Origin of the sequence: Streptomyces natalensis ATCC 27448, assembly GCF_000935125.1 — a bacterium.
GTDB lineage: Bacteria > Actinomycetota > Actinomycetes > Streptomycetales > Streptomycetaceae > Streptomyces > Streptomyces natalensis.
Genome location: NZ_JRKI01000018.1, coordinates 110,971 through 167,108, shown reverse-complemented (window position 1 = coordinate 167,108; position 56,138 = coordinate 110,971). Strand labels below are relative to the sequence as shown.

Below are 56,138 nucleotides of genomic sequence, written 5' to 3'. Positions count from 1 at the left end.
CAGGAGGGTGATCACCGGGCGGAAGAAGCGGGAGAAGGTGTGCTGCGGGCCGGCGACGAAGCGGGCGACGTGCAGCGGTTTGGAGACCGCCCAGTTCTTGGGGACCAGCTCGCCGATGACCATCTGGAGGGCGGAGGCCAGCAGCATGCCCAGGACGACGGCGACGCCGGGTGCCGCGGCCTGCGGCAGTCCGGCCAGGTGCAGCGGGCCGGTCAGCAGCTCGGCGAGCGCGGGCTCGGCGAGCATGCCGACCACCAGGGAGGTGATGGTGATGCCCAGTTGGGTGCCGGACAGCTGGAAGGAGAGTTCGCGCAGCGCGCTGACGACGGTGGCGGCCCGCCGGTCGCCGTCGGCGGCCGCGCGCTCCGCGTCCGCCTTCTCCACGGTGATCAGGCCGAATTCGGCGGCCACGAAGAAGCCGTTGGCCAGGATCAGGACGAGGGCCGCCGCAAGCAGGAGCAGGGGGCCGGTCATGCCGCCGCCTCCCCGGTATGCGGTGGCTCCAGGGGGGCGGCGCAGGTACTACAGGGCGATCCGTCCATTGCCGGAGGGATTCACTCCTCGGTTCGCAGGGTGGGCCGCGCAAGGGCACGGCCGGGACGCATGATGCGTCCCGGAGAACAGAGTAACGACCTGGGGAGCAATAGGGACCGGAAGAAGGAGCGGCGTCCGGTGCGGTCGATCGCAAGGCGCCGGAAGGTCCTCGTAGCGGAGCTACTAGGACATTTCGGCAACGCCGCGAGCGGCCGTGCCGGACGCCGCGACGCCGGTCCCTATTGCTCCCCAGGTCGTAAACAGCCGGGCCCGCATTAGGGCAGGCTCACCCGGCCGTGGGGTCGCCGGTGCCGTGGGTATCGGCGAGCTGCCGCAGGGCGCGGGCGTCGCGCAGGGCCGCCTCCCGGGCGATACCGGGCTGAATGCCCATGACGGGCAGGCTGGTGCCGTCGGCGAGGTCGAGGGTGACCCATGGGTCACCCGCCCTGAGGTTGACCCGCAGCACCTGGGGCCAGGCCAGCTCGCGCCGGGTGGTGAGGTTGACGACGGTCAGGCCCTCCTGCCGGGCGTCCACCCTGGGGCGGGCGAGCAGCAGGAGGACGGCCAGCACCAGCAGGCCCGTGACGACGAAGCTGATCCGCTCGCCGCCGGTCAGCCTCGGCAGCGCCAGCGCGATGGCCGTCAGGGCGGCGAGCTGGGCGAGGCCGACGGTGTACAGGACGGCCCGGGTGCGGGTGGGCCGGAAGGTCACCGGGAGGCTGGGCAGAGACGGGGATACGGGTTCGGCGGACACGTCGTCGGTCTTCCGTGGGTGGGGATGGGGGTCCCCCCTGCTCATGGGGTCCCCCCCCGCTCGAGCGAAGTCGGGAGTGGGGGGAGGAGTCGAGAGCTCGGGGGAGGGCGGTCAGAGCCGGCAGGCGTGGATGCCGGTGGTCAGGATCGCGCGGGCACCGAGGTCGTAGAGCTCGTCCATGATCCGCTGGGCGTCCTTGGAGGGGACCATCGAGCGGACCGCGACCCAGCCCTCGTGGTGCAGCGGGGAGACGGTGGGCGACTCCAGGCCGGGGGTGAGGGCGACGGCCTTCTCGACGTGCTCGACGCGGATGTCGTAGTCCATCATCACGTAGCGGCGGGCCACCAGGACGCCCTGCATACGGCGGAGGAACTGGCGGACCTTCGGGTCGTCCTCGGGGGCGCCGGTGCCGCGGATGACCACGGCCTCGGACTTGAGGATCGGCTCGCCGATGATCTCCAGACCGGCGTTGCGCAGCGTGGTGCCGGTCTCGACGACATCCGCGATGATCTCGGCGACACCGAGCTGGATGGCGGTCTCCACGGCCCCGTCGAGGTGGACGACGGAGGCATCCACCCCGTTGTCGGCGAGGTGCTGGGTGACCAGGCCGGAGAAGGAGGTGGCGATCGTCATCCCGCCGAACTCGGTGACGTCCTTGGCCGTGCCCGGACGGGTGGCGTAGCGGAAGGTCGAGCCGGCGAAGCCCAGCTGGAGGATCTCCTCGGCGTCGGCGCCGGAGTCCAGCAGCAGATCGCGGCCGGTGATGCCGATGTCGAGCTTGCCGGAGCCGACGTAGACGGCGATGTCCCGCGGGCGCAGGAAGAAGAACTCGACCTCGTTCTCGGCGTCGACCAGGACCAGTTCCCGGCGGTCCTTGCGCTGGCGGTAGCCGGCCTCATGCAGCATCGCCGACGCAGGCTCGGACAGTGAACCCTTGTTGGGGACAGCGATGCGCAGCATGAGAGTGAATTCCTTTACCGGTAAAGGGAGTTGGGCTGGTGCAGGGGGTGGTGGCCTACAGGTGGGCGTAGACGTCGTCCAGGGAGATTCCCTTGGCGAGCATCATCACCTGAAGGTGGTAGAGGAGCTGGGAGATCTCCTCGGCGGCGGCCTCGTCGGATTCGTACTCCGCGGCCATCCAGACCTCGGCGGCCTCTTCGACGACCTTCTTGCCGATGGTATGGACACCGGCCTGCACCAGCTCGGCGGTGCGGGAGGTCGCGGGGTCGCCGGTGGCGGCCTTCTGCTGGAGCTCGGCGAAGAGCTCCTCGAACGTCTTCTTGGACATGGTGACGCCTACCCTACGCGGTCGCCCGGCCCCGGTCAGCGCCAGGGCTCGGAGACCGAGCGCAGGGTGGCGGCGGTGGCGACCGCGGCGGTGACCGCTTCGTGCCCCTTGTCCTCGGTCGATCCCTCGATGCCCGCGCGGTCCAGGGCCTGCTCGTCGGTGTCGCAGGTCAGCACGCCGAAGCCGACGGGGACGCCGGTGTCCACCGCGACCTGCGTCAGGCCCTGGGTGACGCCCTGGCAGACGTAGTCGAAGTGCGGGGTGCCGCCGCGGATGACCACGCCGAGCGCGACGATCGCGTCATAGCCGCGGCCGGCCAGGACCTTGGCGACGACCGGGAGCTCGAAGGTGCCGGGCACCCGCAGCAGCGTCGGCTCGTCGATGCCCAGCTCGGTCAGGGCGCGCAGCGCGCCGTCGACCAGGCCGTCCATCACCTTCTCGTGCCACTGGGCGGCGATCACGGCGACCCGCAGATCGCCACAGTTCTTCACGGTCAGTTCGGGTGCGCCCTTGCCGCTCACGGTTCTCCTCGTACGGGTGATGGTGGGGTGGTGTGCTGACGAGTGGGGGGTCCGGCCGGGTTACCGGCCCGGTCATTGGCCCAGTTACTGGTCCGGTTACTGGTCCGGTTACTGGTCGCCGCAAGTGGTGGCGCTACCAGGGGGCGCGGCGTCAGCCGCTCCAGTGGAGCCGGTGCTTGCACCGGGAAGCCAGGGCAGGTCGTGGCCCATGCGGTCCCGCTTGGTGCGCAGATACCGCAGATTGTGCTCGCCGGCCTGGACGGGCATCGGCTCGCGGCCGGTGACCTTCAGGCCGTGCCGCACCAGGGCGGTGGTCTTCTCCGGGTTGTTGGTCATCAGGCGCAGCGAGCGCACGCCCAGGTCCTGGAGCATCTGCGCACCCGCGGCGTAGTCGCGGGAGTCGGCGGGCAGCCCCAGTTCGAGGTTGGCGTCGAGGGTGTCGCGGCCGCGCTCCTGGAGTTCGTAGGCGCGCAGCTTGGAGAGCAGGCCGATGCCGCGGCCCTCGTGACCGCGCAGGTAGATGACCACGCCGCGGCCGGCCTCGGTGATCCGCTCCAGTGACGCCTCCAGCTGCGGGCCGCAGTCGCAGCGCAGCGAGTGGAAGATGTCGCCGGTCAGGCATTCGGAGTGGACCCGGACCAGGACGTCCTGGCCGTCGCCGATCTCGCCGGCGACCAGCGCGATGTGCTCGACACCGTCGACGGTGGAACGGTAGCCGTACGCGGTGAACTCGCCGTGCGCGGTCGGCAGCCGGGTGGTGGCCTCGCGGCGGACGGTGGGCTCCGACGCCCGGCGGTAGGCGATCAGGTCCTCGATGGAGATGATCGCCAGGCCGTGCTTACGGGCGAAGGGGACCAGCTCGGGCAGGCGCAGCATGGCGCCGTCCTCGCCGGCGATCTCCACGATGGCGGCCGCCGGGCGCAGGCCCGCCAGCCGGGCGAGGTCCACGCCGGCCTCGGTGTGGCCGTTGCGCACCAGGACGCCACCGGGCTTGGCTCGCAGCGGGAAGATGTGGCCCGGCCGGACGAAGTCGGTGGGGGCCGCGTCACCGGAGGCCAGCATCCGCAGGGTGGTGGCGCGGTCGGCGGCGGAGATGCCGGTGGTCACGCCGTGGGCGGCGGTGGCGTCGACGGAGACGGTGAACGCGGTCTGCATCGACTCGGTGTTGTGCACGACCATCTGCGGGAGTTCCAGCCGGTCCAGTTCGTCGCCCTCCAGGGGGGCGCAGATCAGTCCGCGGCATTCGCTCATCATGAACGCGACGATCTCGGGGGTGGCCTTCTCGGCGGCGACGACGAGGTCGCCCTCGTTCTCGCGGTTCTCGTCGTCCACGACGACGACGGGGCGGCCGGCGGCGATATCGGCGATGGCCCGTTCGACGGGGTCCAGCACCAGGTTCTCGGCGGCCTCCGCCTCGTACCAGTTCTGCAGTGCGGTCATGCCGCTGCTCCTTCCAGGACGGGGCGCGTGGCGGCGCGCGAGCGCAGCCACCAGTCGCGCAGTCCCCACACGACGAGGGCGAGATAGACGACGTAGACGAGACCGGAGAAGGCGAGTCCGCTGCTGAAGGCGAGGGGGACGCCGACGACGTCGACCAGCAGCCAGGCGAACCAGAACTCGACCAGACCGCGGGCCTGGGCGACCATCGCGGCGACGGTGCCGACGAAGATGTACGCGTCCGGCCAGGGGTTCCAGGACAGTTGCGGGAGCAGGGTGAACAGGGTGCCGACGGCCGCGGTGCCCAGGGCCGTACCGCCGATCAGCAGCCCGCGCTCGCGCCGGCTCGCGAACCGTACGGCGATCGAGCCGTCCTGCGCCTGCTGCCGGCCGCGCTGCCACTGCCGCCAGCCCCACAGCGCCACGCCGATGACGAGCAGCTGCTTGCCGATGCCGCCGCTGAGGTGGGCGGAGGCGTAGGCGGCGACGAGGACGAGGCCGGAGAGGAACTGGGCGGGCCAGGTCCACAGGGAGCGCCGCCAGCCGAGGGCGAGGGCGGCCAGGCCGATGGTGTTGCCGGCCATGTCCGACCAGATGACGTGCTGTCCGAAGGCCGTGAACGCCACGCCGTTCAGCCAGCCGAATGCGCTCAACGGTCCATCTCCAAAACCTCTTCGAGGTCCTTGAGGTCCTCGGCGCCCCGGCCGAGCAGCCGCTCGACGTACTTGGCGAGGATGTCGACCTCAAGGTTGACGGGATCGCCGACCTGCTTGATGCCCAGGGTGGTCAGGTCGAGCGTGGTGGGGATGAGGCTGATGGTGAAGTAGTCGTCGCCGGCCTCGACGACGGTCAGGCTGACGCCGTCGACGGTGATGGAGCCCTTCTCGACGACGTACCGGGCCAGCGCGGCCGGGAGCGCGATCTTGACGAGCTCCCAGTGTTCGGCCGGGGTGCGTGCGGCGATGGTGCCGGTGCCGTCGACATGCCCCTGGACGAGGTGCCCGCCGAGCCGTCCGCCGAGCGCCATCGGGCGCTCCAGGTTGACCCGCGAGCCGGCGCTCAGCGCGCCGAGGCTGGAGCGGTCCAGCGTCTCGGCCATCACATCGGCGGTGAATTCCCCGTCGGCGGTGTCCACGACGGTCAGACAGACACCGTTGACCGCGATCGAGTCGCCGTGCTTCGCGTCCGCGGTGACGACGGGGCCGCGCAGGGTGAATCGAGCAGCGCGCGTGGGGGCACCCCCAGCGTTAGCTGGGGGACTGTCGCCGAGGTCCTCCACGGCGACGACCTCGCCCAGTTCTTCGACGATTCCGGTGAACATGTCAGTTCTCCTCGGGAAGGGCGGGACGGATGGGGGTGGCGGTGATGCGCAGATCGGGGCCGAGCCGTTCGGTGTCGGTCACGTCGAGCCGCAACGCCTGGCTGATGGTGGTGATTCCGGCGTCGGCGAGGACGGCCGGTCCGGCGCCCAGCAGGGCGGGCGCCAGATAGCCGACGACCTTGTCGACGGCGTGGGCGGCGAGAAAGGCCCCGGCGAGCGTGGGCCCGCCTTCGAGGAGTACGGAGCGCACCTCGCGCGCGTACAGGGCCTTGAGCAGTGCGGGGATGTCCAGGCCGCGGCCGCCGGCGGCGCGCGGCAGCCGCAGCAGCGGGGCGAGGCCGTCGAGGTGGGCGGCGTCCGCGTCCTCGGCGACGGCGATGAGGGTGGGCGCGGTGCCGTCCAGGACGCGGGCGCCGGCCTTGACGACGGTGGCGCCGGAGTCGACGACGACCCGCAGCGGCTGGCTGATCTCGTCGTCGGACAGTCCGGCGATCCGGGCGCCGAGCTGCGGGTCGTCGGCGCGGGCGGTGCCGGAGCCGACGATCACCGCATCGGCCGCGGCGCGCAGCCGGTGGACGTCGGCGCGCGACTGCGGCGAGGAGATCCAGCGGCTGGTGCCGTCGGCGGCAGCGATCCGGCCGTCAAGGGTGGCGGCGTACTTCCACAGCACGAACGGGCGGTGGCGCAGCACGGCGGTCAGCCATGCCTCGTTGCCCGCGGCGGCCTCGTCGGCGAGCAGACCGCCCTCGACGTCCACCCCGGCCTCGGCCAGGGTGACGGCGCCGCCGGTGGCGGTCGGGTCGGGATCGGCGACGGCGTAGACCACCCGGGCGATTCCGGCGTCGATGAGCGCCTGGGCGCAGGGGCCGGTGCGGCCGGTGTGGTTGCAGGGTTCGAGGGTGACGACGGCGGTGCCGCCGCGGGCCCGCTCGCCGGCCGCGCGCAGGGCATGGACCTCGGCATGCGGGCCGCCGGCGCGCTGGTGCCAGCCCTCGCCGGCCGTACGGCCCGCGGAGTCCAGGACGACGCAGCCGACGACCGGATTCGGGCTGGTGTGCCCCAGGCCGCGCGCCGCGAGCTCAAGGGCTCGGCGCATCGCCGCGGTCTCATCGGGGGCTGCGGTGGCCACCGGGTCCTCCTGCCTCATCGGGCACGGACTCCGGGGCTGTCTGGACGACAGAAAACGGGAACGGAGCAACGGGGACACCGAACCGGAAGGCGTCGAACCCGTCCGGATACGACCGGACGCGCCGCCGACGGCGGTGTACCGAGCTCGCCCGCCGCGCACTGCCTCCCATCCGGACTTTCACCGTCGGTGCAGGAATTTCACCTGCTCAACCGGCCGCTGGCTGCGGACGGGTCGCGGACTGTAACCGCCGGTTCGGAATTACACCGACCCCGGAGTGCGCTGCTGCTCTTATGTCAGTACAGCTTCAGTCTGCCACGACTGATCGTCGGCCATGCGGGCGAGGGCCTGTGGGGTGGCTCACAGGGGGCGCGGGCGCGTCGGTCGTCACGGACGGGGCGCCTGCGTCGTCACAGTGGGAAACCCCACCTCACATCCACTTCTGCCCCTGCTGGCATCCCCTTCCGAGGACTGATCTGCACATGGCGACAATTCTGGTGACCGGCGGCACGGGCACGCTCGGACGGCCCCTGATCGACCGGCTGCTCGGCGACGGCCATGATGTGCGCTCGCTGAGCCGGCGGCCGCACACCGGCCGGGAGCGACCGCGGCTGCGCTCGTACGCGGTCGATCTGCGCGACGGCACCGGGCTGGACGAGGCGCTGGCCGGGGTGGACGCCGTCGTGCACTGCGCCACGGCCCCGGCGGGCGGCGACACCGAGGCGGCGGGCCGGCTGATCGACGCCGCGAAGGCGGCCGCCGTGCCGCACCTCGTCTACATCTCCATCGTCGGCATCGACCGGGTCCCGCTGCGCTACTACCGCGCCAAGCTCGCGGTGGAGCGGCTGATCGAGGACTCCGGGCTCGGCTGGAGCGTGCTGCGCACCACGCAGTTCCACGATCTGGTGCTGATGCTGGTGAAGGCGGGGGCGCGCTCGCCGGTACTGCCGGTGCCGGCGGGTGTGCGGGTGCAGCCGGTCGACGTCCGGGAGGTCGCCGTCCGGCTGGCCGGGCTGGCGGCCGGCGCACCGGCCGGACGGGTCGCCGATTTCGGCGGACCCGAGGTGCTCGACGCCCGGGACCTGGTCCGGGCCACCCTGGAGGCGGGCGGACGGCGCCGGCTGCTGATGCCCCTGTGGCTGCCGGGCGGGACGTTCGCCGCACTGCGGCGGGGCGGGATCCTCACCCCGGAGCATGCGGACGGGACGCGCACCTATGCGGAGTTCCTGGCGGAGCGGGGAGGGACACCCAACTGACGCCCGGTGCCGGGCAGTTGGTCCTCGTGACGGCGGTCTGGTTGCTGCCCGCGGCGGAGAAACACCTGGCGGCGCCGGCCGGTGACCTGGGACGCTTCCGGGCGGCGCCGTCACCCACCCGCCGTTGCCCAGGAGCAGCCATGACCACCGCAGCCGAGCCCTTCCGCTTCCCGCCGGAACCGGTGCGCAACGTCCGCATCAGGCACGTCTGCCAGACCTCGTGCGGCGGCCCGTTCGCCATCGTCACCCTGGACTTCGAACCGCTGCCGGACGAGGAGTTCGCCCCCGTCGCCTTCGACTGGCCGGTACGCGACCGGCAGCACAACCGGGATCTGAGCGGCCGCTCCCGCTACCCGCGGGAGTGGCTGCCGGACGACCTGGCACAGGCGCTGGAAGAGGGCGTCACCCAGGCCCTGCGCGCGCTGCCGCCGGACATCCGGCCGGCGGCCTGGTGCACCGTCACCGAGGCCGTCTGGCACGAAGTCGACTCCCACGAGCGGGGATTCCGGCAGGCCGGCGTGATGGCCGTACGGGAGGCCCTCCGCCGCTGCGGACGGTGACGCGGGCGGATGGTGGGCTCGGGGGGCCGAGGCTCAGGCGGCCTCCGCCGCCGCCTCCGGGCGTCGTAGGGCGTCGGCTGTTGCGCGGGCGCGGTCCGACCACGGGGTGGGGCGCATCGTGGCGAAGTCCACGCGGACCAGGACCCGGTGGCCCTGGGCATAGGTCTCGGTGCCGTCGGCCGAGCAGACCCGGAAGCCGTAGGTCAGCCCGGTGCGGCCGAGGCGTTCGATCCAGAGGTGGGCGGCGTAGCGGCCGGCGCGGGTGATCGGGCGTTCGTAGGCCAGGCGCATCTCCTTGATGACGTTGCACATGTCCCCCGCGGCGGCCCAGTCGCCGTCGAAGGAGAAACCCTGGGCGTGCCAGTACTCGCCCCAGGCGCGCTCGACCAGCAGCGGATAGCGGGAGTTGTGCAGCATGCCGAGCGCGTCGAGGTCGTCGAAGTGGACGGTGACGGGGACCAGCCGGCCGTAGGGGACGGCGTCCGGGGCGGGGTCGGCGGCCTGGAGGGATTCGACGCTCACGGGTGGTGCTCCTGGGGTACGTGCGGTGGTGTGCGGGACGGGACACCACCCATCGTAAGCGGCCGCTTAGTACAGGTTCTCCGCCGGGTTGCGGCCAGGTACGTCCGGAACCAAGCGACGTCAGCCTGCGAGCCCTGGGGTGATCGAGCGAGGGGCGAAGGCCGGCCGTGGCCGCGAAAGGCCGTGGCACGCCTCAGTCGTTCCGGTCGGTGGACCCGTCGAAATCGCCGGTCCCACCGTCGAGGAGCGGCGTGCGGCTCTGGCCCGCCACGCGCGAGAGCCAGCGCAGGGAGTGGTAGCCGGTGAGCACGATGAGCGTCCCCAGGGCGATGCCGCTGAGTTCGAAGGTCGCTGTGAACTTCAGCGAGACGCCGCCGATGGCGATGATGATGCCGGCCGCGGCGGGGATGAGGTTCAGCGGCACGGTGAAGTCCACCTTGTTCCGCACCCAGATCTGGGCGCCCAGCAGACCGATCATGCCGTACAGGATGACGGTGATACCGCCCAGCACCCCGCCCGGAATCGCCGCCACCACGGCGCCGAACTTCGGGCAGATACCGAACAGCACGGCGAAGGCCGCCGCGGCGGAGTAGGCCGCGGTCGAGTAGACCCGGGTCGCGGCCATCACGCCGATGTTCTCCGCGTATGTCGTGGTGGCCGGGCCTCCGACCGCGGTCGACAGAACCGTCGCCGTGCCGTCGGCGACGATGGCCATGCCCATCTTGTCTTCCAGCGGGTCACCGGTCATCGCGCCGACCGCCTTGATGTGCCCGGCGTTCTCGGCGATCAGCGCTACCAGGACGGGCAGTGCGACGAGGATCGCGGAGGCCGAGAAGTTCGGTGCGTGAAACGTGGGAAGGCCGATCCAGTCGGCCTTCTCCACACCGGAGAAGTCGATGCGCCAGTGGTCCGTGAGCTTGCCCGCACCGTTGACCGAATGGATCCTTCCCGCGGTCCGATCGAGAATCCAGGACAGCGCATAGCCGAAGACCAGGCCCAGGAAGATCGCGATACGTGACCAGAAGCCGCGGAGCACGACGAGGGCCAGGCCCGTGAAGAGCATCGTCGCCAGGGCCGTCCACTGGTCCTGGGGCCAGTAGGTGGAGGCGGTGACGGGGGCGAGGTTGAAGCCGATCAGCATGACGACCGCACCGGTCACCGTGGGCGGGAGTACTGCGTGGACCACGCGAGGCCCGAGGACATGGATGGCGAAGCCACAGGCGGCCAGGCAGACGCCCACCACGAGCATCGCGCCCGTCAGGGTGCCGACGTCACCGCCCTGGCCCGCGATCACAGCGGATACGCCCACGAAGGAGAGGGACGAACCCAGGTAACTGGGGATGCGTCCGCGGGTCATCACGAGGAACAGCACGGTTGCGACACCCGATGCCATGAGGGCGAGACCAGGGTCCAGACCCATGAGCACCGGGGCGACGAAACATGCGCCGATCATCGACACCACATGCTGGGCGCCGAGCGCGATCGTCCGCCCCCACGTGAGGCGTTCCCCGGGCTTGACCACCTCCCCCGGCTTCAGGTGTCGCCCGTCTCCATGAAGCTTCCACCCGAAGCCGGCCATGATCACTCTCCACATCTGCGACGCCCTGCACGTCACAGAGCCGAGGTGATTCATAGTCGAACAACTGCGTCCGGACAACCGGAGAGGGAACGTGGACGACGGCATCTGGGAAGACGCGGTCGCGGCGGCCCGGATCTGCTCGATCGCGGCCCACTGGACGGCGGCCGAGCCGAAAAGCCGCACCGAGCAACGCGCCCAGGCCGACAAGCAGATGAGACCCCGCGGCCGGTACGCCGTTCAGGGCACCGGGTCGCGGCACGGGCCGCCGGTGCGTGGGCCGGTGTCACGCTGAGCGGATGACGACGACTCAGGAACGGGGACCGTGGCCGCCCGGCCCCCGGCGGCCGGTGCCCGCCGCGGTGGCGGATGTGGGCGGGGTGCTGGCGCGGATGCGGGACCTGGACGCGGCGCTGCCCGCCGGGGACGGGGTGGCCGTGTTCAACCGCGTCTATCTCACCGTCACCGAAGCGGTGGTGCGGCGCATCGAGGACGGGGGATTCGCCGATCCGGGGGCCGCGGGCGAGCTGGACCTGTGTTTCGCCCGCCGCTATTTCGCCGCGGTGGACGCCGCGGCCGCGGGCCGGCGGCCGCCCGCCTGCTGGCGTCCGCTCTTCCAGCTGCGCCGCCATCCCGGCGTCCGCCCGCTCCAGTTCGCGCTCGCCGGGATCAATGCGCACATCGGCCATGACCTGGCGCTGGCGGTGGTGGACGCCTGCCGGGCGCTGGAGTGCGAACCGCCGGACCTGGAAGGCGACTTCGACCGGATCGGCGTGGTCCTGACCGGGCTGGAGGAGCGGATCCGGGAGAGCCTGATGCCCGGCCCCGATCTGCTGGACATCGCCGATCCGCTCACCCATATCGCCGGTTCCTGGAGCCTGGAGATGGCCCGGGACGCCGCCTGGGCCGCGGCGCGGATGCTGTGGGGCGCGCGGCGGCTGCCGGAGGTGGCCGAGGAGTTCGCCGAGCGGCTGGATGCGAGCGTGGGGCTGGTGGGGCGGTGCCTGCTCACCCCGCTGAACTGAGGACTGCCCCGGCCGCCCCGGTACCCGTACCGCCGCGGCATCCCCCGTCGTAGGGTGCGGCCATGACGTTACGGCTCGGACTGGGCCTCCCACAGCTGGCGCGGTACGACCCTCGGCGCGATGTGCTCGAAGTGGCGCGGGCGGCGGAGCGGACCGGTTTCGACAGCGTATGGGTCTTCGAGCGGGCGGCCTTCTCGCTGGAGCCGCTGGACGACCTGTACCGGGTGCCGGGGCTGCCCTGGCCCGGCACCTGCCGCCACGGGCCCGATCCGCTGGTCGCCCTGTCGCTGGCCGCCGCCGTCACCGGCCGGGTCCGGCTGGGCGGCGGGGTGCTGGCCTTTGGGCCGCATGCACCGTTTCCGTTCGCACGGACGCTGGCGACGCTGGACGCGGCGTCCGGCGGCCGGGTACTGGCGGGGCTCGGCACCGGCTGGTCGCGGGAGGAGCACCAGGGCACCCGGGTCACCGAGTTCGGAGACCGGGACGCACGGCTGGAGGAGCTGCTGGATGTCTGCGCGGCTGTCTGGGGGGCCGGTCCGGAAGGGCGTCAGGACGGGCGTCAGGACGGCCGCGCCACCCCCGCGCCCGCCTCCATGGGCCCCGGATCCGCCCGTCCGGTCCCCGTGCCGTCATCCGCCGCCCCCGGCCCCGCCCGTCCGATCCCCGTCTATCTGGCCGCGACCGGCGGCCGGGCCCTGGAGCGGGTGGCGCGGCGCGCCGACGGCTGGCTGCCCGGCCCGCTCACCGGGGACCAACTCGCCCCGTTGCTCGGGCAGTTGACCGATACGGCGGAGCGCTACGGCCGCACGGCGGCCCTCGATGTCGCGATGCGGGTGGCCGTCGAGCCGTCCGGGGCGCCGCTGCGGGAGGCGGAGCGCCGCCCGTACTCCGGCAGCCCCGAGCAGATCCTCGGCGACCTGGCCGGGGCCGCCGAGGCCGGCGCCCGCGAGATCCTGCTGGATCTCCAGGGGTGCTGCCGCGACGGCAGGGAACTGGCCGACCTCGCCACCGAGCTGTACGCCCGCATCCGCGCGGCCGGCCTGTAGCCGTACGGCCCCGGTCAGCCCTCGGGCGGCTCGACTCAGTCCTCGGGCAGCTCGACCGGCGCGATCTCGTCGTAGACGTCCCCGGGGCCGGGGTTGGTCGCGTCGGTGGCGCCGCCGAAGTGGTGCATCACGCCCCAGACCGCGTTCAGCGCGGTCTGCACGGCGCCCTCGGCCCAGCCCGCCGTCCAGGAGATGTCGTCGCCCGCGAGGAAGAGGCCGCGCTTGTCCTCGGGGAGGCGGTCCTGCATGAAGTGGGTGAACAGGCGACGCTGGTAGCGGTAGTGGCCGGGGAGGTTGGCCTTGAAGGCGCCCATGAAGTAGGGCTCGTTCTCCCAGGAGACGGTGACCGGGTTGCCGATGATGTGCTTGCGGATGTCGACGTTCGGATAGATCTCCGACAGCGACTTGAGCATCACCTCCATCCGTTCGTTGGCGTTCAGCGGCAGCCACTTGAGGCTGTCGTCGCACCAGGTGTACGAGAGGCAGATGACGGCGGGCTTGTCCGGCCCGTCGTCCAGGAGGTAGGTGCCGCGGGTCATCCGGTCGGTCAGCGTCATCGACATGACGTCCCGGCCCGTCGGATTTCCCCTGTCGTCGACGGCCTTGTCCAGCCAGAACGGCCGGTCGACGGGGACGAAGAGCTTGGACGACTCCATGTAGTGGGTGCGCTCCATCGCCGTCCAGTGGTCGATGGGGAACAGCGCGTCATCGCAGGCGATCTTGCTCAGCAGCATCCAGGACTGCGCGGTGAAGACGGCGGCCTCGTAGGTACGGATGTCGCCGGAGGCGTCGGTGACCGTGATGCGGTTGCCCGCGGTGCGGTGCAGGCGGGTCACGGCCGGGCGCGGCGCCCCGTCGTGGAGCGCGGAGAGCGAGGTGCCCGGCGCCCAGTGCACGATCTTCGCGGGCTCGCGCTCCCACAGGCGCAGCGGGAGCTGCTGGCTGCCGCCGACGATGCCGCGGTGGTGGTCGTCGGCCTCGGTGTAGACGACCCGCAGGATCTCCAGGATGGAGTTGGGGAAGTCGGTGTCCCAGCCGCCGGTGCCGAAGCCGACCTGGCCGAAGATCTCGCGGTGCCGGAAGGAGGTGAAGGCCGACGACTCGCAGAGGAAGCCGTAGAAGGTCTGGTTGTCGAGCTTCTCGACGAGACGGGCCCAGATCTCGCGGATGCGCGGGACATCGCGCTCGCGCAGCGCGCGGTTCATGTCGGAGAAGTCCGCGCCCTCCTCCAGGCAGGCGTTCCAGGCGGCGGCGACATCGCGGTAGACCTGCGGCAGGTCGTCCACGGTCTCGGCGTAGTGGGACTCCCCCTTGAGGTCCACGACCGTCGACGGGGTGGATTCGGCAAGGGGGTTGGGGAACGGACTGGTCTTGAGGCCGACCAGGTCGATGTAGTGCTGGAGCGCCGTGGAGGACGGCGGGAAGCGCATCGCGCCCATCTCGGCGGTCAGTGACGGGTCGCAGCCCTCGAAGCCGACGGTGCGCAGCCGGCCGCCTATCTGGTCCGCCTCGTAGACGACGGGCTTGAGGCCCATCTTCATCAGCTCGTAGGCGGTGATGATCCCGGAGAGGCCGCCGCCGATGACCGCGACCTCCTTGCCGTGCTCGGTGGCGGGAACCTGCCCCAGGCCCGCGGGGTGCGCGAGGAAGTCGTCGTAGGCGTACGGGAAGTCCGGGCCGAACATGGTGATCGGCGGCTGGGCATCCGCGTGGTGGGCGGCGGTGGGCACCGTGGACGTCATCGGGGCGTACTCCTTGCAGGCAGAGCAGGGCGGGGCGAGCAGGGCGGGCCGGGGCGGGCGTGACCGCGGCGCGTCAGGGGACTTCGGAGGGGACGGGCGGTGGGGGGCGGGGCTCAGGTCAGCGGGCCGTAGAGCTCCGGCCGCCGGTCGTGCAGATAGGGGTTGTCCGCCCGCGATTCCTTCAGGAAGGCGAGGTCGACATCGGCCCGCACCAGCTGCTCGGTACGGCCGGCGCGGGTGCGGACCACACCGTCGGGTCCGGCCAGGGTGCTGAGCCCGACGAACTCGAACTCGCCCTCCTGGCCGACCCGGTTGACGTACGCGACATACATCTGGTTCTCGAAGGCGCGCACCGGGATGACGGATTCGGCGACGAACTGGAAGGGGTGCATCTGCGCGGTGGGCACCAGCAGCAGATCCGTACCGGCCAGCGCATGCGCCCGGACGTTCTCCGGGAATTCGACGTCGTAGCAGATCAGCACGCCGATCCGGGCGCCGGACAGCTCGGCCTGGACGACGGGCTGATCGCCCGGGGTGAACCACTCGCGCTCGAAGCAGCCGAAGAGATGCGTCTTGCGGTAGTTCGCCAGGCGGCCGCCGTCGGGGCCGATCAGCTGGGCGGCGTTGTAGACGGCGCCGTCCGGGTCGTCGGCCCCACCGCGCTCCGGGTAGCCGTAGAGGACCGCGATGCCGTACTCGGCGGCGGTCCGGGCGACGGCGCGGGCGCTCTCCCCGTCGGCGGGCTCGGCGAGGCGCCGGACGCCGTCGCCGATGGCATAGCCGGTCAGGAACAGCTCGGGGCAGACGAGCAGCCCGGCACCGGTGGCGGCGGCCTCGCGGGCCGCGTCGTGCAGTATCCGAAGATTGTGCGCCACGTCGCCGGGCCGTCCCGAACTCTGGAGCAGGGCGGTGTGCAGGGACGGCATGGAACCCCTCGGCGGTGCGGTGCGGGCGGGACGCATTGACGGTACGGGGCGCCCTTGACCTGGGACAAGGTTCCGCCGTTGCGTGCTGACGGAGGAATCGTTGCGTGTTTTTGCGGCTCGGCGGCGATTCATTGCGCGAGCCGGGCGGGGACGTCATGCGGGCACCCGCGGGCCCGCGGGGCTCATGCCCCCTGCCCCGCCGGCCTCTCCCCCGCCAGGTCCCCCACCGCCTCCGCCAGCACCGCGCGCACCAGCCCGCGCAGCCAGCGGTGTCCGGCGTCGGCGTCCTGGCGCGGGTGCCAGGCCATCTCCATGGTCATCGGCGGCAGGTCGAGCGGGACCGGCAGGGTGCGCAGGCCCAGGGCGCGGAGGGTGGAGGCCGCGGTGCGCTCGTTGGCCAGGCCGACGGCGTCGCTGTCGCGGATCATCATCAGCGCGGCGGCGAAGGTCGGGACGGTGGCGACCACCTTGCGGCGCAGTCCGCGGGCGGCGAGCGCCGCGTCGATGGGGCCGGTCAGCCGTCCGCGGCGGGAGAAGTTCAGATGCGGGGCGTCGGCGTACCGGCGCGCGGTGAGCTTGCCGGTGGTGAGCGGATGGCCCTCGCGCACCACCGCGACTCCGTGTTCGGTGAACAGCTCCTGGGTTCGGATCTCCGGCTCGCGGCTGTCGATGACGCCCAGCTCCAGGTCCGCGGCGCCGTCGCGCAGCATCGGCACGTCGATATGGCTCTCGCCGAGGAAACGCAGCACCACCCCCGGCGCCTGCTCGGCGACCCGGGCGACGAGCAGCGGGCCGATGGCGGTGACGAACCTCGGCGCTGCGCATCGTCTGGACCCGGGGCACAGCGCCCCGGCTCCCGGCGGACATGACGGCCCGAGCGGAACCGCCCTCGGGGGTCGCGCCCGCCCGGGGAGGCCGCCCCTACCCCGGCGCCCCCGACCCGAACCGCCGCAGCAGCGGCGAGAGCACCAGCACCGATTTGGTGCGCTCCACGAACGGTTCGCCCGCGATCTTCTCCAGGACGCGCTCGAAATGGCGCATATCGGCGGCGAAGACCTGGAGGATGGCGTCCGCGTCACCGGTGACGGTGGAGGCGGACGCCACTTCCGGGTAGCGCGACAGGCCGCGGTGGATCGCCTCGGGCGAGGTGTTGCGGCTGCAGTAGAGCTCGATGAACCCCTCGGTCTCCCAGCCGAGGGCGGCCGGATCGACCCGTACGGTGAATCCGGTGATCGCCCCCTCGGCCCGCAGCCGGTCCACCCGCCGTTTGACGGCCGGGGCGGAGAGCCCGACCTCCTGGCCGATGTCGGCATAGCTGCGGCGGGCGTCCTCGGCGAGGGCGTGGACGATGCGTTCGTCGAGATCGTTCAGTCGCACTGCGGGTGGATCATTTCTCTGCCGGGGCCAATCGGGAGCGGCGCTTGCCGTAACCGAAGTAGACCACAAGCCCGACGGCCATCCAGACCCCGAAGACGATCCAGGTCACGACGTCGAGGCTGACCATCATGCCGATGCAGAGGATGAAGCCGATGACGGGGAAGAGCGGGGAGAGTGGCGTACGGAAGCTGCGCGGCATGTCGGGGCGCTTGTAGCGCAGCACCACGACGGCCACGTTGACCAGTGCGAAGGCGAAGAGCGTGCCGATGCTGGTGGCGTCGGCCAGCTGGCCCAGCGGGATCGCCGCGGCGAGCACCCCGCAGAACAGCGAGACGATCACGGTGTTGGCGCGGGGCGCGCCGCTCTTGGCGTGCACCTTGGAGAAGACCTTGGGCACCAGGCCGTCCCGGGACATCGCGAACAGGATGCGGGTCTGGCCGTACAGGACGGTCAGGACGACGCTGGCGATGGCGACGACCGCACCGAGGGCGAGCAGCACGGCCCAGAAGTCCTGTCCGGAGACGTCCTTCATGATCCCGGCCAGGGCGGCCTCCGAGCCCTTGAACTTCTGCCACGGCATCGCGCCGACCGCGATCGCGGCGACCAGGCAGTACAGCGTGGTGACGATGATCAGCGAGAGCATGATCGCCCGCGGCAGATCGCGCTGCGGGTTCTTGGCCTCCTCGCCGGCCGTGGAGGCGGCGTCGAAGCCGATGTAGGAGAAGAAGAGGGTGGCGCCCGCGGCGCTGACGCCCGTCATGCCCAGCGGCATGAAGTTTGCGTAGTTCCCGGCGCGGACGCCCTGGAGCGCGACGCCGCAGAACAGCAGCAGCGCGACGATCTTGACGGCCACCATGATCGTGTTGGCGCGGGCGCTCTCCTTGGCGCCGCCCAGCAGGAAGACCATGGCGAGCATGACCACCAGGAGCGCCGGGAGGTTGAAGATGCCGCCGTCACCGGGCGGCGCGGAGAGCGCGTCGGGGATGGTGAACCCGAAGACGCCGTTGAGCAGTTCGTTCAGATACTGCCCCCAGCCGACGGCCACGGCCGCGACCGAGACCCCGTACTCCAGGATCAGACACCAGCCGCAGACCCAGGCGATCAGCTCGCCCAGGGTGGCGTAGGCGTAGGAGTACGACGAGCCGGAGACCGGGATGGTGCCGGCCAGCTCCGCGTAGGACAGCGCGGAGAACAGCGCGGTGATACCGGCGAGGACGAAGGAGAGGATGACCGCGGGCCCGGCGTCCGGGACGGCCTGGCCCAGGACGACGAAGATGCCGGTGCCGAGGGTGGCGCCGATGCTGATCATGGTCAGCTGCCAGACGCCCATCGAGCGGCGCAGCGTCCCGCCCTCGCCCTGGCCGCCCTCGGCGACCAGCCGTTCGACCGGCTTGCGGCGCAGCACGCCGGTGCCGAGACCGGCGGGGGTGGGCGGTCGGGTGTCGCTGTCCGCTGCGGGCGGGGCGGCGCCGTGCTCCAACACTGGGGGGCTCCTTTATCGCTGCCGGTCGGCTGCGGAATCCTGGTCGGGGATTCCGTCGACGGATTCCGATGACGGGTCCGTACGGGCGGGTCGCTGTCCCCCTGGCGGAGGTGACGGATTCCCGGGACGGAGAGGGACGGCGGCGACCGGCAGCGGTTCGCACCGCGGGCATGCCGAAGCAGCCCGCAAGGGGGGAGACCGCCGAGCAGGCGGTCCCCGCCACTCCACGTACGGCGACGACCTTACGGGGCGGCCTTGACCTGCCGTAATGCGGGTTCCTTGCGCAACCGCGGAGGATCGTTGCGCACCGCCCCGAAGCGCGGTTGATCATTGCGTAAAGGCGTCCACCATGTGGACGCGCCCCCGGGACGGCGGCCGGGCCCGGACATGCGAGCGGCCCCGCACCCTTGAAGGGTGCGGGGCCGCTCGACGGAGGCGTCAGTTCCAGCTGTTGTGCAGCGGCTTGCCCTCGGCGTAACCGGCGGCGCTCTGCACCCCGACCACGGCCTTCTCGGCGAACTCCTCCAGGGAGCCCGCACCCGCGTAGGTGCAGGAGCTGCGGACACCGGCGATGATCGAGTCGATCAGGTCCTCGACGCCGGGACGGGCCGGGTCGATGAACATCCGCGAGGTGGAGATGCCCTCCTCGAACAGGCCCTTGCGGGCACGGTCGTAGGACGACTCCTCGCTCGTACGGCGCTGCACCGCACGGGCGGAGGCCATGCCGAAGCTCTCCTTGTACGGGCGGCCCTCGGCGGTGTGCTGGAGGTCGCCGGGCGATTCCAGGGTGCCGGCGAACCAGGAGCCGATCATGACGTTGGAGGCGCCGGCGGCCAGCGCCATGGCGACATCGCGGGGGTGGCGCACGCCGCCGTCGGCCCAGACGTGCTTGCCGTACTTCTTCGCCTCGGCGGCGCACTCCAGCACCGCGGAGAACTGCGGCCGGCCCACGCCGGTCATCATGCGGGTGGTGCACATCGCGCCCGGTCCGACGCCGACCTTGATGATGTCCGCGCCGGCCTCGACCAGATCGCGGACGCCCTCGGCGGCGACGATGTTGCCCGCCACGATCGGGACCTGCGGGTCCAGCGCGCGCACCGCCTTGACCGCGTTGATCATGCCTTCCTGGTGGCCGTGCGCGGTGTCCACCACGAGGGTGTCCACACCGGCCTCCAGCAGCACCTTGGCCTTGCCCGCCACATCGCCGTTGATGCCGACGGCGGCGGCGATGCGCAGCTTGCCCTCGGCGTCGGTGGCGGGGGTGTAGAGGGTGGCGCGCAGCGCGCCCTTGCGGGTCAGGATGCCGACGAGCATGCCGTCCGCGTCGACGGCCGGGGCAAGCTTGCGGTTGGCGGCGTCGAGGCGGTTGAACGCCTCGCGCGGGTCGATGTCCGCGTCCAGGACGAGCAGGTCCTTGGACATCACCTCGGAGACCTGGGTGAAGCGGTCCACCCCGGCCAGGTCGTGCTCGGTGACCACGCCGACCGGACGGCCGCTCTCGACGACGATGCCCGCACCGTGCGCCCGCTTGGGCAGCAGCGACAGGGCGTCGGCGACGGTGGAGACCGGGGACAGCACGATCGGGGTGTCCAGGACCAGGTGGCGGCGCTTGACCCAGGTCACGACCTCGGTGACGACGTCCAGCGGGATGTCCTGAGGGATGACGACCAGGCCGCCACGGCGGGCGACGGTCTCGGCCATCCGGCGGCCGGCGATCGCCGTCATGTTGGCGACGACCAGAGGAATGGTGGTGCCGGTTCCGTCGGGCGCGGACAGATCCACCGCCTGCCGGGAGCCCACCGCGGAACGGCTGGGCACCATGAACACATCGTCGTACGTCAGGTCGTACGGCGGCTTCGCATCGTTCAGGAAACGCATACTGGCTCTCTCACCTGCGGTTTTACGTCTGGGCCGGTGGGGAGTCAGCACCGAACCGAACCCCGGGTCAGGCTGCGGCTCCTAGGACATCATCGCTCATCCCCACGTGAAGCGACGAACCGGCGTTCCCTTTTGGTGTACTCCGACGAGGGCCGGACCGCCTCCCCTGGGCGTTCCTACGAGCCGCGCCGCGCCGCCCCGCGCGCCATGATCACGACGAGTCCGGTGTCCGTTCCGCGCCAGTGGCCCACCGCGTCGGCGAGCACCTCCTCGAAGACGCTCCACTCCTCGGGCACCGCCGACGCATACCCCTGCCAGCCGGTGAGGACCAGCAGCCGGCCGCCCACGGCGGGGCACCAGGACAGATCGGTCAGACAGTCGGCGAGCGCGTCCCAGTTGCGGCCGAACCACTGCGGCAGCCGCAGCGCGCGGGCGCAGCGTTCCATGAACTCCGCCTTGTCCAGGGCCCCTTCGAGGTCGAGCGCCGCGCCGCTCCACCCCGCGTCCCGGGCCGCGGCCAGCGCATCGGCCACCGGCCGGTCCGCGGGCCAGGTCAGCACGCCCGGCGGCGTACTGCCGTCGAGCACGGCCGCCAGCGGCCGGGGTACCGGTCCGCCGCCATCTTGCGCAGTCCTCATCGCAGCACCGCCCTGAACGTCCGGTAGTGATCGTCGGTGTAGTACGTCTCCCGGTGGTCGCCGGTGACCAGGCGGCGGGCGCCGCGGTCCGGCGAGCCCGGGGTGGGCACCGTGTACTCGTGGTAGTAGCCGCGCGGCTGCGCGGGCAGCCGCCGTTCGCGGTTGCCGAAGACGGTCCCGTCCTGGCGGTACGGGAAGGGCCCGCCGGCGTCGATGCGCCGGAGGGTGGCGCGCGCCTGGGCGGGCAGCGCGCCTGCGGCGACCGCGGGCATGCCGTTGGCCCAGCCGGGTGTGCCGGCCGTACGGGAGGCCGGCGCCCGCGCGCCCGGTGAACTCCCCTTCTGGCCCGCCCCCGTGGAGCATCCGGTGAGCACCAGCAGCAGCCCGGCGAGCAGCGCACCGAGGAGGGCCGCGGCCCGGCGCGGGGCGGAGGGGATCACCATGGCGCCGATGCTGTCACAGGCGCGCCCGCGCTGCCTGCCGGTGTCCGGCGGGCGGCGCGGGCGGCGGCGCGGCGGCGGTGGGCCCGGTGAAGCCCCGTCAGGCCCCGTCGGGGTCGGCCCGGTCGAGGGCGGGGCGCGGGCCGGGGCCGGTCTCCAGGAGCAGGTGATCGGCGGCGGCGGTGTCCGTCACCAGGCTGGTGACCAGGCCGGAGCGCAGCACCGCGCCGATCGCCGCGGCCTTGCGCCGGCCGCCGGCGATGGCCACCACCTCGGGGATCCGGCGCAGCCGGTCCGCCTCCACGGTGATACAGCGTTCGCCCAGGTCGCGGCCGATACGGCGGCCCTCGGCGTCGAAGAGGTGCGCGGACATCTCGGCGGCCGCGCCCAGCGAGGCGTAGTGCTCGCGCTCCTCCTCGCTGAGCATGTCGTAGACGGTCGAGACGCCCGGCTCCCAGGAGCCGATGGAGACGCAGGCGACGGTGACCTTGTCGAAGTATTCGAACGCGCGGGCGATGCCGGTCTGGCGGCGCAGCGCCTCGGCGGTCGCCGAGTCGGGCAGCAGCATCGGGGCGTAGATCGGGTGCGCCTCGCCGCCGGAGACATCGGCCGCGCGGCGGACCGCCTCGACCGAACCGCGGTCGGCGGTGCCCGCGTCGTAGACGCCGGTCAGCTGGACGACGGTGCACGGCGGGAGCCGGTGCAGGGCGGCCGCCATATGGATGGTGGACCGGCCCCAGGCCAGGCCCAGGACGTCGCCCTCGGCAACCAGCTCGCCCAGCAGGTCGGCCGCGACCTCGCCGAGGTTCTCGGGATCCGCGGCGTCCTCGGAGGCGTCGGCGGGCGACTCGACGACGACGGCGTGCCGCAGGCCGTAGCGGGCCCGCAGCGCATCGGAGCGCTCGGCGTCGAGTTCGGAGGGCACCCGGATCTCGATCCGTACGAGATCGCGCTCCAGGGCCGTCTCCAGGACGCGGGCGACCTTGAACCGGCTGACGCCGAACTCGTCCGCGATCTGGATCTTGGACTTGCCCTCAAGATAGAAGCGGCGGGCCATCGCCGCCGCCTGCACCAGCTCGGCGGGGCCCATTCCGGACTGTGGGCGGCTGGCTACCACGAAATTCTCCCCTTTTGCGCATCTGATCGAGTCTTTGCTCATCCTTTCAGAAACCGGAGGTGTACGGGGACCATGACCGCCTCGACGGCCATGAACGCTCGGTTGCGCCTCGGACAACCCACGGCACGGTCCGCCCAAGGGCAGACCGCCCGCCCCATACGCCTCACACGTCTCAGTGCGCGCAGCCCCAGCCGGCCGGAGTCGCCGCCTCGGCCTGCGCCCGCAGTTCCCGTACCGCCTTGGCCGGATCGTCCGCACCGTAGACGGCCGAACCCGCCACGAACACATCGGCGCCCGCCTCCGCGCACCGCTCGATGGTGGCCTCGGAGACCCCGCCGTCGACCTGGAGCCACAGCTCAAGGCCGTGCTTCGAGATCAGCTCACGGGTCCGGCGGATCTTGGGCAGCATGATGTCCAGGAACGCCTGGCCGCCGAAGCCCGGTTCCACGGTCATGATCAGCAGCATGTCGAGCTCGGGCAGCAGATCCTCGTACGGCTCGATCGGGGTGGCGGGCTTGAGCGCCATCGACGCCCGCGCGCCCTTGGCCCGGATCTCCCGCGCCAGCCGTACGGGCGCCGCCGCGGCCTCCACATGGAAGGTCACGGACCCGGCCCCGGCCTCGACGTACTGCGGCGCCCAGCGGTCCGGGTCCTCGATCATCAGATGCAGGTCGAGCGGGGTGTCCGTCGCCTTGCGCAGCGACTCGACGACCGGCACGCCGAGCGTGAGGTTCGGGACGAAGTGGTTGTCCATGACGTCGACGTGCAGCCAGTCGGCGCCCTCGACGGCCTTCGCCTCCTCGGCGAGGCGAGCGAAGTCGGCGGACAGGATGCTGGGGTTGATCAAGGCCATGCCACCAGTATGGACTGCGGCCCGGTGCGCGACGGAGGCGGGCAGGCAGCGGGCCCGTGCGCACACGGAACCGCCCCGGCCGGGAACCCCGGCCGGGGCGGAACCTGCGCCGTGCGGCTGCCTCAGGCGAGGGTCGCCAGCGCCTGGTTGAGGGTCTGCGACGGGCGCATGACCGCCGTGGCCTTGGCCGGGTCGGGCTGGTAGTAGCCGCCGATCTCGGCCGGGGAGCCCTGCACCGCGATCAGCTCGTCGACGATGGTCTGCTCCTGCTCGGTCAGCGTCTTGGCCAGCGGCCCGAACGCCTCCGCGAGCTGCGCGTCATCGGTCTGCTTGGCCAGCTCCTGCGCCCAGTACAGCGCGAGGTAGAAGTGGCTGCCGCGGTTGTCGATGCCACCGAGGCGACGGCTGGGCGACCTGTCGTTCTCCAGGAACGTGCCCGTCGCGCGGTCGAGGGTGTCGGCGAGCACCTGGGCGCGGGCGTTGCCCGTGGTCTGCGCGAGGTGCTCGAAGCTGACGCCCAGCGCGAGGAACTCGCCCAGGCTGTCCCAGCGCAGGTAGTTCTCCTTGACCAGCTGCTGGACGTGCTTGGGCGCCGAGCCGCCGGCGCCGGTCTCGAACAGCCCGCCGCCGTTCATCAGCGGCACGACGGAGAGCATCTTGGCGCTGGTGCCCAGCTCCAGGATCGGGAACAGGTCCGTCAGGTAGTCACGCAGCACGTTGCCGGTGACCGAGATGGTGTTCTCGCCGCGGCGGATGCGCTCCAGGGAGAACGTGCAGGCGTCGACCGGCGCCATGATCTCGATCCGCAGCCCCTCGGTGTCGTGCTCGGGGAGGTACTGCTTGACCTTGGCGATCAGGCCGGCGTCGTGCGCCCGGCCCTCGTCCAGCCAGAACACGGCCGGGTCGCCGGTCGCGCGGGCGCGGGTGACGGCGAGCTTGACCCAGTCCTGGATCGGCAGGTCCTTGGTCTGGCACATCCGGAAGACGTCCCCGGCGCTGACGACCTGCTCCAGCACGGCGTTGCCGGCCTCGTCGACGACCCGGACGGTACCCGTCGCGGGGATCTCGAAGGTCTTGTCGTGGCTGCCGTACTCCTCGGCCTTCTGCGCCATCAGACCGACGTTCGCCACCGAGCCCATCGTGGCCGGGTCGTAGGCGCCGTGCGCGCGGCAGTCGTCGATGACGGCCTGGTAGATGCCCGCGTAGCTGCTGTCGGGGATGACCGCGAGGGTGTCGGCCTCCTTGCCGTCCGGGCCCCACATGTGGCCGGAGGTACGGATCATGGCCGGCATCGAGGCGTCGACGATCACATCGCTGGGGACGTGCAGGTTGGTGATCCCGCGGTCGGAGTCGACCATCGCCAGCTCCGGGCCCTCGGCCAGCTCGGCCTCGAAGGACGCCGCGATCGCCGCACCCTCGGGCAGCGACTCCAGGCCCTTGAGGATGCCGCCGAGCCCGTCGTTGGGGGTCAGCCCGGCCGCGGCCAGCGCCGCACCGTGCTCGGCGAAGGTCTTCGGGAAGAAGGCCCGTACGACGTGGCCGAAGATGATCGGGTCGGAGACCTTCATCATCGTGGCCTTCAGGTGCACGGAGAACAGCACGCCCTCGGCCTTGGCGCGGGCGACCTGCGCGCTCAGGAACTCCCGCAGCGCCCCGACGCGCATGACGGACGCGTCCACGACCTCGCCCGCCAGCACCGGCACCGACTCGCGCAGCACGGTGGTGCTGCCGTCGTCCCCGTGCAGCTCGATGCGCAGCGCACCGGCCTCGCCGATCACCGCGGACTTCTCGGTGGAGCAGAAGTCGTCGGCGCCCATGGTCGCGACGTTCGTCTTCGACTCGGGCGTCCAGGCACCCATCCGGTGCGGGTGCGCCTTGGCGTAGTTCTTGACCGCGGCCGCGGCGCGGCGGTCCGAATTGCCCTCGCGCAGCACCGGGTTGACGGCGCTGCCCTTGACCTTGTCGTACCGCGCCCGGACGTCCTTCTCCTGGTCCGTCTTCGGGTCGTCCGGGTAGTCCGGCAGCGCGTAGCCCTGCTGCTGGAGCTCGGCGACCGCGGCCTTCAGCTGCGGGATCGACGCCGAGATGTTCGGCAGCTTGATGATGTTCGCGCCGGGCGTCTTGGCCAGCTCACCGAGCTCGGCGAGCGCGTCGTCGATCCGCTGGCTCTCCTCCAGGAACTCCGGGAAGTGGGCGATGATCCGCCCGGCCAGGGAGATGTCACGGGTCTCCACGGTGACGCCGGCGGTCGATGCGTACGCCTGGATCACAGGCAGGAACGAATGCGTCGCCAGGGCCGGAGCCTCGTCAGTGTGCGTATAGATGATGGTCGAGTCAGTCACCGGGTGCTCCGCTCCAGGTCTCTCCACGTCTCCAACATTGCTCGACATCAAGATATCTCGTGATCGGGGGCGGCTCGACAGGGGTCTGCACGGTCGGCTGCGGCCGGCCGTTCAGCCCACCCGCCGCAGCAGCGCCAGATACATCGCATCCGTGCCGTGCAGATGCGGCCACAGCTGGACGTCCGGGCCGTCGCCGAGGGCCGGGACGCCGGGCATCAAGGGGCGGGCGTCGAGAAGTTCCGCCTGCGGGGCCGGGCCACCGCGGCCCTTGAGGACGTCGTCCACCACGGCGCGGGTCTCGGCGAGGTGGGGGGAGCAGGTGGCATAGCCGACGACGCCGCCCGGGCGGACGGCCGTCAGGGCCTGGCGGAGGAGGTCTCGCTGGAGGGGGGCGAAGCCGTCCAGGTCCTCCGGGCGGCGGCGCCACCGGGCCTCGGGGCGGCGGCGCAGGGCGCCCAGGCCGGTGCAGGGGACGTCGACCAGTACGCGGTCGAAGGCGCCGGCGCGCCAGGCGGGGCGGGTGCCGTCGGCGGCGATGACCTGGTACGGGCCGGGGTTGCCGTCGAGCGCCCGGGCCACCAGGCGGGCGCGGTGCGGCTGCTTCTCGGACGCGAGCAGCGTGGCACCGCGCTCGGCGGCCAGCGCGGCGAGCAGCGCCGCCTTGCCGCCGGGGCCCGCGCAGCCGTCCAGCCAGACGCGGTCGGGGCCGTCGAGCGGGGCGTTGGCGAGCGCGAGCGCGACCAGCTGGCTGCCCTCGTCCTGGACGCCGGCGCGCCCCTCGCGTACGGGGTCCAGCGCGCCCGGCTCGCCGCCCTCCGCGAGCCGCACCGCATACGGCGACCAGCGGCCCGGCAGCGCACTCTCCTCGCCCACAACGGCCAGCAGCTCCTCGGCCGTGGACCGGCCGGGCCGCGCCACCAGCGTCACCTCGGGCCGCTCGTTGTCCGCCTCCAGCAGGTCCTCGATCCCGGCCCGGCCGCCGCCGAGCGCGTCCCACAGGGCCGAGACGATCCAGCGCGGGTGGGCGTGGACGACACCGAGGTGGTCCTCGGGGTCCTCGTCGTAGTCCGGCGCGACCCGTTCGAGCCAGCCGTCCAGGTCGTGCGCGGACACCTTGCGCAGCACGGCGTTGACGAACTTCGCCCGCCCGTCGCCGAGGACGACCCGCGCCAGCTCGACGCTCGCGCTGACCGCGGCGTGCGTGGGGATGCGGGTGCCGAGCAGCTGGTGCGCACCGAGGGTCAGCACGTCCAGCACCGGCGGGTCGACCTCGCGCAGCGGGCGGTCCACGCACTGCGCGATGATCGCGTCGTAGGTGCCCTGCCGACGCAGCGAGCCGTACACCAGCTCCGTCGCCAGCGCCGCGTCCCGGCCGTCGAAATCGCCCCCCTCGCGCGCCTTGCGCAGCAACGGCGGCAGCACGAGATTCGCATACGCGTCCCGTTCGTCGACGGCCCGCAGCGCCTCGAACGCGAGGACCCGGACCGGGTCCTTCTGCGGGCGGCGGTAGGGCTTACGGGTGCCGTGACGGCGAGGCGGCTGCTGGCTCACAGAAAGGTGCTCCGGATACGGGAAAAAGGGTCCGGCCCCAGCCTACGCCCGAGGTCAGCCGCCCTGGACCGGTCCGGTCGGTCGGCCCGGTCGGCCCGGGCCTAGCCCACCCGCTCCCCCGCCTCGATGCGCACCCCGCGGGCCCAGTCGGCCGCCTTCATCGGCTTCTTGCCCTGCGGCTGGACCCACAGGAGTTCCACGGCGTGGCTGCCGGTGCCGGCGTACACCGCCTTCTTGGTGACGTCGAGGGCGCCGGGGGCCAGGTCGGCGCGGTCGGCCACCAGGGCGGCGGACATCAGCTTGAGCCGTTCGCCGCGGAAGACCGTCCAGGCACCAGGAGCGGGCGCACAGGCCCGGACGAGCCGGTCGATGCGCAGGGCGGGCGCCGCCCAGTCGACCTTGGCGTCCTCGACCTCGATCTTCGGCGCGAGGGTGATGCCCTCGGCCGGCTGCGGGACGGCCTTCAGGGTGCCGTCCTCGATGCCGTCCATGGTGGCGGTCAGCAGACCGGCGCCCGCGAACGCCAGCCGGGTGAGCAGATCGCCGCTGGTGTCGGTGGGCCGGATCTCCTCGGTCAGCACGCCGAAGACCGGGCCGGAGTCCAGGCCCTGCTCGATCTGGAAGGTGGCGGCGCCGGTCACCTCGTCGCCCGCGAGGACGGCGTGCTGGACGGGCGCCGCGCCGCGCCAGGCGGGCAGCAGCGAGAAGTGCAGATTGACCCAGCCCTGGGCGGGGATGTCGAGCGCGACCTTGGGCAGCAGCGCGCCGTAGGCGACCACCGGGCAGCAGTCGGGGGCGATCTCCCGCAGCCGGGCCAGGAAGTCCTCGTCGCGCGGCCGGGCGGGCTTGAGGACCTCGATGCCCGCCTCCTCGGCGCGCTCCGCGACGGGGCTGGCGACCAGCCTGCGGCCGCGTCCGGCCGGCGCGTCGGGACGCGTCACCACGGCCACGACCTCGTGCCGGTCCGAGGCGATCAGGGCATCGAGGGCGGGCACGGCGACCTCGGGGGTACCGGCGAAGACGAGCCTCATGGGTGGCGCACTACCTCTCACATGCTTCACGCGCATCACACGCAGCGGAACGGCGCACCAGTCTATGGGTCCTGATGCGGCGTCGTACGGCGGACCGCGAGGCCCGCTCCGGCCCCCGTCCACCGGGCACGGTACGGGGGCGTGCGCCCATACCCGCGCCCCGCATGGAAGCTCGTACGCCCCCATACCGTGACCAGAGCCGCTCCTGTCGCGTTGGTCAAACAGCATTGACCTGTGACGGGCCGCCTTGGCGGCCCGCTCGCTTTCATCCTTCTTCTTTCACGCCGGTTCGAGAGGCTCGCTCATGGCCGACCACGCAACCCACGACGCCCAGGCACGCGCCAGCCTGCATCTCCTGGTACGGGACATCGAGCGGGTCCGCCGACAGGTGGACGCGCTGCGCACCCTGACCGCCCAGCTCGGCAATGTCTACCGGCCACGCCGCACGGGCCCTTCCGCAGGCTTCGTGGTCTACGGGCGCGCGCCGGCCCCGACGGTGCGGCTGGCCCAGGAACTGCGCGACAGCGTCGAGACGCTCGTCACGGCGGCGGTCGACTTCGACCGTTCGCTGGGCTTCTCCTGGGATGCGGTGGGCTCGGCGCTCGGCGTCACCAAGCAGGCGGTGCACCGCCGTTACGGTGCCCGCCGGGCCGCCGCCCAGCCCCCGGCGGACGGCACCGAGCGCCCCTCGGAGGCCCACTCCGGCCGCACGGTCGGCGTGGCCGCGGCGGGCCTGCCGGGGGCCCCGTCCGTCCCGGCCGCCCGCGCCATGCCCGCCCAGTCGGCCGCCACCGGCCGGGAGGAGACCGCCGCCCGGCCGGGCGCCTTCCCCGGGCCGCGCAACGGCTGACCCCGGCTCCGCAAGCGGGCCGTCCGTCGGCGTCCGCCAACGCTCCGGGACCGCCCGCCGACCACGGTCCCGGGGCGGCGCCGCAGCCTTCACCCCGGAGCGGGCGGAACTCACCGCAGACCCGGCGAATACCAGCCCAGCCCCGACGGACCTCACCCCGGATCCGGCGTATCTCACCCCAGATCGGGCGGATCGATCCGCACTCTGACCTCCCCCTCCCGTTTGACCAGCCGCGCCGCGCGCGCCGCCTTGAGCGCCGCCGCCAGCGCCGCGCCCTGCCCCGGACGGACCCGCACCAGCGCCCGCTCCCACGCCTCCCCCACCGGGGGATCCCCCGGCCGGCGCGGCCGCCCCGGATCCGGCACCGGAAGCGGTACGGGCCCCAACACCTCGGCCCCGGGCGGCAGTTCGGCCGCCTCCAGCAGCTCGGCCACGTCCTCCGACCGCCCGGCCACGGCGGCCATCCGCGACACCGGCGGAAAGCCCAGCTCGGCCCGCTCGGCCAGCTCCCGTACGGCGTGCCCGACCGGGTCCCAGCGCACCAGCGCCTGCACCGGCCGCAGCGTCGGCTCCGCGATCACCGCCACCGTGCCGCCGTCCTCCTGGCCGCGCACCAGCGCCGCGGCCCCCAGCCAGCGCCGCAGCGCCTCCTCCCCCGCCCGCAGGTCCGGGCGGTTCAGCAGCGCCCAGCCGTCCAGCAGGAGCGCCGCGGCGTAACCGCCCTCGGCGACGGGCTCCGCCCCCGGTGTGGACACCACGAGGGCGGGCCGGTCCGGGACCGTGTCGAGGATGTGATCGCGGCCGGACGTGCGCACCGGCACCGCGGGAAACGCCCGCCCGAGCTCCTCCGCCGTGCGCCGCGCCCCCACGATCTGCGCCCGCAGCCGCGCACCCCCGCAGGCCGCGCAGTGCCACTCCGGGGCGTCGCGCCCGCACCAGGCGCACTCCACCGCTCGGTCGCCGCCCGGTGCTTCCAGCGGCCCGGCGCAGTGCCGGCAGCGCGCGGGCTCCCGGCACCGCTCACACGCCAGCCTCGGTACGTACCCCCGGCGCGGCACCTGCACCAGCACCGGCCCCCGGGCGAGCCCGGCGCGCGCCGTCTGCCAGGCCAGCGACGGCAGCCGGGCGGCCCGTGCCGCTTCGTCGCGCGCCACCTCCCGGTCGTCGACCGTACGGATCAGCGGCGCGGCGGCCCGCACCCGGTCGCGCCCGGCCTCCAGCGACCGCGCCCAGCCGTTCTCCACCAGCTGCGTGGCCTCGACCGTGCGCCCCAGATCGCCTACCAGGCACGCGGCCTTCTCCTGTACGGCCCGCAGCAGCAGGACGTCCCGGGCGTGCGGATAGGGGGCGTTGGTGTCGCCGTGGCTGGAATTCCCGTCGTCCCAGATGGCGACCAGCCCCAGATCCTCCACCGGGGCGTACATGGCGGCGCGGGTGCCCACCACGGCCCGCACCGCGCCGCGGCGTATCGCCAGCCAGCGGCGGTAGCGCTCCTCGGGCCCGGAATCGGCCACCAGCAGGGCATGCGCGCCCCGCCCCACGAGCTCGGTCAGCGCCGCGTCCACCCGGGCCGCGGACCGCCCGTCGGGCAGGACGACCAGGGCGCCGCGCCCGGAGGCCAGCGTCGCGGCCACGGCGGCGGCCAGCTCCCACGGCCAGTGCGGCCCCGGCAGCGCCGTCCACACCGCCCGCGGCGTGCCTCCGCCCGCCAGCGCTTCCAGGAACGCCGGGCCGTCCGGATAGCGCGCCCAGCTCGCGAGCGGAGGAACGGCCGGCGGCGGTGGCGGCGCCGGGAAGCGCTCCGCCTCGGCCTTGGCGTTACGCGGTGGAATGGCCAGCTGGAGCACGTCGGCGAGCGAACCGGCGTACCGGCCGGCCACCGCCCGGCACAGCGCCAGCAGCGACGGACTGAGCACCGGCTCGGGCGAGACGACCTGGCTGAGCGCCGCCAGCGGCCCGCGGTAGTCCGACTCGGCGATGCGCTCGACGATGAAGCCGTCGAGCAATCCCCCGCCCTCGCGCCGCCCCTCGCGCACCTTCCCGGTCCCCGCCCCGAACCGCACCCGCACCCGCACCCCGGGCTGCGCCTCGGCGTCCATCGCCGCGGGCACGGCGTAGTCCCACAGCTTGTCGAGATGCACCGCCCCCTTGTCCACCAGCACCCGCGCCACCGGCAGCTCCCCGGCCAGCGCCGCCCCCCGCCACGTCCGCGGCCTGGCCCGTGGCGCCTTCGCCTTGCGCACGGTCTCCCGGATCAGCGCCAGCTGCTCGCCCCGCTCCCCCGGATCCCGCCCGTTCTCACCGCTCACAGCATCAGTCTTAGCAGACGGCACCGACAGCGCCCCCGGCCCGAACCCGTCCCCGCGACCGCCCCGGAGAACGCCGGCGGCCCCGTACCGCGGCGTGCGGTACGGGGCCGTCGAAGGCGTCGGGCAGGTGGTGCTTACAGCCCCGCGGCCGCGCGCAGTGCGTCCACCCGGTCCGTGCGCTCCCAGGTGAAGTCCTCCAGCTCACGGCCGAAGTGGCCGTAGGCGGCGGTCTGGGAGTAGATCGGGCGCAGCAGGTCGAGGTCGCGGATGATCGCGGCCGGGCGGAGGTCGAAGACCTGGGCGATGGCCTGCTCGATCTTCTCGACGTCGACGGCGGCGGTGCCGAAGGTCTCGACGAAGAGACCGACGGGCTCGGCCTTGCCGATGGCGTAGGCCACCTGGACCTCGCAGCGCTGGGCGAGCCCGGCGGCGACGACGTTCTTGGCGACCCAGCGCATGGCGTAGGCGGCGGAGCGGTCGACCTTGGACGGGTCCTTGCCCGAGAAGGCGCCGCCGCCGTGGCGGGCCATACCGCCGTAGGTGTCGATGATGATCTTGCGGCCGGTCAGACCGGCGTCACCCATCGGGCCGCCGATCTCGAAGCGGCCGGTCGGGTTGACCAGCAGACGGTAGCCGTCGGTGTCCAGCTTGATGCCGTCCTCGACGAGCTCGTTGAGGACGTGCTCGACGACGAACTCGCGGATGTCGGGCGCGAGCAGCGAGTCCAGGTCGATGTCGGAGGCGTGCTGCGAGGACACGACGACCGTGTCGAGGCGGACGGCCTTGTTGCCGTCGTACTCGATGGTGACCTGGGTCTTGCCGTCGGGGCGCAGGTAAGGGATGGTCCCGTTCTTGCGGACCTCGGACAGGCGCTTGGACAGGCGGTGCGCGAGGTTGATCGGGAGCGGCATCAGCTCCGGGGTCTCGTCGCAGGCGTAGCCGAACATCAGGCCCTGGTCACCGGCGCCCTGGCGGTCCAGCTCGTCGTCGTCGCCCTCGACGCGGAACTCGTGGGCGGTGTCGACGCCCTGGGCGATGTCCGGGGACTGCGCGCCGATGGAGACCGAGACGCCGCAGGACGCGCCGTCGAAGCCCTTCTTGGACGAGTCGTAGCCGATGTCCAGGATCTTGTTGCGGACGAGGTTGGGGATGTCGGCGTACGCCTTGGTCGTCACCTCGCCGGCCACGTGGACCAGGCCGGTGGTGATCAGCGTCTCGACGGCGACCCGGGAAGTCGGGTCCTCCTTGAGGAGCGCGTCGAGGATGGTGTCGCTGATCTGGTCAGCGATCTTGTCGGGGTGGCCCTCGGTGACGGACTCCGAGGTGAACAGGCGGCGGGACACATCGCTCCCTGGGGTTGCAGCGGCTGCTGGCTGATCATTGGCGGAAGGGCCGAGAGCTGCGCTCGGCCCGGTCCACGGCCAGTTTATCGGTCGTATGCGACGTTCGGGCACGCAGTCTCGATTTATGGACCCCCCGTGACCTGGGACACCACGGCCGACACCACGCCCACCATAGGACGATCACCTTCCGGAGGCTCTCGGGTCAAGAGGGCACGCCGTGAAAGGTGAGACCGATGGGGCCAGGTGGCGGGCCGCGGGGGCGTCAGGCCGGGCGGTCGGTCAGCCGTGGCGCAACAAGGTCCCAGAGGGTTTCGGCCAGGGCTTCCTTGGGGCCGAACGGCACCGCGGTCTCGGTGCCGTCCGTGGCGAGGATCACCGCTTCGTTACGGTCCGCGCCGAACGCCTTGTGCTCGCCGACCTCGTTGACAACCAGCAGGTCACAGCCCTTGCGGGCAAGTTTGGCGCGGCCGTTGGCGAGGACGTCGTCGGTTTCGGCGGCGAAGCCCACGATCACCTGGCCGGGACTGCGCCGTTCGGCGGAGAGCTCGGCGAGGATGTCCGGATTACGGACCAGGGTGACTGGTTCCGGCTCCTCGCCGTCGATCTTCTTGATCTTGCCGGTCATGTAGACGGCGGGCCGGAAATCGGCCACGGCGGCGGCCATGACGACCGCATCGGCGTCCACGGCGGCTTTCAGGACGGCCTCGCGCAGCTGGCGGGCGGTGCCGACGGGGACGACGTCCACGCCGGCCGGGTCGGGCAGCTCGGTGTTGCCCGCGATCAGCGTGACGCGGGCGCCGCGGGCGGCGGCGATGGCGGCGAGGGCGTAGCCCTGCTTGCCGGAAGAGCGGTTGCCCAGGTAGCGGACCGGGTCCAGGGGCTCGCGGGTGCCGCCGGCGGTGACGACGACGCGGCGGCCGGCCAGATCCTGGGTGAGGGCCGCCCGGCCGCGGGCCAGCACCCGGCGGCAGAGGTCGAAGATCTCCACGGGGTCGGGGAAGCGGCCCTTGCCGGTGTCGACGCCGGTCAGCCGGCCGACGGCGGGCTCGATGACGACGGCGCCGCGGCGGCGCAGCGTGGCGACGTTCTCCTGGGTCGCGGGGTGCTCCCACATCTCGGTGTGCATCGCGGGGGCGAAGATCACCGGACAGCGGGCGGTGAGCAGCGTATTGGTCAGCAGGTCGTCGGCCAGGCCGTGGGCGGCCTTGGCCAGCAGGTCGGCGGTGGCCGGGGCGACCACGACGAGGTCGGCGGCCTGGCCGATGCGGACGTGCGGGACCTCGTGGACGGATTCCCACACCTCGGTGGAGGCCGGGTTGCCGGAGAGCGCGGACCAGGTGGCCTCGCCGATGAAGTGCAGCGAGGCGGCGGTCGGTACGACCCGTACGTCGTGCCCGGACTCGGTGAGCCGCCGCAGCAGCTCGCACGCCTTGTACGCGGCGATCCCGCCACTGACCCCCAGGACGACCCTGGGCCGCTCCCGCTCCCGGCCCTGCTGCCGGTGCTGCTGCGCCTGCTCCTGCGTCTTCATGCCCCTATGACACACCAAGGGCCCGGCGGTCGTCCCGCCGGGCCCTTGGTGAAGATGCTGATGCCGCTTACTGAGCCGGGCCCTCGACGGCCTCGGAGGTCAGCAGGCCCGCGTTGATCTCGCGCAGCGCGATCGACAGGGGCTTCTCGTGGACATGCGTGTCGACGAGCGGACCGACGTACTCGAGCAGGCCCTCGCCGAGCTGCGAGTAGTACGCGTTGATCTGGCGCGCACGCTTGGCGGCGTAGATCACGAGGCTGTACTTCGAGTCGGTGGCCTCGAGAAGCTCATCAATGGGCGGGTTGATGATGCCCTCGGGCGCGGTGATGGAAGAGGACACTCTCTGCCTTCCGTTGCGATCCAACGATGATGCGAATCCTTGCGATCCCACGATGAAACGCTGATGCGCGTCAATCGTCCACGATCCGGGAGCCGTGGGATATCGCTGCGTTAGCTGCTGATGTCCTGGTCCCCGGACCGATGCAGCATCAAGGCTAGCAGCTCACGGCTGACGGCCTCGACGGAGGTGTTGACGAGGGTGAGGTCGAATTCCGTCTCGGCGGCCAGTTCCACCTTGGCGGCCGCCAGCCGGCGCTCGATGACCTCGGGGGCCTCGGTGCCCCGGCCGGTGAGCCGGCGGACCAGCTCGTCCCAGCTCGGCGGGGCCAGGAAGACCAGGCTGGCGTCGTCCATGGACTCGCGGACCTGGCGGGCGCCCTGGAGATCGATCTCCAGCAGGACCGGTTCCCCGGCCTCGAGGCGGTCCATGACCGCCTTGCGCGGTGTGCCGTAGCGGTGACCGGCGAATTCGGCCCACTCCAGCAGTTCGCCGTTGGCGATCAGCTTGTCGAATTCCTCGTCCTCGACGAAGAAGTACTGGACACCGTGCCGCTCCCCGGGGCGCGGCTTGCGGGTGGTGGCCGACACCGAGAGCCAGACCTCGGGATGGACCTTGCGCAGATGCGCGACGACCGTGCTCTTACCGACCCCCGAGGGGCCGGAGAGCACGGTCAGTCGCGGTTGTCTGACCGGGGGTACGGGGGTCTCCCCCCGGGAGACTGCAGAACTCATGCAGCGATTATTCCAGCTTCCCGGCGATGCCGGAAAATTCAGGAGGCGCTGCTGCCGAACTCGCGCTCCAACGACGCGATCTGGTTGGTGCCGAGCCCCCGCACGCGGCGGCTCTCGGAAATGCCGAGCCGCTCCATGATCTGCTTGGCACGAACCTTGCCGACGCCGGGCAGGGACTCCAGGAGCGCGGAGACCTTCATCTTGCCGATGACGTCGTTCTTCTGGCCCTGCTCGATGACCTCGTGGAGCGAGGCACCGGAGTGCTTGAGCCGATTCTTGACCTCGGCGCGCTCCCGGCGAGCCGCGGCGGCCTTCTCGAGCGCGGCTGCGCGCTGTTCAGGGGTAAGGGGCGGAAGAGCCACGCCTACGTCACCTCGGATGTCGAACTGTCGGATACGGACCGGTGTGGAACCTAGTCGCCCCGCACCTGCGGAGCAACGAGCAACGCGCTTACGTGCAGTGCTCTCGACGGAGACTAGCGGGCAAGTGCGCCGTAGTCAGCGAGAACAGACGAAAAGTCCTGGTCAGACTCTGCTGACCAGGACAATTCGGGACCAAAACACCTGCCGGAGCGCCCTTACCGGACCGCGCCGCCGACCGCGGTGCGCACCTCGTCGGCGAAACGTGCCGCCGCGGCGCGCAGACCGGCGGCGTCCGGGCCGTGCCGGAGCACCCCGCGGCTGACGCTCGGCAGGACATTGCCCACCGCGTCCCCGAAGACCGTCGGAAGGTCGGCCGGGGTCGCGCCCTGGGCACCGATGCCGGGGGCCAGCAGCGGCCCGTTGATCGCCAGATCGAACGAGGACAGGTCGCCGAGCGTGGCGCCGACGACCGCGCCGAGGGACCCCAGCGGCTCGGCGCCGGCGTTCTCGGTCTTGAGGTGGGCGAGCATGGTCGCCGCGACGGCGGTGCCGTCGGCGCGTACGGCACGCTGAACCTCCTGGCCCTCCGGATTGGAGGTCAGGGCGAGGACGAAGACGCCGCAGCCGTTGAGCACGGCCGCGTCCAGCGCCGGACGCAGCGATCCGTAGCCCAGGTAGGGGCTGAGCGTGACGGCGTCGGAGAACAGCGGGCTGCGCGGGTCGAGGTAGGTGTCGGCGTAGGCGCCCATGGTGGAGCCGATGTCGCCGCGCTTGGCGTCCATCAGGACCAGGGCGCCGCGCTCGCGGGCCTCGGCCACCGCGGTCTCCAGGACGGCGATACCGCGCGAGCCGAAGCGCTCGAAGAACGCGGACTGCGGTTTGAAGACCGCGACCTGCTCGCCGAGCGCCTCCACGACGGTGCGGGTGAAGCGGGCCAGGCCGGCTACATCGTCGTTCAGGCCCCAGTCGGCCAGCAGGGAGGCGTGCGGGTCGATGCCGACGCACAGCGGGCCGCGCTCGTCCATGGCGCGGCGCAGGCGGGCGCCGAAGGGCTCCGGGGACGAGCGCTGCGGCCCGGAGGGCCGCGTTGAGGGGTGGTGGTCGGGCGACGGGCGGGCGGTCATGCGGTCACCTTCCTGGCTTCGGCGCCGACCGCGTCGGCGAGGGTGGCGTACGGGCTGGTGCGCAGGCGCGCGGCCAGGCCCTTGTGGATCGCGCGGCACCAGAACGGGCCCTCGTAGATGAAGGCGCTGTAGCCCTGGACGAGGGTGGCACCGGCGAGGATGCGCTGCCAGGCGTCCTCGGCGGTGGTGATGCCGCCGACCCCGATGAGGGTGATCCGGTCGCCGACGCGGGCGTAGAGGCGGCGCAGGACCTCCAGGGAGCGCTCCTTGACGGGGGCGCCGGAGAGGCCGCCGGTCTCGGCGATGAGCTTCGGGTCGGAGGTCAGGCCCAGGCCCTCGCGGGCGATGGTGGTGTTGGTGGCGATGATGCCGTCCAGGCCCAGCTCGACGGCGAGGTCGGCGACCGCGTCGATGTCGGCGTCGGCGAGGTCCGGGGCGATCTTGACCAGCAGCGGGACGCGGCGCTCGGTGACCGTACGGTCGGCGGCCTCGCGCACGGCGGTCAGCAGCGGGCGGAGGTGCTCGACGGCCTGGAGGTTGCGCAGCCCGGGCGTGTTCGGGGACGAGACGTTGACGACCAGGTAGTCGGCGTGGACGGCGAGGCGCTCGGTGGAGGTGACGTAGTCGCCGATCGCCTCCTCCTCCGGGACGACCTTGGTCTTGCCGATGTTGACGCCGAGCGTCGTCGGGAAGACCGGGTTACGGGCGGCCAGGCGGGCCGCCACGGACGCCGAGCCGTCGTTGTTGAAGCCCATGCGGTTGATCAGCGCGCGGTCCGGCACGAGGCGGAACAGGCGCTTCTTCGGGTTGCCGGGCTGGGGCTGGGCGGTGACGGTGCCGATCTCGACGTGGTCGAAGCCGAGCATGGTCATCCCGTCGACGGCCACCGCGTTCTTGTCGAAGCCGGCGGCCAGGCCGAAGGGGCCGTGCATCCGGCGGCCGAGCGCCTCGGTGCGCAGCTCCTTGTAGCGGGGCGCGAGGGCGGCGGCGAGGAAGGTGCGCAGCACGGGGATACGGGCGGCCAGCCGGATCCAGCCGAAGGCCAGGTGGTGGGCCTGTTCGGGGTCCATGCGCCGGAAGAAGAGCCGGAAGAAGAGCTGGTACATACGGGTCCTCGGGGGGGTCCTCATGAGGAGGGGGACACCGTTTCCGGTGTCCCCCTCGTGGGCTGCTAGTCGCGGGCCGCGGTCAGGTGTTCCGCGTGTTCCTGGAGTGACCTGACGCCCACATCGCCGCGGTTCATCGCCTCGATGCCCTGGACGGCGGCCGCGAGGGCCTGGACCGTGGTCAGGCAGGGCACGGAGCGGGCCACCGCCGCGGTACGGATGTCGTAGCCGTCCAGCCGGCCGCCGGTCCCGTAGGGGGTGTTGACGATCAGGTCGACCTGGCCGTCGTGGATCAGCTGGACGATGGTCTTCTCGCCGTTCGGGCCCTCGCCCTCGGACTGCTTGCGCACCACGGTGGCGTTGATGCCGTTGCGGCGCAGCACCTCGGCGGTGCCGGAGGTGGCCAGCAGCTCGAAGCCGTGGGCGACCAGCTCGCGGGCCGGGAAGATCATCGAGCGCTTGTCGCGGTTGGCGACGGAGACGAACGCGCGGCCCTTGGTGGGCAGCGCCCCGTAGGCGCCGGACTGCGACTTGGCGTAGGCCGTGCCGAAGACCGAGTCGATGCCCATGACCTCGCCGGTGGAGCGCATCTCCGGGCCCAGGACGGTGTCCACGCCGCGGCCCGAGGCGTCGCGGAAGCGCGACCAGGGCATGACGGCTTCCTTGACGGAGATCGGCGCGTCCAGCGGCAGCGTGCCGCCGTCGCCGGTCTTCGGCAGCATGCCCTCGGCGCGCAGCTCGGCGATGGTGGCGCCCAGCGAGATCCGGGCGGCGGCCTTGGCCAGCGGCACCGCGGTGGCCTTCGAGGTGAAGGGCACCGTGCGGGAGGCGCGCGGGTTGGCCTCCAGGACGTAGAGGATGTCCCCGGCCATCGCGAACTGGATGTTGATCAGGCCGCGGACGCCGACGCCCTTGGCGATGGCCTCCGTCGAGGCGCGCAGCCGCTTGATGTCGAAGCCGCCCAGGGTGATCGGGGGCAGCGCACAGGCGGAGTCGCCGGAGTGGATACCGGCCTCCTCGATGTGCTCCATGACGCCGCCGAGGTAGAGCTCGTGGCCGTCGTAGAGCGCGTCGACGTCGATCTCGATGGCGTCGTCGAGGAAGCGGTCGATGAGGACCGGGTGCTGGTCGATCAGGCCGGCGTGGCGGGTGAGGTACTCGCCGAGCGACGGCTCGTCGTAGACGATCTCCATGCCGCGGCCGCCGAGCACGTAGGACGGGCGGACCATGACCGGGAAGCCGATCTCGGCGGCGATCTTCTTGGCCTCGTCGAAGGAGAAGGCGGTGCCGTACTTGGGGGCCGGCAGGCCCGCCTCGGTCAGCACCCGGCCGAAGGCGCCGCGCTCCTCGGCGAGGTCGATGGCCTCGGGCGAGGTGCCGACGATCGGTACGCCGTTGTCCTTGAGCGCCTGCGCCAGGCCCAGCGGGGTCTGCCCGCCGAGCTGGACGATCACACCGGCGACCGGGCCCGCCTGGGTTTCGGCGTGCACGATCTCCAGGACGTCCTCCAGGGTGAGCGGCTCGAAGTAGAGCCGGTCGGAGGTGTCGTAGTCGGTGGAGACGGTCTCCGGGTTGCAGTTGACCATCACGGTCTCGTAGCCGGCGTCGCTGAGCGCGAAGGAGGCGTGGACGCAGGAGTAGTCGAACTCGATGCCCTGGCCGATGCGGTTGGGGCCGGAGCCCAGGATGATCACGGCCGGCTTCTCGCGCGGGGCGACCTCGGTCTCCTCGTCGTAGGACGAGTAGAAGTACGGGGTCTTCGCGGCGAACTCGGCGGCGCAGGTGTCGACCGTCTTGTAGACCGGGCGGACGCCGAGCGCATGGCGCACCTCGCGGACGACGTCCTCGCGCAGCCCGCGCAGGGCCGCGATCTGGGCGTCGGAGAAGCCGTAGCGCTTTGCTTCCGCAAGGATCTCCGGGCCGAGCTTGTCGGCGGCGGCGATCTCGTCCGCGATCTCCTTGACGAGGAAGAGCTGGTCGACGAACCACGGGTCGATCTTCGTGGCGTCGAAGACCTCCTGCGGGGTGGCGCCCGCGCGGATCGCCTCCATCACGGTGTTGATCCGGCCGTCGGTGGGGACCTGGGCCTTCTCCAGCAGCGCGGCCTTCTCGCCCACCTCGGCGACGAAGTCGAACTGGCTGCCCTTCTTCTCCAGGGAGCGCAGCGCCTTGTTGAGCGCCTCGGGGAAGTTGCGGCCGATCGCCATGGCCTCGCCGACCGACTTCATGGTCGTGGTCAGCGTGGCGTCGGCGGCCGGGAACTTCTCGAAGGCGAAGCGCGGGACCTTGACGACGACGTAGTCGAGGGTCGGCTCGAAGGAGGCCGGGGTCTGCTCGGTGATGTCGTTGGGGATCTCGTCCAGCGTGTAGCCGACGGCGAGCCGGGCGGCGATCTTCGCGATCGGGAATCCGGTGGCCTTGGAGGCCAGCGCCGAGGAGCGCGAGACGCGCGGGTTCATCTCGATGACGATGACCCGGCCGTCGACGGGGTTGACCGCGAACTGGATGTTGCAGCCGCCGGTGTCCACGCCGACCTCGCGGATCACGGCGATGCCGATGTCGCGCAGGATCTGGTACTCGCGGTCGGTGAGCGTCATCGCCGGGGCGACGGTGATCGAGTCGCCGGTGTGCACGCCCATCGGGTCGAAGTTCTCGATGGAGCAGACGACCACGACGTTGTCGTTCTTGTCGCGCATCAGCTCCAGCTCGTACTCCTTCCAGCCGAGGATGGACTCCTCCAGGAGCACCTCGGTGGTCGGGGAGAGCGTCAGGCCCTGGCCGGCGATGCGGCGCAGCTCCTCCTCGTCGTGGGCGAAGCCGGAGCCGGCGCCGCCCATGGTGAAGGAGGGGCGGACGACGACGGGGTAGCCGCCGAGCTCGTCGACGCCCGCCAGGACGTCGTCCATGGAGTGGCAGATGACCGAGCGGGCGGACTCGCCGTGGCCGATCTTGCGGTTGACCTCCTCGACGACATCCTTGAAGAGGTCGCGGTCCTCGCCCTTGTTGATCGCCTCGACGTTGGCGCCGATGAGCTCGACCCCGTACTTCTCCAGGGTGCCGGCCTCGTGCAGGGAGATGGCGGTGTTCAGGGCGGTCTGGCCGCCGAGGGTCGGCAGCAGCGCGTCGGGGCGCTCCTTGGCGATGATCTTCTCGACGAACTCGGGGGTGATCGGCTCGACGTAGGTCGCGTCGGCGATCTCCGGGTCGGTCATGATCGTCGCCGGGTTGGAGTTGACCAGGATGACGCGCAGACCCTCGGACTTGAGGACCCGGCAGGCCTGGGTGCCGGAGTAGTCGAACTCGGCGGCCTGCCCGATGACGATCGGGCCGGAGCCGATGACCAGGACGGACTGGATATCGGTGCGCTTAGGCACGCTGGCCCTCCATCAGGGATACGAAGCGGTCGAAGAGGTACGCGGCGTCGTGCGGACCCGCGGCGGCTTCGGGGTGGTACTGGACGCTGAAGGCCGGCTGGTCGAGCAGCTGGAGACCCTCCACCACGTTGTCATTGAGACACACGTGGGAGACCTCGGCTCGGCCGTAGGGAGTGTCGGAGACCGTGTCGAGCGGGGCGTCGACGGCGAAACCGTGGTTGTGCGCGGTGATCTCGACCTTGCCGGTCGTACGGTCCTGCACCGGCTGGTTGATACCGCGGTGGCCGTACTTGAGCTTGTAGGTGCCGAAGCCCAGCGCACGGCCCAGGATCTGGTTGCCGAAGCAGATGCCGAACAGCGGGGTCTTTCGGGCCAGGACGGCCTGCATCACGGAGACGGGGTGGTCGGCGGTGGCCGGGTCGCCCGGTCCGTTGGAGAAGAAGACGCCGTCCGGGTTCACCGCGTAGATGTCCTCGGCGGTGGCGGTGGCGGGCAGGACGTGCACCTCGATGCCGCGTTCGGCCATGCGGTGCGGGGTCATGCCCTTGATGCCGAGGTCCACCGCGGCGACGGTGAACTTCTTGGTGCCTATGGCCGGGACGACGTAGGTCTCCTCGGTGGCGACCTGGGCGGAGAGGTCCGCGCCCTTCATCTCGGGGGCCTGGCGCACCTTGGCCAGCATGACGCCCTCGTCGGGCAGCGCCTCGCCGGAGAAGATGCCGACCCGCATGGCGCCGCGCTCGCGCAGATGGCGGGTGAGCGCACGGGTGTCGACGCCGCTGATGCCCACGATGCCCTGGTGGACCAGCTCGTCGTCCAGGGAGCGCACCGAGCGCCAGTTGGACGGGATCCGGGCGGGGTCGCGGACGACATAGCCGGCGACCCAGATGCGCGCGGACTCGGGGTCCTCGTCGTTCACCCCGGTGTTGCCGATGTGCGGGGCGGTCATGACGACGACCTGGCGGTGGTACGAGGGGTCGGTCAGCGTCTCCTGATAGCCGGTCATGCCGGTGGAGAACACCGCTTCGCCGAAGGTCTCCCCCACGGCCCCGTAGGCACGGCCGCGGAAGGTGCGGCCGTCCTCCAGGACGAGTACGGCGGGGATCTTGGCGGTCCCCCTGGTGGAGGTCGTCATCGTGCGCCTTCCGTTTCGGTGTGCTCGGTGGTGGTGCGGGTGGTGCTCAGTGCGGTGAGGGCCGCGACCCAGGCCGGGTGCTCCTCGGCCCGGTCGGAGCGGAACCCGGAGTCGATCTCCTTGTCCCCGTGCTCCCAGGTGACGATCAGCAGACCGCCCTCGGTGAGGACCTTGCCCGCGATGCCCTTGTCGAGGCGGGCGCCGCGCAGGGCGGCGGCCGGGACGAAGAAGTCCTGCGCGCCCGGCCGGACGACGGCCAGGCCCTGGTCCGTCAGCGTCAGCTCGGCGCGGCTGCGGGTGCCCAGGCCGTGGGCGACGATCCGGTCGAGCCACTGCCCGGCGGTGGTGGAGCCGTGGTAGCGGCCGGCCATGGTCAGCCGCGGTTCACCCGGGGCGTCGGGGGCGCCGGGCAGTTCGGGCAGATCGCCCTGGAGCTTTCCGCGCCATTTCCAGCCCTCGCGCATCAGCCAGTACAGGAAGATCACGAAGACCAGCAGACCGGCGACCCAGGCGATCCGGCCGGACCAGTCGGTGACCGGCGCGGAGTGCTGCGCCTCGGCCAGATGGATCAGTGAAGGAGTCACGCCAGCTTCCCGTCGACGACCGTTGCCCGGCCCCGCAGGAAGGTGTGGGTGATACGTCCCGGCAGCTCACGGCCCTCATAGGGGGTGTTGCGGCTGCGCGAGGCGAAGCCCGCGGGGTCCACCTCTCCACGGTAAGCGGAATCGACCAGGGTGAGGTTGGCGGGCTCACCAGCCGAGATGGGGCGGCCGTGGCCGGTGGCCTGCCCGATCCGGGCGGGGGCGAAGGACATCCGGTCCGCGACGTCCGCCCAGGTCAGCAGGCCGGTGTCGACCATCGTCCGCTGGACGACGGACAGCGCGGTCTCCAGGCCCACCATGCCCATGGCGGCCGCGGCCCACTCGCAGTCCTTGTCCTCGTGCGGGTGCGGGGCGTGGTCGGTGGCGACGATGTCGATCGTGCCGTCGGCGAGCGCCTCGCGCAGCGCCATGACGTCGCGCTCGGTGCGCAGCGGCGGGTTGACCTTGTAGACCGGGTTGTAGGTGCGCACCAGCTCGTCGGTCAGGAGGAGGTGGTGCGGGGTGACCTCGGCGGTGACGTCGATGCCGCGGGACTTGGCCCAGCGGACGATCTCGACGGATCCGGCGGTCGACAGATGGCAGATGTGGACGCGGGAGCCGACGTGCTCGGCGAGCAGGACGTCCCGGGCGATGATCGATTCCTCGGCCACCGCGGGCCAGCCGCCCAGGCCCAGCTCGGCGGAGACCACGCCCTCGTTCATCTGGGCGCCCTCGGTCAGCCGGGGCTCCTGCGCGTGCTGGGCGACGACGCCGCCGAAGGCCTTCACGTACTCCAGGGCGCGGCGCATGATCACGGCGTCGTCGACGCACTTGCCGTCGTCGGAGAAGACGGTGACGCCGGCGGCGGACTCGTGCATGGCGCCCAGCTCGGCGAGCTTCTTGCCCTCCAGGCCGACGGTCACCGCGCCGATGGGCTGCACATCGCAGTAGCCGTGCTCCTGGCCGAGCCGGTAGACCTGCTCGACGACGCCGGCGGTGTCGGCGACGGGGAAGGTGTTGGCCATGGCGAAGACGGCGGTGTAGCCGCCGCCGGCCGCGGCGCGGGTGCCGGTCAGGACGGTCTCGGAGTCCTCGCGGCCCGGCTCGCGCAGATGGGTGTGCAGATCGACCAGGCCCGGCAGGAGGATCTTGCCGTCGGCCTCGATGACCGTGGCGCCCTCGGGCGACAGGCCGCTGCCCAGCGCCGCGATGGTCTCGCCGTCGATGAGGACGTCCTGCGGCTCGCCGCCCAGCACCTTCGCACCGCGGATCAGGATCTTGCTCATGGTCTTACTTCTCCTCGGTACGGTCGGTACGGGGGCTGGAAACGGCGGGCTCGTTGCCGCCAAGGAGCAGGTACAGGACGGCCATCCGGATGGACACGCCGTTGGCCACCTGCTCGACGGCCGTGCAGCGGCCGGAGTCGGCGACCTCGGCGGTGATCTCCATACCGCGGACCATCGGGCCGGGGTGCATCACGAGTGCATGCTCGGGCATCCGCGCCATCCGGTCGCCGTCCAGGCCGTAGCGGCGGGAGTACTCGCGCTCGGTCGGGAAGAAGGCGGCGTTCATCCGCTCGCGCTGCACCCTCAGCATCATCACGGCGTCGGACTTGGGCAGCACGCTGTCGAGGTCGTAGGAGACCTCGCACGGCCAGGTCTCGACGCCGACCGGCACCAGGGTGGGCGGGGCGACGAGGGTGACCTCGGCGCCGAGGGTGTGCAGCAGGTCGACGTTGGAGCGGGCGACCCGGCTGTGCAGGACGTCGCCGACGATCGTGATGCGCCGGCCGCCGAGGTCCTGGCCCAGCCCCGCGTCCGGCCCGATCAGCCGTCGGCGCATGGTGAAGGCGTCGAGCAGGGCCTGGGTGGGGTGCTGGTGGGTGCCGTCGCCGGCGTTGATGACGGGGGCGTCGATCCAGCCGGAGGTGGCGAGCCGGTAGGGCGCGCCGGAGGCGCTGTGCCGGATGACGACGGCGTCGACGCCCATCGCCTCCAGGGTCTGCGCGGTGTCCTTGAGGGACTCTCCCTTGGAGACGCTGGAGCCCTTGGCGGCGAAGTTGATCACGTCCGCCGAGAGCCGCTTCTCGGCGGCCTCGAAGGAGATCCGGGTCCGGGTCGAGTCCTCGAAGAAGAGGTTGCAGACGGTGCGTCCGCGCAGCGTGGGGAGCTTTTTGATCGGCCGGTCGGCGACCCGGGCCATTTCCTCGGCGGTGTCGAGGATCAGCACGGCGTCGTCGCGCGTGAGGTCGGCGGCCGAGATGAGGTGGCGCTTCATCCGGTTTTCTCCGTGAGTGAAGGAGGTGGTACGGGAATGTCCGTGGCGCGGGCAGGCGTGCGGGCCCGGGGTCGCCGGGTCCGTCTGCGGTGCCTAGCGCTCGTCGGCCGGGGCGGTCCGGCTGAGCCCGAGCAGCACGGCGTCGCGGCCGTCCTCCTCGGTGAGCTGGACCTTTACCGCCTCCCGCAGCGATGTGGGGAGGTTCTTGCCGACATAGTCGGCGCGGATGGGCAGTTCGCGGTGGCCGCGGTCGACCAGCACGGCGAGCTGGACGGCGCGGGGGCGGCCGATGTCGTTCAGCGCATCGAGCGCGGCGCGGATGGTGCGTCCGGAGAAGAGGACGTCGTCGACGAGGACCACCAGGCGGCCGTCGAGACCGTCCCCGGGAATCTCGGTGCGGGCCAGCGCACGCGGCGGGTGCATCCGCAGGTCGTCGCGGTACATGGTGATGTCGAGCGAGCCGACCGGGACCTGGCGGCCGGTGATGTCCTGGAGCTTGGCGGCGAGCCGCCGGGCGAGGAAGACACCGCGGGTCGGGATGCCGAGGAGCACCACGTCGTCGGCGCCCTTGGCGCGCTCGACGATCTCGTGGGCGATACGGGTCAGCACCCGGGCGATGTCCGGGCCCTCCAGAACGGGCCGGGCCACGACGGCGGCGCCGTCGGCGGAACTGTGTGCGTCCATACGAAACGGACCCCCTTCTCCGCCTCACGGGACGGACTTTAAAGGACGTCGGAATTACGTGGCTCAGGTTACCAGGGGGCCGCGCCACGCCGGTCTGCACCCCTGACGGGCGATGGTCTGGCCCATTCGGCTTGACGAAGCCAGATTACGCTGCGTAACCTCACAGTGAGTTACCAGCCCGCGGCTCAGCCGCATGTCGATACAGCCGTCTGGGGAGCTTTATGTCCAGCGAATACGCCAAACAGCTCGGGGCCAAGCTCCGCGCCATCCGCACTCAGCAGGGCCTTTCTCTCCACGGTGTCGAGGAGAAGTCCCAGGGTCGCTGGAAGGCCGTGGTGGTGGGCTCCTACGAGCGCGGCGACCGTGCCGTGACCGTGCAGCGCCTCGCCGAGCTCGCGGACTTCTACGGGGTGCCGGTCCAGGAGCTCCTGCCGGGCACGACGCCGGGCGGCGCGGCCGAGCCGCCGCCGAAGCTGGTGCTGGACCTGGAGCGCCTGGCCCACGTCCCGCAGGAGAAGGCCGGACCGCTCCAGCGCTACGCCGCCACGATCCAGAGCCAGCGCGGCGACTACAACGGCAAGGTCCTCTCGATCCGCCAGGACGATCTGCGCACCCTCGCGGTGATCTACGACCAGTCGCCCTCGGTGCTCACCGAGCAGCTGATCAGCTGGGGCGTGCTGGACGCCGATGCGCGCCGCGCAGTGGCCCACGAAGAGCTCTGATACCGCCACCACCTGCAGAAACGTACCGCCGCTCCGGGATTCCCGGGGCGGCGGTCGTGTTGTCGGCGGTGCGTTATGTCCGGCGACAGCGGGTTTGTGTGCGGGTGGGACCGGCGGGCGGGGGGCGGCAGGGCCGCCAGGCGCCGCTGTGCGGGCATACGAAAGGCCCGGAGCACTCTGCGGCGCTCCGGGCCCGTTCGTCTGCTCAGCGGTCCGTACGGCGTCCCGGCTAGCTGGCCTCGCGCCGCAGTCCCGGCTTCAGTTCCTTGAAGCGGCCGAGGAGGCCATTGACGAAGGCCGGGGAGTCGTCCGTGGAGAACTCCTTGGCGAGCTGTACCGCTTCGTCGATCGCCACCGCGTCCGGTGTGTCGTCCACCCAGATCAGCTCGTAGGTGCCGAGCCGCACGATGCTGCGGTCGGCGGCCGGCATCCGGTCCAGCTCCCAGTCGACGGCGTAGGTGGAGATCAGCTCGTCGATGCGGCTGGTGTGCTCCGCATACCCCTCGACCAGCTCCAGGGTGTATTCGTTGACCGGCGGCTGCCGGGGGTCGGTCCGGGCGTGCCGCATCCAGTCCGCGAGCACGGACTGCACGTCGACACCGCGCTGGTCGGCCTCGAAGAGGATCTGGAAGGCGCGCTTACGGGCCTTGCTACGGGCAGCCACGGTTAGCTGGTCACCCGGCCGAGGTAGTCGCTCGAGCGGGTGTCGACCTTGATCTTCTCGCCCGTGGTGATGAAGAGCGGCACCTGGATCTGGTAGCCGGTCTCCAGGGTGGCGGGCTTGGTACCACCGGTGGAGCGGTCGCCCTGGACGCCCGGCTCGGTCTCCTGGACGGTCAGCTCGACGGCGGCCGGCAGCTCGACGAAGAGGACCTCGCCCTCGTGCTGCGCGACGGTCGCCTCGAAGCCCTCGATCAGGAAGTTGGCGGCGTCACCGACGGCCTTGCGGTCGACGTGCAGCTGGTCGTAGGTCTCCATGTCCATGAAGACGAAGTACTCGCCGTCCATGTACGAGAACTGCATACCGCGCTTGTCGACGGTGGCCGTCTCGACCTTCACGCCGGCGTTGAAGGTCTTGTCCACCACCTTGCCGGAGAGCACGTTCTTGAGCTTGGTGCGGACGAAGGCCGGGCCCTTGCCGGGCTTGACGTGCTGGAACTCGACGACGGACCAGAGCTGGCCGCCTTCGAGCTTGAGCACCATGCCGTTCTTGAGGTCGTTCGTGGATGCCACGGTTGCGGAATCTCCTGGACTGCAGGTGGTGGGACCACGAAGCCGCACACCGAGCCGCTACGGCTCACAGTGCGAGCAGCTCCTTGGTCGTGATCGTGAGTAGCTCGGGCCCGCCGTCCGCCTCGGGACGGACGACGAGTGTGTCGTCGATCCGGACACCCCCGCGGCCCGGGAGGTGAACCCCCGGTTCGACGGTGACCGGCACGCAAGCGTCCAGTTTACCCATGGCGGCCGGTGACAACTGCGGGTCCTCGTCGATTTCGAGTCCCACCCCGTGCCCGGTCCAGGGCCCGAGCCGCTCACCGTAGCCCGCCGCGACCAGCGTATGGCGGGTCACCTGGTCCACCTCGCGGCACTGCACACCCGGCGCCAGCGCCTCGCGGCCCGCCCGCTGGGCGGCGAAGACCAGGTCGTAGAGGTCAATCTGCCAGTCGGCCGGCGTGGTGCCGATGACGAACGTCCGGCCGATCTCACAGCGGTAACCGCGGTAATTGGCACCCAGGTTGACGGACAGGAAGTCGCCCTCCTCGACCCGCCGGTCGGTGGGCAGATGTCCGGGGCGGCCGGAGTTCTGGCCGGTGGCGACGGAGGTGGGGAAGGCCGGTCCGTCGGCGCCGTGGTCGACGAGCCGGCGCTCCAGTTCGAGGGCCAGATGGCGTTCGGTGCGGCCCACCAGGATCGACTCCAGCAGTTCACCCAGCGCCTGGTCGGTGATCTCGGCGGCGATGCGCAGACAGGCGATCTCGTCGTCGTCCTTGACCAGCCGCAGCGCCTCGACGGCACAGCCCAGGTCCGCCAGCCGCACCCGGGGCGCGACCTGGCCGAGCGCCCGGTGGCGGGCCACGGTCAGATGGTGCTCCTCGACGGCCAGGATGTCGGCGCCGGACTTGGCGGCCAGATCGGCGCCCGCCACGACGGGGTCGCCGCCCCGGGTGGGCAGCACGGAGATCCGTACGTCCTCGGCGGGCCGCCCCTCGGACGGGTCGCCGCTCAGCGGCATTCCGCAGACCAGGACGTCGTCGGCCGGGCCCAGCAGCAGGGCGGCGCCGGACGGGGCGCAGCCCGTGAGATAGCGGACATTGGCGGGGCGCGAGATCAGTGCGGCCGTGCTTCCTGCTCCGGCCACGCGGTCGCGCAGCCGCGTGCGTCGGACCGCGTACAACTCGGACATATCCCGAGGGTACGGCGGCACCGCCCGGACGGCCGGTCGAGGGCCGCCGCCCGGGGGACGCGATCCGGCTACCAGCTGGGCGGGCTGGCGATGGAGCGGGCGACCACATCGTCGAGCACCCGCACGGTCGTGGCGACGTCGTGCTGGGAGTTGTCGATGATCGGCAGCCCGGAGCCGTACCAGCCGGCCATCCGGCCGTGGATACGGGCGACCTCTTCGTCGGACAGCCGGCGGTTGCCGCTGCGCCGGGCGTTGCGCTCCAGGACGATCTCCAGGCCCGGCAGCAGCACGATCGGCAGCAGCCCGGGTCCCACATGCCGCTTCCAGCCGCCGAGGCCGACGACCGGGCGGTCGGGGAAGACGGCGTCGTCGAGGATGCAGGAGATGCCGTTGGCCAGGAAGTTGCGGGCGGCGAAACCGCAGGTCCGGCGGGCGAGGCGGTACTGCGCCTCGGAGTTGTCGTTCCAGCCCTGCTGCGGATCGGCGAAGCCCGCGCGGACCCATTCGCGGACGTCGTCGAGGCTGATGTGCGCGGTGGGCACCCGCCGGGTGTCGGCCCAGTGGCGGGCGACGCTGGTCTTGCCGGCGCCGGCCGGGCCGATCAGCAGGACCGCGACGGTGGCGTGCGCGGCGGCGTCGTGGGCGGCGGTGCCGGCCGGCGGGTCGGGCAGCGCCACCGGGGCGCCCGGGGGCAGCCGCAGATGGCCGGTGATGTCCGTGCTGTGCGGGGTGGGCGCGTCCTGGTACGGGGCGGGGCCGCCCCAGCCGGGCTGCTGCGCGCCGGGCGGGGCGGGCTGCGGTGCGGCGGGCTGCTGCGGGGAAGGCGGTACGGGCGGCGCGGGGGGCGGCGGTGGCGCCGCGGGAGCCGGCGGTGAGCCGGGCGGGATGGGCTGTCCGTGGTGGGGGGTCCAGTTCATGGTGGCCCCCGTGTCGGATGCCGGCCGGCGGGGCGGTGGCAGCGGAGCCCCCACTGCGTACTGCATCCGATGGATCTCCGTCTCGTGCGGTCGACGTATGCGGTGCTCCCCCAGCTCATGCAGGGTGGGGGTGCCCCCAGCGGTAGCCGTCGGCGTGGGTGGTGCTGATCCGAACGGTACCCTCCCAACTGCCGGTGGGTGGAGGCTCTCTGGCGTCCGCCGCCCCCGGCGCTCACGGGGTGAACGGCCGAGGGCGGCGGGGAGTGCCCGGAAAAAGGGCGTCAGCCGGTCAGTTCCTCGGCCAGTGCCCGCAGCGCGAGGCGGTACGAGCCGATGCCGAAACCGGCCACCGTACCGCTGGCCACGGCCGCGATGACCGAATTGTGGCGGAACTCCTCGCGGGCGTACGGGTTCGAGATGTGCACCTCGATGAGCGGGGCGGTGCGCTGCGCGGCCGCGTCCCGCATGCCGTACGAATAGTGCGTGAAGGCACCGGGATTGATGACGACCGGGAGCGAGGCGTCGGCGGCCTCGTGCAGCCAGCGGATCATCTCCCCCTCGTCGTTGGTCTCGCGGACCTCGACGTCGAAGCCCAGCTCCTTGCCGAGCGCGGTGCACTGCTCGACCAGGCCGGCGTAGGAGGTGGCACCGTAGACATCGGGCTCACGGGAGCCCAGGCGGCCGAGGTTGGGGCCGTTGAGGACGAGGACACGGGTGGTCATCCGGCTCATGCGCATCCCTCGCTTCGCTCGGCCTGGCATGCGCCAGGTTCGCACCTGTCGATTCTTCGCTCGCTGCGCTCGCTCATGAGGCGATCTCGGCGTGTGCGGCGAGCAGCATGGCCGGATCCGGGCCCTCCAGGACGGTGGGCTTGGCCAGGCCGTCCAGGACGATGAAGCGCAGCCGGTCGCCGCGGGACTTCTTGTCGACCTTCATCGTTTCCAGCAGCTTGGGCCACTGGTCGCCGCGGTAGGTCAGCGGCAGTCCGACCGAGGCGAGGACGGCGCGGTGGCGGTCGGCGGTGGCGTCGTCCAGACGGCCGGCGATCCGGCCGAGCTCGGCGGCGAAGACCATGCCGACCGAAACGGCCGCGCCGTGGCGCCAGTTGTAGCGCTCGTTCTTCTCGATGGCGTGCGCGAGGGTGTGCCCGTAGTTGAGGATCTCGCGCAGACCGGACTCCTTGAGGTCGGCGGAGACCACCTCGGCCTTGACCCGGATGGCCCGCTCGATCAGCTCGGCGGTGTGCGCGCCGTCGGGGCGCTTGGCGCCCTCCGGGTCGGACTCGATCAGATCGAGGATGACCGGGTCGGCGATGAAACCGGCCTTGATGACCTCGGCCAGACCGGAGACGTAGTCGTTCACCGGGAGGGAGTCGAGGGCGGCGAGGTCGCACAGCACCCCGGCCGGCGGGTGGAAGGCGCCGACGAGGTTCTTGCCCTCGGCGGTGTTGATGCCGGTCTTGCCGCCGACCGCCGCGTCCACCATGCCGAGCACGGTGGTCGGCACGGCGATCCAGCGCACCCCGCGCAGCCAGGTGGCGGCCACGAACCCGGCGAGGTCCGTGGTGGCGCCGCCGCCGACGCCGACGATCACATCGGTGCGGGTGAAGCCGGTCTGGCCGAGCGCCTTCCAGCAGTACGCGGCGACCTCGGCGGTCTTGGACTCCTCGGCGTTCGGCAGCTGGATGGCGATCGCCTCGTAGCCCTGGGCCGCCAGGTCCTCGCGCAGCGCCTCACCCGTGGCGGCCAGCGCCTCCGGGTGCAGCACGGCGACCCGCTTGGCCGCATCCCCGATCAGGCCGGGGAGTTCGCCGAGCAGCTGCCGCCCGACGAGCACCTCGTACGGGTCGGTGCCCGCCGTACCGCCCACCTGGATGCGGGTGGCCTGCTCCGTCATGCCTGTTCCTCCCTGTGGGCCGGCCGCGGGGCATTCGCCGCGGACAGCCGTAGCTCCAAAGCGTCCAGGATCGTCTCGACGACGTCCTCGGGGGTGCGCTCCCCGGTGTCGATCACGGCGCGGGCGACCTCGGTGTACAGCGGACGGCGGCGCTCCATCAGCTCGCGCCACTGCTTGCGCGGATTGACCGCCAGCAGCGGGCGGGGCGCGTCCAGGCCCACCCGCTTGACGGCGTCGGCGAGCTGGACGTCGAGGAAGACCACCGGCAGCCCCCTGAGCAGCTTCCGGGTGCCGTCGTCCATGATCGCGCCGCCGCCGAGGGAGAGCACGCCCGGGTGGCTGTCGAGCGCGGCCCGTACGGCCGTCCGCTCCAGCTCCCGGAAGTGCGGCTCACCCTCGTCGACGAAGATCTCCGCGATCGGCTTGCCGGCCGTGGCGACGATGTCCGCGTCGGTGTCGCGGTAGCCCACGCCGAGCCGCGCGGCCAGCAACGCACCCACCGTGGACTTGCCCGCACCGGGCGGGCCGATGAGGACGACGGCCGGCGAGGTCACTTGATCGCCAGGTTGTCGAGGAAACCGCGGACGTTGCGGCGGGTCTCCGCGACGCTGTCGCCGCCGAACTTCTCCACCACGGCGTCGGCGAGCACCAGGGCCACCATCGCCTCGGCGACGATGCCGGCCGCCGGGACCGCGCAGACGTCCGAGCGCTGGTGGTGCGCCTGGGCGGCCTCGCCGGTGGTCACATCGACCGTCGCCAGCGCCCGCGGAACCGTCGCGATCGGCTTCATCGCGGCCCGCACCCGCAGCAGTTCACCGGTGGTCAGCCCGCCCTCGGTGCCACCGGAACGGCCCGAGGTGCGCTTGATGCCGTCCTCGGTGGCGACGATCTCGTCGTGCGCCTTGGAGCCGGGCACCCGGGCCAGGTCGAAACCGTCGCCGACCTCGACGCCCTTGATCGCCTGGATGCCCATCAGGGCACCCGCCAGCCGCGCGTCCAGACGGCGGTCCCAGTGCACATGCGAGCCCAGGCCCACCGGCACGCCGTACGCCAGCACCTCGACGACCCCGCCGAGGGTGTCGCCGTCCTTGTGGGCCTGGTCGATCTCGGCGACCATCGCCTTGCTCGCATCGGCGTCCAGGCAGCGCACCGGGTCGGCGTCCAGCTTCTCGACGTCGGAGGGCCTGGGGTAGACGCCGTACGGGGCCTTGGCCGCGGCCAGCTCCACCACATGCGAGACGATCTCGATACCGGCCGCCTCCTTGAGGAAGGAGCGGGCCACCGCGCCCAGGGCGACCCGGGCGGCGGTCTCACGGGCGGAGGCACGCTCCAGGACCGGGCGGGCCTCGTCGAAGCCGTACTTCTGCATACCGGCGAGGTCGGCGTGGCCGGGGCGGGGGCGGGTCAGCGGGGCGTTACGGGCCAGCTCGGCCAGCACCGCGGGGTCGACCGGGTCGGCCGCCATGACCTGTTCCCACTTGGGCCACTCGGTGTTGCCGACCATCACGGCCACCGGCGAACCCAGCGACAGCCCGTGCCGGACCCCGCCGAGGAAGGTGATCTCGTCCCGCTCGAACTTCATCCGGGCACCGCGGCCATAGCCGAGCCGGCGGCGCGCCAGCGCGTCCGCCACCAGATCGGTGGTGATCGGGACGCCGGCCGGAAGGCCCTCCAGCGTCGCCACCAGTGCGGGGCCGTGCGACTCCCCCGCCGTCAGCCAGCGCAACCTGCTCAACGGTGCTCCTCGTGTACTGCTCATCCGCGTACGGTCTCCCCCTGATCCTCCCACGTCACGCGGTCGGGGCGGCGCCCCGTCCAGGGAACGGAACGGCCCGCCCGGGGGCTGGTCGGCGCGCGGCGCGGGCGGGCCGGGGGGAGCGGCCGGTCAGCCGACTCGGCGGGCGGCCGGGGCAGCCCGGGGGAGCGGCTGCTCAGCCGACGTGGCGCGCGGCGAGGGCCGCCTCGCCGGCCCGGCGCATCGCGGCCAGTGGGGCCGGGGAGCGGCCGGTCATCTGCTCCACCTGGAGAACCGCCTGGTGGACCAGCAGGTCGAGGCCGCCGACCACCGCGCCGCCGCGGTCCGCCCAGGCGGCGGCCAGCGCCGTCGGCCAGGGCTCGTAGAGGACGTCGAAGAGGGTGCCGGGGCGGTCGGGGACGGCGGCGGCGAGCGCATCGGTGGTGCCCGCCGGGGTGGTGGCGACGGTCAGCGGCGCGTGGAACGCCTCGGCCGCGTCGTCCCAGGAGGCGGTGCGGACCGCGACGCCCAGCCGCTCGCCCCAGCCGCGCATCTCGTCGGCGCGGGCGGCGCTGCGGACGTACGCGGTGACCTCGCCGGTGCAGATGCGCGAGAGCGCGGCCAGCGCGGAGGAGGCGGTGGCGCCGGCGCCCAGGACGGACGCCCGCTCGACGCGCTCCACCCCGCGCTCGGCCAGCGCGGCGAGCATGCCGGGAATGTCGGTGTTGTCGCCGATGCGCCGTCCGTCGGCCGTGAAGACAACGGTGTTGACCGCCTCGACCGAGGCCGCGGTGCCGGAGATCTCGTCCAGCAGCGGGATGATCGCGCGCTTCAGCGGCATGGTCAGGGAAAGACCCGCCCATTCGGCCCCGAGTTTCCCGACGAATTCCGCCAGCGCCGCCTCGTCCACCTCGTGCCGGCCGTACTCCCAGCCGGTCAGGCCGAGTTCGGCGTAGGCGGCGCGGTGCAGCACCGGGGAGAGGGAGTGCGCGATGGGGGATCCGAGGACCGCCGCGCGGCGTGTGGGGCTCATGACTGGGGCTTTCCGTGTTCCTTCAGGTAGATCTTGCGGTTCCGCTCCTGCTCTGCGTTCGTCGCGGCGAACAGCGTCTTTTCCGGGCTGATCGAGACGAAGTAGTACCAGTTGCCCGTGGCCGGGTGTAGGGCCGAATTGATCGCCACCTCACCCGGGTTGCCGATCGGTCCGGGCGGCAGCCCCTTGAATTTGTAGGTGTTGTACGGGTCGTTGAATTTCCGCAGAGCGTCGACGGACCCGGTGTCCAGGGTGCTCCGCGACCTGGCGTAGTTCACCGTCGAGTCGAAATCGAGCAGCCCGTAGGTCTCGGTGTTGGCCGGTTTGAGGCGGTTGTAGACGACCCGCGCGACCTTGACGAAGTCGTGCTTGTACTTGCCCTCGGCCTGCGTGAGGCTGGCCACGGTGAGCAGCTGGAGCGGCGACCCGAGGCCGAGCCTGCGGGCCTTGCCCTCCAGGTCGTACTTCGCGTAGACCTGATTGGCGCGGGCGACCATCTGCTTGAGAACCGCGGACGGCTTCGCCTGATCGCCCACGCTGTACGTGGACGGGTAGAGGAATCCTTCCAGCGGGTCCTTTATTTTCCCGTTGTCGTCGGCCCACGAGGGCAGGCCGAGGTTCTTGGCGTCGTGCTCGGCGACGTTCTTGGTCGTGCCCGCCTTGAGCTTGAGCTTCTTGTCGATGAGCGCGTAGACGTCCTTGTTCCGCAGCCCCTCGCGCACCGTCAGACCATTGCGGCTCTTGGGGTCCAGCATCAGCTCCATGGCCGCGGACGCCGACATGTGCTTGCGCAGCGAATACGTACCGGGCTGCAGAGACCTCGACTTCCTGTCGTCGGAGGACGCCGCCTGGGTGAAGGCACCGGCGCTCTTGAGCACGCCCTTGTCCGCGAGGATCTGCCCCATTTCCGCGACCGACGCACCGACCGGGATCTCGACCTCCACGGAACCGGACCCCTCGCCCGCATAGTCGGGCGCCGCTCCGAAATGGGCCATGAAGAAGTCATAGCCGAAATAGCCGACGGCACCGACCGCGCCGGCGAAGACCAGCGTCGCGACCAGGCATGTGGCCTTGCTGCGCCGCTTCTTGTTCTTCTTGCCCTTGCCGCGCCGCTCGCGGCCGCCGCTGCGCTCGTCCGGCTCGTCGTCGTAGTCATCGTCGTCCTCGCGGTCGTCCGCGAAGAACGAGTGCTCCGGCTCCGGCTTCCGCCGCGGCTCCGGCTCGGCCCGCCAGTCGTCGCCCGCGGCCTCCTCGTACGGCGCCTCGACGTGCTGCTGGTACGGCGCCCCGGCGTGCTGCTCGTACTGCTGCGGCGCATACTCCTGCGGGGCGTACTGCTG

At 71.9% G+C, this 56,138-nt stretch carries 55 protein-coding genes and 1 riboswitch (2 of these 56 only partly in view); of the genes, 7 read left to right on the top strand and 48 right to left on the bottom strand.

What is annotated here, in order from left to right:
• The 9 genes from SNA_RS13200 to ribD form a co-directional block, all read right to left on the bottom strand.
• Positions 1-474 carry the 5' portion of a hemolysin family protein gene (locus SNA_RS13200; protein ID WP_044365091.1) on the bottom strand. Its footprint begins 876 nt before the window's first position, so only the first 474 of its 1,350 coding nucleotides appear in the window; its start codon is at positions 472-474; its stop codon lies beyond the left edge, outside the window.
• 346 nt (positions 475-820) lie between these two features.
• The gene (locus SNA_RS13195; protein WP_044365089.1) at positions 821-1,333 is read right to left on the bottom strand and encodes a PH domain-containing protein; all 513 of its coding nucleotides are present in this window, start codon (positions 1,331-1,333) and stop codon (positions 821-823) included.
• Between the two features lie 66 nt (positions 1,334-1,399).
• Positions 1,400-2,248 carry an ATP phosphoribosyltransferase gene (gene hisG, locus SNA_RS13190; protein ID WP_030067219.1) on the bottom strand — a complete coding sequence of 283 codons (849 nt, stop codon included), beginning with the start codon at positions 2,246-2,248 and terminating at the stop codon, positions 1,400-1,402.
• A gap of 55 nt (positions 2,249-2,303) precedes the next feature.
• Positions 2,304-2,576, bottom strand: a complete 273-nt coding sequence (locus SNA_RS13185; protein ID WP_030067218.1) for a phosphoribosyl-ATP diphosphatase — start codon at positions 2,574-2,576, stop codon at positions 2,304-2,306.
• A gap of 35 nt (positions 2,577-2,611) precedes the next feature.
• Complete coding sequence (ribH, locus tag SNA_RS13180; protein WP_030067217.1) at positions 2,612-3,097, bottom strand: 6,7-dimethyl-8-ribityllumazine synthase; 486 nt, start codon at positions 3,095-3,097, stop codon at positions 2,612-2,614.
• A 108-nt stretch (positions 3,098-3,205) separates the two neighbouring features.
• Positions 3,206-4,537 (bottom strand): bifunctional 3,4-dihydroxy-2-butanone-4-phosphate synthase/GTP cyclohydrolase II, encoded by a 1,332-nt coding sequence (locus SNA_RS13175; RefSeq protein WP_044365086.1) that lies wholly within the window; start codon positions 4,535-4,537, stop codon positions 3,206-3,208.
• Complete coding sequence (locus SNA_RS13170) at positions 4,534-5,187, bottom strand: nicotinamide mononucleotide transporter family protein (RefSeq protein WP_044365083.1); 654 nt, start codon at positions 5,185-5,187, stop codon at positions 4,534-4,536. The genes SNA_RS13175 and SNA_RS13170 overlap by 4 nt, the downstream gene beginning before the upstream one ends.
• Positions 5,184-5,855, bottom strand: coding sequence for a riboflavin synthase (locus SNA_RS13165; RefSeq protein WP_030067214.1), 672 nt, complete (start codon positions 5,853-5,855; stop codon positions 5,184-5,186). Before SNA_RS13165 ends, SNA_RS13170 begins: the two co-directional genes overlap by 4 nt.
• A 1-nt stretch (position 5,856) precedes the next feature.
• Positions 5,857-7,002, bottom strand: coding sequence for a bifunctional diaminohydroxyphosphoribosylaminopyrimidine deaminase/5-amino-6-(5-phosphoribosylamino)uracil reductase RibD (gene ribD / locus SNA_RS13160; protein ID WP_104531967.1), 1,146 nt, complete (start codon positions 7,000-7,002; stop codon positions 5,857-5,859).
• A gap of 133 nt (positions 7,003-7,135) precedes the next feature.
• Positions 7,136-7,266: riboswitch (FMN riboswitch) on the bottom strand.
• Between the two features lie 197 nt (positions 7,267-7,463).
• Between ribD and SNA_RS13155 the strand changes: the two genes are divergently transcribed.
• Together SNA_RS13155 and SNA_RS13150 are read left to right on the top strand one after the other, a co-directional pair.
• Positions 7,464-8,237, top strand: a complete 774-nt coding sequence (locus SNA_RS13155; RefSeq protein WP_044365079.1) for an SDR family oxidoreductase — start codon at positions 7,464-7,466, stop codon at positions 8,235-8,237.
• Between the two features lie 140 nt (positions 8,238-8,377).
• The gene (locus SNA_RS13150) at positions 8,378-8,797 is read left to right on the top strand and encodes a hypothetical protein (RefSeq protein WP_051877352.1); all 420 of its coding nucleotides are present in this window, start codon (positions 8,378-8,380) and stop codon (positions 8,795-8,797) included.
• Between the two features lie 33 nt (positions 8,798-8,830).
• On the opposite strand, the gene SNA_RS13145 is transcribed toward SNA_RS13150, so the two are convergent.
• Both SNA_RS13145 and SNA_RS13140 read right to left on the bottom strand, forming a co-directional pair.
• Complete coding sequence (locus SNA_RS13145) at positions 8,831-9,319, bottom strand: acyl-CoA thioesterase (RefSeq protein ID WP_030067209.1); 489 nt, start codon at positions 9,317-9,319, stop codon at positions 8,831-8,833.
• 193 nt (positions 9,320-9,512) lie between these two features.
• A complete protein-coding gene (locus SNA_RS13140) occupies positions 9,513-10,898 on the bottom strand; it encodes a uracil-xanthine permease family protein (RefSeq protein ID WP_030067208.1) in 1,386 nt (461 codons plus the stop codon).
• Between the two features lie 91 nt (positions 10,899-10,989).
• Between SNA_RS13140 and SNA_RS13135 the strand changes: the two genes are divergently transcribed.
• The 3 genes from SNA_RS13135 to SNA_RS13125 all read left to right on the top strand — a co-directional run bounded on the left by SNA_RS13135 (position 10,990) and on the right by SNA_RS13125 (position 12,966).
• Positions 10,990-11,190 carry a hypothetical protein gene (locus tag SNA_RS13135; protein ID WP_030067207.1) on the top strand — a complete coding sequence of 67 codons (201 nt, stop codon included), beginning with the start codon at positions 10,990-10,992 and terminating at the stop codon, positions 11,188-11,190.
• 4 nt (positions 11,191-11,194) lie between these two features.
• A complete protein-coding gene (locus SNA_RS13130) occupies positions 11,195-11,920 on the top strand; it encodes a DUF5995 family protein (RefSeq protein ID WP_275041999.1) in 726 nt (241 codons plus the stop codon).
• A gap of 62 nt (positions 11,921-11,982) precedes the next feature.
• Positions 11,983-12,966, top strand: coding sequence for an LLM class flavin-dependent oxidoreductase (locus SNA_RS13125; RefSeq protein WP_044365076.1), 984 nt, complete (start codon positions 11,983-11,985; stop codon positions 12,964-12,966).
• A gap of 35 nt (positions 12,967-13,001) precedes the next feature.
• Here SNA_RS13125 and SNA_RS13120 read toward each other — a convergent pair whose 3' ends face one another.
• The 13 genes from SNA_RS13120 to fmt all read right to left on the bottom strand — a co-directional run bounded on the left by SNA_RS13120 (position 13,002) and on the right by fmt (position 28,344).
• Positions 13,002-14,708, bottom strand: a complete 1,707-nt coding sequence (locus SNA_RS13120) for a flavin monoamine oxidase family protein (protein ID WP_044365075.1) — start codon at positions 14,706-14,708, stop codon at positions 13,002-13,004.
• A gap of 113 nt (positions 14,709-14,821) precedes the next feature.
• Positions 14,822-15,634, bottom strand: a complete 813-nt coding sequence (locus SNA_RS13115) for a carbon-nitrogen hydrolase family protein (protein WP_030067204.1) — start codon at positions 15,632-15,634, stop codon at positions 14,822-14,824.
• Between the two features lie 182 nt (positions 15,635-15,816).
• Entirely contained in the window at positions 15,817-16,431 is a 615-nt protein-coding gene (locus SNA_RS13110; RefSeq protein WP_275042001.1) for a LysR substrate-binding domain-containing protein, read from the bottom strand.
• A 124-nt stretch (positions 16,432-16,555) separates the two neighbouring features.
• Entirely contained in the window at positions 16,556-17,011 is a 456-nt protein-coding gene (locus SNA_RS13105; protein WP_030067202.1) for an Lrp/AsnC family transcriptional regulator, read from the bottom strand.
• 10 nt (positions 17,012-17,021) lie between these two features.
• A complete protein-coding gene (locus tag SNA_RS13100) occupies positions 17,022-18,494 on the bottom strand; it encodes an amino acid permease (protein WP_044365073.1) in 1,473 nt (490 codons plus the stop codon).
• 438 nt (positions 18,495-18,932) lie between these two features.
• On the bottom strand, positions 18,933-20,372 hold the full coding sequence (locus SNA_RS13095) for a GuaB1 family IMP dehydrogenase-related protein (protein ID WP_044365072.1): 1,440 nt from the start codon (positions 20,370-20,372) through the stop codon (positions 18,933-18,935).
• A gap of 176 nt (positions 20,373-20,548) precedes the next feature.
• Positions 20,549-21,010, bottom strand: coding sequence for a barstar family protein (locus tag SNA_RS13090; RefSeq protein WP_044365070.1), 462 nt, complete (start codon positions 21,008-21,010; stop codon positions 20,549-20,551).
• Positions 21,007-21,453 carry a guanyl-specific ribonuclease gene (locus tag SNA_RS13085; protein WP_030067197.1) on the bottom strand — a complete coding sequence of 149 codons (447 nt, stop codon included), beginning with the start codon at positions 21,451-21,453 and terminating at the stop codon, positions 21,007-21,009. Before SNA_RS13085 ends, SNA_RS13090 begins: the two co-directional genes overlap by 4 nt.
• 97 nt (positions 21,454-21,550) lie before the next feature.
• Positions 21,551-22,540, bottom strand: a complete 990-nt coding sequence (locus tag SNA_RS13080; protein ID WP_044365067.1) for a sugar-binding transcriptional regulator — start codon at positions 22,538-22,540, stop codon at positions 21,551-21,553.
• A 199-nt stretch (positions 22,541-22,739) separates the two neighbouring features.
• Positions 22,740-23,420, bottom strand: coding sequence for a ribulose-phosphate 3-epimerase (gene rpe / locus SNA_RS13075; protein ID WP_030067196.1), 681 nt, complete (start codon positions 23,418-23,420; stop codon positions 22,740-22,742).
• A 122-nt stretch (positions 23,421-23,542) separates the two neighbouring features.
• The gene (locus tag SNA_RS13070; protein WP_044365065.1) at positions 23,543-25,762 is read right to left on the bottom strand and encodes an NADP-dependent isocitrate dehydrogenase; all 2,220 of its coding nucleotides are present in this window, start codon (positions 25,760-25,762) and stop codon (positions 23,543-23,545) included.
• Positions 25,763-25,873: 111 nt separating this feature from the next.
• On the bottom strand, positions 25,874-27,313 hold the full coding sequence (locus SNA_RS13065; protein ID WP_044365063.1) for an RsmB/NOP family class I SAM-dependent RNA methyltransferase: 1,440 nt from the start codon (positions 27,311-27,313) through the stop codon (positions 25,874-25,876).
• 101 nt (positions 27,314-27,414) lie between these two features.
• Positions 27,415-28,344 carry a methionyl-tRNA formyltransferase gene (fmt, locus tag SNA_RS13060; protein WP_030067190.1) on the bottom strand — a complete coding sequence of 310 codons (930 nt, stop codon included), beginning with the start codon at positions 28,342-28,344 and terminating at the stop codon, positions 27,415-27,417.
• 304 nt (positions 28,345-28,648) lie between these two features.
• On the opposite strand from fmt, the gene SNA_RS13055 reads away from it, so the two are divergent.
• Complete coding sequence (locus SNA_RS13055) at positions 28,649-29,194, top strand: hypothetical protein (RefSeq protein WP_044365061.1); 546 nt, start codon at positions 28,649-28,651, stop codon at positions 29,192-29,194.
• A 173-nt stretch (positions 29,195-29,367) separates the two neighbouring features.
• On the opposite strand, the gene SNA_RS13050 is transcribed toward SNA_RS13055, so the two are convergent.
• The 14 genes from SNA_RS13050 to pyrR all read right to left on the bottom strand — a co-directional run bounded on the left by SNA_RS13050 (position 29,368) and on the right by pyrR (position 46,091).
• Positions 29,368-31,503, bottom strand: coding sequence for a primosomal protein N' (locus tag SNA_RS13050; RefSeq protein ID WP_044365059.1), 2,136 nt, complete (start codon positions 31,501-31,503; stop codon positions 29,368-29,370).
• Between the two features lie 134 nt (positions 31,504-31,637).
• Positions 31,638-32,846: a methionine adenosyltransferase gene (metK, locus tag SNA_RS13045; protein WP_030067187.1), complete on the bottom strand. Its 1,209-nt coding sequence runs from the start codon at positions 32,844-32,846 to the stop codon at positions 31,638-31,640.
• 262 nt (positions 32,847-33,108) lie between these two features.
• On the bottom strand, positions 33,109-34,377 hold the full coding sequence (coaBC, locus tag SNA_RS13040; RefSeq protein ID WP_044365056.1) for a bifunctional phosphopantothenoylcysteine decarboxylase/phosphopantothenate--cysteine ligase CoaBC: 1,269 nt from the start codon (positions 34,375-34,377) through the stop codon (positions 33,109-33,111).
• A gap of 67 nt (positions 34,378-34,444) precedes the next feature.
• On the bottom strand, positions 34,445-34,717 hold the full coding sequence (gene rpoZ / locus SNA_RS13035) for a DNA-directed RNA polymerase subunit omega (protein WP_003982715.1): 273 nt from the start codon (positions 34,715-34,717) through the stop codon (positions 34,445-34,447).
• A 110-nt stretch (positions 34,718-34,827) separates the two neighbouring features.
• Positions 34,828-35,448: a guanylate kinase gene (gmk, locus tag SNA_RS13030; protein WP_078969876.1), complete on the bottom strand. Its 621-nt coding sequence runs from the start codon at positions 35,446-35,448 to the stop codon at positions 34,828-34,830.
• A 38-nt stretch (positions 35,449-35,486) separates the two neighbouring features.
• Positions 35,487-35,810 (bottom strand): integration host factor, encoded by a 324-nt coding sequence (locus SNA_RS13025; RefSeq protein ID WP_030067185.1) that lies wholly within the window; start codon positions 35,808-35,810, stop codon positions 35,487-35,489.
• Positions 35,811-36,025: 215 nt separating this feature from the next.
• On the bottom strand, positions 36,026-36,934 hold the full coding sequence (gene pyrF, locus SNA_RS13020; RefSeq protein WP_078969875.1) for an orotidine-5'-phosphate decarboxylase: 909 nt from the start codon (positions 36,932-36,934) through the stop codon (positions 36,026-36,028).
• On the bottom strand, positions 36,931-38,040 hold the full coding sequence (locus SNA_RS13015; RefSeq protein ID WP_044365045.1) for a quinone-dependent dihydroorotate dehydrogenase: 1,110 nt from the start codon (positions 38,038-38,040) through the stop codon (positions 36,931-36,933). Before SNA_RS13015 ends, pyrF begins: the two co-directional genes overlap by 4 nt.
• Before the next feature lie 65 nt (positions 38,041-38,105).
• Positions 38,106-41,414, bottom strand: coding sequence for a carbamoyl-phosphate synthase large subunit (gene carB / locus SNA_RS13010; protein WP_030067182.1), 3,309 nt, complete (start codon positions 41,412-41,414; stop codon positions 38,106-38,108).
• A complete protein-coding gene (gene carA / locus SNA_RS13005) occupies positions 41,407-42,549 on the bottom strand; it encodes a glutamine-hydrolyzing carbamoyl-phosphate synthase small subunit (protein WP_030067181.1) in 1,143 nt (380 codons plus the stop codon). The genes carB and carA overlap by 8 nt, the downstream gene beginning before the upstream one ends.
• A complete protein-coding gene (locus SNA_RS13000) occupies positions 42,546-43,133 on the bottom strand; it encodes a PH-like domain-containing protein (RefSeq protein ID WP_030067180.1) in 588 nt (195 codons plus the stop codon). Before SNA_RS13000 ends, carA begins: the two co-directional genes overlap by 4 nt.
• Entirely contained in the window at positions 43,130-44,416 is a 1,287-nt protein-coding gene (locus SNA_RS12995) for a dihydroorotase (protein ID WP_044365041.1), read from the bottom strand. Before SNA_RS12995 ends, SNA_RS13000 begins: the two co-directional genes overlap by 4 nt.
• A 4-nt stretch (positions 44,417-44,420) precedes the next feature.
• On the bottom strand, positions 44,421-45,407 hold the full coding sequence (locus SNA_RS12990) for an aspartate carbamoyltransferase catalytic subunit (protein ID WP_044365038.1): 987 nt from the start codon (positions 45,405-45,407) through the stop codon (positions 44,421-44,423).
• A 93-nt stretch (positions 45,408-45,500) separates the two neighbouring features.
• Positions 45,501-46,091: a bifunctional pyr operon transcriptional regulator/uracil phosphoribosyltransferase PyrR gene (gene pyrR, locus SNA_RS12985; protein ID WP_030067177.1), complete on the bottom strand. Its 591-nt coding sequence runs from the start codon at positions 46,089-46,091 to the stop codon at positions 45,501-45,503.
• A 221-nt stretch (positions 46,092-46,312) separates the two neighbouring features.
• Between pyrR and bldD the strand changes: the two genes are divergently transcribed.
• The gene (gene bldD, locus SNA_RS12980) at positions 46,313-46,813 is read left to right on the top strand and encodes a transcriptional regulator BldD (protein ID WP_030067175.1); all 501 of its coding nucleotides are present in this window, start codon (positions 46,313-46,315) and stop codon (positions 46,811-46,813) included.
• A gap of 229 nt (positions 46,814-47,042) precedes the next feature.
• Here the strand turns inward: bldD and nusB are convergent, their stop codons facing one another.
• The 10 genes from nusB to mltG all read right to left on the bottom strand — a co-directional run.
• Positions 47,043-47,477, bottom strand: a complete 435-nt coding sequence (gene nusB / locus SNA_RS12975) for a transcription antitermination factor NusB (RefSeq protein WP_030067174.1) — start codon at positions 47,475-47,477, stop codon at positions 47,043-47,045.
• A gap of 2 nt (positions 47,478-47,479) precedes the next feature.
• A complete protein-coding gene (gene efp, locus SNA_RS12970; protein WP_030067173.1) occupies positions 47,480-48,046 on the bottom strand; it encodes an elongation factor P in 567 nt (188 codons plus the stop codon).
• A 64-nt stretch (positions 48,047-48,110) separates the two neighbouring features.
• Complete coding sequence (locus tag SNA_RS12965; RefSeq protein WP_044365035.1) at positions 48,111-49,217, bottom strand: aminopeptidase P family protein; 1,107 nt, start codon at positions 49,215-49,217, stop codon at positions 48,111-48,113.
• Between the two features lie 68 nt (positions 49,218-49,285).
• On the bottom strand, positions 49,286-50,200 hold the full coding sequence (locus tag SNA_RS12960) for a Pro-rich N-terminal domain-containing protein (RefSeq protein ID WP_044365033.1): 915 nt from the start codon (positions 50,198-50,200) through the stop codon (positions 49,286-49,288).
• Positions 50,201-50,415: 215 nt separating this feature from the next.
• Positions 50,416-50,856, bottom strand: coding sequence for a type II 3-dehydroquinate dehydratase (gene aroQ, locus SNA_RS12955; RefSeq protein ID WP_030067171.1), 441 nt, complete (start codon positions 50,854-50,856; stop codon positions 50,416-50,418).
• An 82-nt stretch (positions 50,857-50,938) separates the two neighbouring features.
• Entirely contained in the window at positions 50,939-52,030 is a 1,092-nt protein-coding gene (aroB, locus tag SNA_RS12950; protein ID WP_030067170.1) for a 3-dehydroquinate synthase, read from the bottom strand.
• A complete protein-coding gene (locus SNA_RS12945) occupies positions 52,027-52,584 on the bottom strand; it encodes a shikimate kinase (RefSeq protein ID WP_030067169.1) in 558 nt (185 codons plus the stop codon). The genes aroB and SNA_RS12945 overlap by 4 nt, the downstream gene beginning before the upstream one ends.
• The gene (aroC, locus tag SNA_RS12940; protein WP_030067168.1) at positions 52,581-53,765 is read right to left on the bottom strand and encodes a chorismate synthase; all 1,185 of its coding nucleotides are present in this window, start codon (positions 53,763-53,765) and stop codon (positions 52,581-52,583) included. The genes SNA_RS12945 and aroC overlap by 4 nt, the downstream gene beginning before the upstream one ends.
• 196 nt (positions 53,766-53,961) lie before the next feature.
• On the bottom strand, positions 53,962-54,798 hold the full coding sequence (locus SNA_RS12935; protein WP_030067167.1) for a shikimate dehydrogenase: 837 nt from the start codon (positions 54,796-54,798) through the stop codon (positions 53,962-53,964).
• Positions 54,795-56,138, bottom strand: the 3' portion of a protein-coding gene (gene mltG, locus SNA_RS12930; protein WP_044365030.1) for an endolytic transglycosylase MltG. 399 nt of this gene lie beyond the right edge of the window; 1,344 of the gene's 1,743 nt are visible here — the last part of the coding sequence; its start codon lies beyond the right edge, outside the window — the gene reads right to left on this strand; it ends in the stop codon at positions 54,795-54,797. Before mltG ends, SNA_RS12935 begins: the two co-directional genes overlap by 4 nt.

Excerpts from the sequence above, each read along its gene's own strand:
- SNA_RS13195 (WP_044365089.1), bottom strand. The coding sequence starts at position 1,333 with ATGAGCAGGGGGGACCCCCATCCCCACCCACGGAAGACCGACGACGTG.
- hisG (WP_030067219.1), bottom strand. The coding sequence starts at position 2,248 with ATGCTGCGCATCGCTGTCCCCAACAAGGGTTCACTGTCCGAGCCTGCG.
- SNA_RS13185 (WP_030067218.1), bottom strand. The coding sequence starts at position 2,576 with ATGTCCAAGAAGACGTTCGAGGAGCTCTTCGCCGAGCTCCAGCAGAAG.
- SNA_RS13175 (WP_044365086.1), bottom strand. The coding sequence starts at position 4,537 with ATGACCGCACTGCAGAACTGGTACGAGGCGGAGGCCGCCGAGAACCTG.
- SNA_RS13165 (WP_030067214.1), bottom strand. The coding sequence starts at position 5,855 with ATGTTCACCGGAATCGTCGAAGAACTGGGCGAGGTCGTCGCCGTGGAG.
- ribD (WP_104531967.1), bottom strand. The coding sequence starts at position 7,002 with ATGAGGCAGGAGGACCCGGTGGCCACCGCAGCCCCCGATGAGACCGCG.
- SNA_RS13155 (WP_044365079.1), top strand. The coding sequence starts at position 7,464 with ATGGCGACAATTCTGGTGACCGGCGGCACGGGCACGCTCGGACGGCCC.
- SNA_RS13150 (WP_051877352.1), top strand. The coding sequence starts at position 8,378 with ATGACCACCGCAGCCGAGCCCTTCCGCTTCCCGCCGGAACCGGTGCGC.
- SNA_RS13140 (WP_030067208.1), bottom strand. The coding sequence starts at position 10,898 with ATGGCCGGCTTCGGGTGGAAGCTTCATGGAGACGGGCGACACCTGAAG.
- SNA_RS13130 (WP_275041999.1), top strand. The coding sequence starts at position 11,195 with ATGACGACGACTCAGGAACGGGGACCGTGGCCGCCCGGCCCCCGGCGG.
- SNA_RS13125 (WP_044365076.1), top strand. The coding sequence starts at position 11,983 with ATGACGTTACGGCTCGGACTGGGCCTCCCACAGCTGGCGCGGTACGAC.
- SNA_RS13120 (WP_044365075.1), bottom strand. The coding sequence starts at position 14,708 with ATGACGTCCACGGTGCCCACCGCCGCCCACCACGCGGATGCCCAGCCG.
- SNA_RS13115 (WP_030067204.1), bottom strand. The coding sequence starts at position 15,634 with ATGCCGTCCCTGCACACCGCCCTGCTCCAGAGTTCGGGACGGCCCGGC.
- SNA_RS13095 (WP_044365072.1), bottom strand. The coding sequence starts at position 20,372 with ATGCGTTTCCTGAACGATGCGAAGCCGCCGTACGACCTGACGTACGAC.
- SNA_RS13090 (WP_044365070.1), bottom strand. The coding sequence starts at position 21,010 with ATGAGGACTGCGCAAGATGGCGGCGGACCGGTACCCCGGCCGCTGGCG.
- SNA_RS13085 (WP_030067197.1), bottom strand. The coding sequence starts at position 21,453 with ATGGTGATCCCCTCCGCCCCGCGCCGGGCCGCGGCCCTCCTCGGTGCG.
- SNA_RS13080 (WP_044365067.1), bottom strand. The coding sequence starts at position 22,540 with ATGGGCCCCGCCGAGCTGGTGCAGGCGGCGGCGATGGCCCGCCGCTTC.
- rpe (WP_030067196.1), bottom strand. The coding sequence starts at position 23,420 with ATGGCCTTGATCAACCCCAGCATCCTGTCCGCCGACTTCGCTCGCCTC.
- fmt (WP_030067190.1), bottom strand. The coding sequence starts at position 28,344 with ATGAGGCTCGTCTTCGCCGGTACCCCCGAGGTCGCCGTGCCCGCCCTC.
- SNA_RS13055 (WP_044365061.1), top strand. The coding sequence starts at position 28,649 with ATGGCCGACCACGCAACCCACGACGCCCAGGCACGCGCCAGCCTGCAT.
- coaBC (WP_044365056.1), bottom strand. The coding sequence starts at position 34,377 with ATGAAGACGCAGGAGCAGGCGCAGCAGCACCGGCAGCAGGGCCGGGAG.
- gmk (WP_078969876.1), bottom strand. The coding sequence starts at position 35,448 with ATGAGTTCTGCAGTCTCCCGGGGGGAGACCCCCGTACCCCCGGTCAGA.
- pyrF (WP_078969875.1), bottom strand. The coding sequence starts at position 36,934 with ATGACCGCCCGCCCGTCGCCCGACCACCACCCCTCAACGCGGCCCTCC.
- SNA_RS13015 (WP_044365045.1), bottom strand. The coding sequence starts at position 38,040 with ATGTACCAGCTCTTCTTCCGGCTCTTCTTCCGGCGCATGGACCCCGAA.
- carA (WP_030067181.1), bottom strand. The coding sequence starts at position 42,549 with ATGACGACCTCCACCAGGGGGACCGCCAAGATCCCCGCCGTACTCGTC.
- SNA_RS12995 (WP_044365041.1), bottom strand. The coding sequence starts at position 44,416 with ATGAGCAAGATCCTGATCCGCGGTGCGAAGGTGCTGGGCGGCGAGCCG.
- SNA_RS12990 (WP_044365038.1), bottom strand. The coding sequence starts at position 45,407 with ATGAAGCGCCACCTCATCTCGGCCGCCGACCTCACGCGCGACGACGCC.
- pyrR (WP_030067177.1), bottom strand. The coding sequence starts at position 46,091 with ATGGACGCACACAGTTCCGCCGACGGCGCCGCCGTCGTGGCCCGGCCC.
- bldD (WP_030067175.1), top strand. The coding sequence starts at position 46,313 with ATGTCCAGCGAATACGCCAAACAGCTCGGGGCCAAGCTCCGCGCCATC.
- SNA_RS12965 (WP_044365035.1), bottom strand. The coding sequence starts at position 49,217 with ATGTCCGAGTTGTACGCGGTCCGACGCACGCGGCTGCGCGACCGCGTG.
- SNA_RS12960 (WP_044365033.1), bottom strand. The coding sequence starts at position 50,200 with ATGCAGTACGCAGTGGGGGCTCCGCTGCCACCGCCCCGCCGGCCGGCA.
- aroQ (WP_030067171.1), bottom strand. The coding sequence starts at position 50,856 with ATGACCACCCGTGTCCTCGTCCTCAACGGCCCCAACCTCGGCCGCCTG.
- aroB (WP_030067170.1), bottom strand. The coding sequence starts at position 52,030 with ATGACGGAGCAGGCCACCCGCATCCAGGTGGGCGGTACGGCGGGCACC.
- SNA_RS12935 (WP_030067167.1), bottom strand. The coding sequence starts at position 54,798 with ATGAGCCCCACACGCCGCGCGGCGGTCCTCGGATCCCCCATCGCGCAC.